Annotated in this window: 54 protein-coding genes and 1 pseudogene (2 of these 55 cut by a window edge); 44 read left to right on the top strand and 11 right to left on the bottom strand. The window is 71.8% G+C overall.

Annotated features, from left to right (window positions below; translation table 11 throughout):
• The 3 genes from BMZ30_RS09455 to BMZ30_RS09445 form a co-directional block, all read right to left on the bottom strand.
• Positions 1-1,228, bottom strand: partial view of a helicase-associated domain-containing protein gene (locus BMZ30_RS09455; protein WP_093377861.1) — the 5' portion only. 1,070 nt of this gene lie to the left of the window's left edge; the window shows 1,228 of its 2,298 coding nt (coding positions 1-1,228); the start codon lies at positions 1,226-1,228; its stop codon lies beyond the left edge, outside the window.
• A 57-nt stretch (positions 1,229-1,285) separates the two neighbouring features.
• Positions 1,286-1,849 (bottom strand): arsenate reductase/protein-tyrosine-phosphatase family protein, encoded by a 564-nt coding sequence (locus tag BMZ30_RS09450; RefSeq protein WP_093377858.1) that lies wholly within the window; start codon positions 1,847-1,849, stop codon positions 1,286-1,288.
• Between the two features lie 153 nt (positions 1,850-2,002).
• Entirely contained in the window at positions 2,003-3,520 is a 1,518-nt protein-coding gene (locus tag BMZ30_RS09445; protein WP_093377856.1) for a tyrosine-protein kinase domain-containing protein, read from the bottom strand.
• Positions 3,521-3,784: 264 nt separating this feature from the next.
• On the opposite strand from BMZ30_RS09445, the gene BMZ30_RS09440 reads away from it, so the two are divergent.
• The 4 genes from BMZ30_RS09440 to BMZ30_RS09425 all read left to right on the top strand — a co-directional run bounded on the left by BMZ30_RS09440 (position 3,785) and on the right by BMZ30_RS09425 (position 8,357).
• The gene (locus BMZ30_RS09440; RefSeq protein ID WP_177191339.1) at positions 3,785-5,248 is read left to right on the top strand and encodes a sugar transferase; all 1,464 of its coding nucleotides are present in this window, start codon (positions 3,785-3,787) and stop codon (positions 5,246-5,248) included.
• A 140-nt stretch (positions 5,249-5,388) separates the two neighbouring features.
• The gene (locus BMZ30_RS09435) at positions 5,389-5,769 is read left to right on the top strand and encodes a cold-shock protein (protein ID WP_093377851.1); all 381 of its coding nucleotides are present in this window, start codon (positions 5,389-5,391) and stop codon (positions 5,767-5,769) included.
• A gap of 5 nt (positions 5,770-5,774) precedes the next feature.
• Positions 5,775-6,593, top strand: a complete 819-nt coding sequence (locus tag BMZ30_RS09430; RefSeq protein WP_093377848.1) for a DUF3027 domain-containing protein — start codon at positions 5,775-5,777, stop codon at positions 6,591-6,593.
• Positions 6,594-8,357 carry a DUF4012 domain-containing protein gene (locus BMZ30_RS09425; protein WP_143073172.1) on the top strand — a complete coding sequence of 588 codons (1,764 nt, stop codon included), beginning with the start codon at positions 6,594-6,596 and terminating at the stop codon, positions 8,355-8,357.
• Positions 8,358-8,430: 73 nt separating this feature from the next.
• On the opposite strand, the gene BMZ30_RS09420 is transcribed toward BMZ30_RS09425, so the two are convergent.
• The 6 genes from BMZ30_RS09420 to flgN all read right to left on the bottom strand — a co-directional run bounded on the left by BMZ30_RS09420 (position 8,431) and on the right by flgN (position 13,754).
• A complete protein-coding gene (locus BMZ30_RS09420) occupies positions 8,431-9,105 on the bottom strand; it encodes an Ig-like domain-containing protein (protein WP_093377843.1) in 675 nt (224 codons plus the stop codon).
• A 131-nt stretch (positions 9,106-9,236) separates the two neighbouring features.
• The gene (locus BMZ30_RS09415; RefSeq protein WP_093377841.1) at positions 9,237-10,439 is read right to left on the bottom strand and encodes an EAL and HDOD domain-containing protein; all 1,203 of its coding nucleotides are present in this window, start codon (positions 10,437-10,439) and stop codon (positions 9,237-9,239) included.
• 29 nt (positions 10,440-10,468) lie between these two features.
• Complete coding sequence (gene fliW / locus BMZ30_RS09410) at positions 10,469-10,894, bottom strand: flagellar assembly protein FliW (RefSeq protein ID WP_177191338.1); 426 nt, start codon at positions 10,892-10,894, stop codon at positions 10,469-10,471.
• A 35-nt stretch (positions 10,895-10,929) separates the two neighbouring features.
• Positions 10,930-11,814, bottom strand: a complete 885-nt coding sequence (gene flgL / locus BMZ30_RS09405) for a flagellar hook-associated protein FlgL (RefSeq protein WP_308430771.1) — start codon at positions 11,812-11,814, stop codon at positions 10,930-10,932.
• A complete protein-coding gene (gene flgK, locus BMZ30_RS09400) occupies positions 11,814-13,268 on the bottom strand; it encodes a flagellar hook-associated protein FlgK (protein WP_093377833.1) in 1,455 nt (484 codons plus the stop codon). The genes flgL and flgK overlap by 1 nt, the downstream gene beginning before the upstream one ends.
• 6 nt (positions 13,269-13,274) lie before the next feature.
• Positions 13,275-13,754 (bottom strand): flagellar export chaperone FlgN, encoded by a 480-nt coding sequence (gene flgN / locus BMZ30_RS09395; RefSeq protein ID WP_093377831.1) that lies wholly within the window; start codon positions 13,752-13,754, stop codon positions 13,275-13,277.
• A gap of 397 nt (positions 13,755-14,151) precedes the next feature.
• Between flgN and BMZ30_RS09390 the strand changes: the two genes are divergently transcribed.
• The 40 genes and pseudogenes from BMZ30_RS09390 (at position 14,152) to BMZ30_RS09195 (ending at position 54,092) form a co-directional block, all read left to right on the top strand.
• Positions 14,152-15,105, top strand: coding sequence for a sigma-70 family RNA polymerase sigma factor (locus tag BMZ30_RS09390; RefSeq protein WP_229828746.1), 954 nt, complete (start codon positions 14,152-14,154; stop codon positions 15,103-15,105).
• A gap of 163 nt (positions 15,106-15,268) precedes the next feature.
• Positions 15,269-16,357: a flagellin N-terminal helical domain-containing protein gene (locus BMZ30_RS09385; protein WP_093378576.1), complete on the top strand. Its 1,089-nt coding sequence runs from the start codon at positions 15,269-15,271 to the stop codon at positions 16,355-16,357.
• Positions 16,358-16,492: 135 nt separating this feature from the next.
• Positions 16,493-17,845 carry a flagellar filament capping protein FliD gene (gene fliD, locus BMZ30_RS09380; protein WP_093377826.1) on the top strand — a complete coding sequence of 451 codons (1,353 nt, stop codon included), beginning with the start codon at positions 16,493-16,495 and terminating at the stop codon, positions 17,843-17,845.
• Between the two features lie 19 nt (positions 17,846-17,864).
• Positions 17,865-18,317 (top strand): flagellar export chaperone FliS, encoded by a 453-nt coding sequence (gene fliS, locus BMZ30_RS09375; RefSeq protein WP_093377823.1) that lies wholly within the window; start codon positions 17,865-17,867, stop codon positions 18,315-18,317.
• Between the two features lie 23 nt (positions 18,318-18,340).
• On the top strand, positions 18,341-18,694 hold the full coding sequence (locus BMZ30_RS09370; protein ID WP_093377821.1) for a hypothetical protein: 354 nt from the start codon (positions 18,341-18,343) through the stop codon (positions 18,692-18,694).
• Positions 18,695-18,922: 228 nt separating this feature from the next.
• Positions 18,923-19,264: a flagellar basal body rod protein FlgB gene (locus BMZ30_RS09365; RefSeq protein ID WP_093378573.1), complete on the top strand. Its 342-nt coding sequence runs from the start codon at positions 18,923-18,925 to the stop codon at positions 19,262-19,264.
• Positions 19,264-19,659: a flagellar basal body rod protein FlgC gene (locus tag BMZ30_RS09360; RefSeq protein ID WP_093377818.1), complete on the top strand. Its 396-nt coding sequence runs from the start codon at positions 19,264-19,266 to the stop codon at positions 19,657-19,659. Before BMZ30_RS09365 ends, BMZ30_RS09360 begins: the two co-directional genes overlap by 1 nt.
• Positions 19,659-19,988, top strand: coding sequence for a flagellar hook-basal body complex protein FliE (gene fliE / locus BMZ30_RS09355; protein ID WP_093377816.1), 330 nt, complete (start codon positions 19,659-19,661; stop codon positions 19,986-19,988). Before BMZ30_RS09360 ends, fliE begins: the two co-directional genes overlap by 1 nt.
• Positions 19,988-21,598: a flagellar basal-body MS-ring/collar protein FliF gene (gene fliF / locus BMZ30_RS09350; RefSeq protein WP_093377813.1), complete on the top strand. Its 1,611-nt coding sequence runs from the start codon at positions 19,988-19,990 to the stop codon at positions 21,596-21,598. Before fliE ends, fliF begins: the two co-directional genes overlap by 1 nt.
• A complete protein-coding gene (gene fliG / locus BMZ30_RS09345) occupies positions 21,595-22,614 on the top strand; it encodes a flagellar motor switch protein FliG (RefSeq protein WP_093377811.1) in 1,020 nt (339 codons plus the stop codon). The genes fliF and fliG overlap by 4 nt, the downstream gene beginning before the upstream one ends.
• Positions 22,604-23,335, top strand: a complete 732-nt coding sequence (locus BMZ30_RS09340) for a FliH/SctL family protein (RefSeq protein ID WP_093377808.1) — start codon at positions 22,604-22,606, stop codon at positions 23,333-23,335. Before fliG ends, BMZ30_RS09340 begins: the two co-directional genes overlap by 11 nt.
• Positions 23,332-24,621 carry a FliI/YscN family ATPase gene (locus BMZ30_RS09335; RefSeq protein WP_093377806.1) on the top strand — a complete coding sequence of 430 codons (1,290 nt, stop codon included), beginning with the start codon at positions 23,332-23,334 and terminating at the stop codon, positions 24,619-24,621. The genes BMZ30_RS09340 and BMZ30_RS09335 overlap by 4 nt, the downstream gene beginning before the upstream one ends.
• Positions 24,621-25,067 carry a flagellar FliJ family protein gene (locus BMZ30_RS09330; RefSeq protein ID WP_093377803.1) on the top strand — a complete coding sequence of 149 codons (447 nt, stop codon included), beginning with the start codon at positions 24,621-24,623 and terminating at the stop codon, positions 25,065-25,067. Before BMZ30_RS09335 ends, BMZ30_RS09330 begins: the two co-directional genes overlap by 1 nt.
• Entirely contained in the window at positions 25,064-25,837 is a 774-nt protein-coding gene (locus tag BMZ30_RS09325) for a C40 family peptidase (RefSeq protein WP_093377801.1), read from the top strand. The genes BMZ30_RS09330 and BMZ30_RS09325 overlap by 4 nt, the downstream gene beginning before the upstream one ends.
• Positions 25,834-27,249, top strand: coding sequence for a flagellar hook-length control protein FliK (locus BMZ30_RS09320; RefSeq protein ID WP_093377798.1), 1,416 nt, complete (start codon positions 25,834-25,836; stop codon positions 27,247-27,249). The genes BMZ30_RS09325 and BMZ30_RS09320 overlap by 4 nt, the downstream gene beginning before the upstream one ends.
• Before the next feature lie 12 nt (positions 27,250-27,261).
• Positions 27,262-27,777: a flagellar hook assembly protein FlgD gene (locus tag BMZ30_RS09315; RefSeq protein WP_093377796.1), complete on the top strand. Its 516-nt coding sequence runs from the start codon at positions 27,262-27,264 to the stop codon at positions 27,775-27,777.
• A gap of 27 nt (positions 27,778-27,804) precedes the next feature.
• Positions 27,805-28,980: a flagellar hook protein FlgE gene (locus BMZ30_RS09310; RefSeq protein ID WP_093377793.1), complete on the top strand. Its 1,176-nt coding sequence runs from the start codon at positions 27,805-27,807 to the stop codon at positions 28,978-28,980.
• A gap of 151 nt (positions 28,981-29,131) precedes the next feature.
• Positions 29,132-30,052, top strand: coding sequence for a hypothetical protein (locus BMZ30_RS09305; protein WP_093377791.1), 921 nt, complete (start codon positions 29,132-29,134; stop codon positions 30,050-30,052).
• 157 nt (positions 30,053-30,209) lie between these two features.
• Complete coding sequence (locus tag BMZ30_RS09300; protein ID WP_308430772.1) at positions 30,210-30,467, top strand: flagellar FlbD family protein; 258 nt, start codon at positions 30,210-30,212, stop codon at positions 30,465-30,467.
• Positions 30,468-31,253: a motility protein A gene (locus BMZ30_RS09295; protein ID WP_093377786.1), complete on the top strand. Its 786-nt coding sequence runs from the start codon at positions 30,468-30,470 to the stop codon at positions 31,251-31,253. It abuts the gene before it with no gap.
• A 16-nt stretch (positions 31,254-31,269) separates the two neighbouring features.
• Entirely contained in the window at positions 31,270-32,163 is an 894-nt protein-coding gene (locus BMZ30_RS09290) for an OmpA/MotB family protein (protein WP_093377783.1), read from the top strand.
• Between the two features lie 2 nt (positions 32,164-32,165).
• Positions 32,166-32,693, top strand: a complete 528-nt coding sequence (locus tag BMZ30_RS09285; RefSeq protein ID WP_093377781.1) for a flagellar basal body-associated FliL family protein — start codon at positions 32,166-32,168, stop codon at positions 32,691-32,693.
• 172 nt (positions 32,694-32,865) lie between these two features.
• Entirely contained in the window at positions 32,866-33,795 is a 930-nt protein-coding gene (locus BMZ30_RS09280; RefSeq protein WP_229828749.1) for a flagellar motor switch protein FliM, read from the top strand.
• Entirely contained in the window at positions 33,792-34,532 is a 741-nt protein-coding gene (gene fliN, locus BMZ30_RS09275; protein ID WP_093377777.1) for a flagellar motor switch protein FliN, read from the top strand. The genes BMZ30_RS09280 and fliN overlap by 4 nt, the downstream gene beginning before the upstream one ends.
• On the top strand, positions 34,532-35,065 hold the full coding sequence (locus BMZ30_RS09270; RefSeq protein WP_093377775.1) for a FliO/MopB family protein: 534 nt from the start codon (positions 34,532-34,534) through the stop codon (positions 35,063-35,065). Before fliN ends, BMZ30_RS09270 begins: the two co-directional genes overlap by 1 nt.
• Positions 35,066-35,118: 53 nt before the next feature.
• Positions 35,119-35,940: a flagellar type III secretion system pore protein FliP gene (gene fliP, locus BMZ30_RS09265; protein ID WP_093378567.1), complete on the top strand. Its 822-nt coding sequence runs from the start codon at positions 35,119-35,121 to the stop codon at positions 35,938-35,940.
• On the top strand, positions 35,940-36,215 hold the full coding sequence (locus tag BMZ30_RS09260) for a flagellar biosynthetic protein FliQ (RefSeq protein WP_093377772.1): 276 nt from the start codon (positions 35,940-35,942) through the stop codon (positions 36,213-36,215). Before fliP ends, BMZ30_RS09260 begins: the two co-directional genes overlap by 1 nt.
• Positions 36,215-36,979 carry a flagellar biosynthetic protein FliR gene (gene fliR / locus BMZ30_RS09255; RefSeq protein WP_093377770.1) on the top strand — a complete coding sequence of 255 codons (765 nt, stop codon included), beginning with the start codon at positions 36,215-36,217 and terminating at the stop codon, positions 36,977-36,979. Before BMZ30_RS09260 ends, fliR begins: the two co-directional genes overlap by 1 nt.
• Entirely contained in the window at positions 36,979-38,154 is a 1,176-nt protein-coding gene (locus tag BMZ30_RS09250) for an EscU/YscU/HrcU family type III secretion system export apparatus switch protein (RefSeq protein ID WP_093377767.1), read from the top strand. The genes fliR and BMZ30_RS09250 overlap by 1 nt, the downstream gene beginning before the upstream one ends.
• 184 nt (positions 38,155-38,338) lie before the next feature.
• On the top strand, positions 38,339-40,396 hold the full coding sequence (gene flhA / locus BMZ30_RS09245; RefSeq protein ID WP_373296869.1) for a flagellar biosynthesis protein FlhA: 2,058 nt from the start codon (positions 38,339-38,341) through the stop codon (positions 40,394-40,396).
• Positions 40,374-41,672 carry a hypothetical protein gene (locus tag BMZ30_RS13760; protein ID WP_177191337.1) on the top strand — a complete coding sequence of 433 codons (1,299 nt, stop codon included), beginning with the start codon at positions 40,374-40,376 and terminating at the stop codon, positions 41,670-41,672. The genes flhA and BMZ30_RS13760 overlap by 23 nt, the downstream gene beginning before the upstream one ends.
• A 14-nt stretch (positions 41,673-41,686) precedes the next feature.
• The gene (csrA, locus tag BMZ30_RS09235) at positions 41,687-41,971 is read left to right on the top strand and encodes a carbon storage regulator CsrA (protein ID WP_093377762.1); all 285 of its coding nucleotides are present in this window, start codon (positions 41,687-41,689) and stop codon (positions 41,969-41,971) included.
• A 240-nt stretch (positions 41,972-42,211) separates the two neighbouring features.
• A complete protein-coding gene (locus BMZ30_RS09230; protein WP_093377760.1) occupies positions 42,212-44,698 on the top strand; it encodes a chemotaxis protein CheA in 2,487 nt (828 codons plus the stop codon).
• Entirely contained in the window at positions 44,698-45,123 is a 426-nt protein-coding gene (locus tag BMZ30_RS09225) for a chemotaxis protein CheW (RefSeq protein ID WP_093377757.1), read from the top strand. Before BMZ30_RS09230 ends, BMZ30_RS09225 begins: the two co-directional genes overlap by 1 nt.
• Positions 45,124-45,149: 26 nt before the next feature.
• Positions 45,150-46,751, top strand: a complete 1,602-nt coding sequence (locus BMZ30_RS09220; RefSeq protein WP_229828752.1) for a methyl-accepting chemotaxis protein — start codon at positions 45,150-45,152, stop codon at positions 46,749-46,751.
• 527 nt (positions 46,752-47,278) lie between these two features.
• Positions 47,279-47,998: pseudogene (locus BMZ30_RS14040) on the top strand (methyl-accepting chemotaxis protein); the annotation flags it as partial.
• A 1-nt stretch (position 47,999) separates the two neighbouring features.
• On the top strand, positions 48,000-49,604 hold the full coding sequence (locus tag BMZ30_RS09210; RefSeq protein ID WP_093377752.1) for a methyl-accepting chemotaxis protein: 1,605 nt from the start codon (positions 48,000-48,002) through the stop codon (positions 49,602-49,604).
• A 90-nt stretch (positions 49,605-49,694) separates the two neighbouring features.
• Entirely contained in the window at positions 49,695-50,780 is a 1,086-nt protein-coding gene (locus BMZ30_RS09205; protein WP_093377749.1) for a substrate-binding domain-containing protein, read from the top strand.
• Positions 50,780-52,369, top strand: coding sequence for a methyl-accepting chemotaxis protein (locus tag BMZ30_RS09200; protein WP_093377747.1), 1,590 nt, complete (start codon positions 50,780-50,782; stop codon positions 52,367-52,369). The genes BMZ30_RS09205 and BMZ30_RS09200 overlap by 1 nt, the downstream gene beginning before the upstream one ends.
• A 76-nt stretch (positions 52,370-52,445) precedes the next feature.
• A complete protein-coding gene (locus BMZ30_RS09195) occupies positions 52,446-54,092 on the top strand; it encodes a methyl-accepting chemotaxis protein (RefSeq protein ID WP_093377744.1) in 1,647 nt (548 codons plus the stop codon).
• Positions 54,093-54,229: 137 nt separating this feature from the next.
• Here the strand turns inward: BMZ30_RS09195 and BMZ30_RS09190 are convergent, their stop codons facing one another.
• Entirely contained in the window at positions 54,230-55,357 is a 1,128-nt protein-coding gene (locus BMZ30_RS09190) for an N-acetylglucosamine-6-phosphate deacetylase (RefSeq protein ID WP_093377742.1), read from the bottom strand.
• A gap of 2 nt (positions 55,358-55,359) precedes the next feature.
• Positions 55,360-55,843, bottom strand: the 3' end of a protein-coding gene (locus BMZ30_RS09185; protein WP_093377739.1) for a Gfo/Idh/MocA family protein. The gene runs 665 nt beyond the window's last position; the window shows 484 of its 1,149 coding nt (coding positions 666-1,149); its start codon lies off the right edge, out of view; its stop codon occupies positions 55,360-55,362.

The raw sequence follows: 55,843 nt of genomic DNA, 5'->3' as shown, positions 1-55,843 counted from the left end.
GGGCCTCGGCGAGCAGCTGCTCGATCGCGTGCCGGGGCGGGACGGCACGCGGGGTGCGCCACTCGAGCACATCGAGGACGGCGTCGGCGCTCGCGGACCTGCCCGGGTGGTCCGTGAGCACCCCGAGCACGGCGGCGCGCAGCGGAGCCACCCACGGCCGCTGCAGGTCCGGGCCGAGCGGCGCGATGGCGGAACCGCGGGCATCGCGGGTGCCGATCAGCCACGGGGTGCGGGCCGTGGTCCACCAGGCGCGCACGAGCGCAGCCCAGCGCTCCGGGAGGTCCTGGGTGAGCCACTCCTCGGCGAGGAGCGTCGGCGCGTACCGGGCGACGGCGCCGCCGTCGTCGGTGACCAACCCCGCGGCGGCGGCGATCTCCAGGACGAGCCCGGCGGTGTCCTCGGGGACGTCGAGGCGGGTGGCGAAGCGGCGCAGGTCCCGGACGCCGAGCCCACCGGCGCGCAGGGCGGCGGGTGGCTCCGCGCGCCACGCCACGACGAGCTCGTGGACGTGGTGGACGGCGTCGTCGGCTGCCGTCAGGGACGCCGCATCGACGTGCTCCACGGGGACGGGCTCCGAGGTGATCGCGGGCGGGGCGTGCACGGCCGCGCGGTGGGTGCGGCCGCCGCGCAGGGCGAGCCCGACCTCGCGCGGGAGGAGCAGCAGGTGGCCGTCCGCGCGCTGGAGCAGGCCGCGGTCGACCAGGGCGTCGACCGCGGGTGCGGCACCCGGGCTGGCCGGCTCGCGGCCCACGGGCGGGCCCCAGGCGAGGGCGTCGAGGATCTCGCGGCTGCCCGCCGGGGCGTCGGTGAGGGCGTCGAGGTCGGCGGCCTGGCCGGTGACGGGGCCGAGGCCCGCGGGGTAGGGCCCGAGCAGCTCCGGGAGGCCGGGGGCGGGGTGCAGGTGACGCGCGCCCCAGACCAGGCCGCGAGTGGTCAGCCGGTCGACGACGTCGCCGAGCGCGGCCTTGGGGGCTCCGGGCAGCGCGCGGGCGAGGCGCGTGCGAGTGATCGGCTCGACCGGGTCGAGGGCGACGACGGCCTCGAGGACCTGGAGCGTGAAGGCGTCGAGCCGCGTGAGCGCCCGTTCCAGGCTGGACCGGTTGGTCGCGCGCGCGGTCAGCGACGCGAGGGACGTCGGCGCCGGGAAGGTGAGGTCGGGACGCGCCAGCAGCAGGGCGGTGAGCGCGGAGTCGGACAGTCCGCGCACGTGCTCGCTGAAGGTAGGCATCCGCACGATTTTACGCGCCGATCGCCGAGCGCGGCGCGCGGGCGCCGGAACGGCTCGTCAGCCGCGCACGTAGCGGGCGATGCGGTCCACCGCGGGCTGGATCTGGCGGTAGGACTCCTCGAACAAGGCGTCGTCGCCGCGGTAGGGGTCGACGACGTCGAACTCCTCCTCCGCGATCACCCGCATCCCACGCTGCCGTGCCGCGAGCGGGATCAGTGCGGCGAACCGGTCGGCTGCGCTCCCCGCGGGCAGCGCGCCGTGCGGCAGCGCGTCGATCAGACGAGCGAGCTCACGCACGGTGAACACCCGCCGGACTGCCCCTGGGTACATCTCGACGATCTCGCCGCGGTGGGCGACGGTCAGCGCGAGGATCAGCTGGGCCGAGCGGATGGTCTCCTCGGTGAGCTGCCGCGCCGCGAACCCCTCGGTGGGGACCCCGCGCGCCTGCAGGATGCGCTGCATGCCCGGCTCGATGCCGTTGCTGACCAGGGCGCCCGTCCCCGCGCTGGCGAAGTGCACGCTCGGGTCGTGCCGGAAGTGCGCAGCGAAGAGCCGCTCGACCGCGGGGGACCGGCAGATGTTCCCCGTGCAGACGGCGAGGACGGTGAAGGGCGCGTTCACAGAGGGCTCCTTGCGGGACGGGCGCTCCCAGGTGCGAGCACGCGGTCACACTAGCCGGGCCGCAGGCGACCGACCAGGGTGTTCACCCCTGGTACCGCGCTCTGGACGAGAGTTCACCCGCGGCGGGCGGCGCTGGCCCCCCGGCTCACCCGCCTACTGGAGCGGTGGCCAGGAGGGGCGTGCGGCCCCGCGCTGCTGCGAGCGGGATGGGACGTGCCGGGGAGCGGTCGCGGGCGCGGGCGGGACGAACGACGGCTCTGCCGGCGTTGAGCGGCGAGCCTTGGCCGGCTTGGTGCGCGTCTTGTTCGACTTGGCGGACGGCGCGAGGTCTGACCGGTAGTCGTAGTAGCTGTAGGAGTCGGACTTGGTGCGCTTGGCGCGGTTGAGCACGACGCCCAGTGCGCGGGCGCCGGCGGTCTCGAGGGAGCTCAAGGACTCCGCGAGCTGTGCGCGCTGGATCCTCTCGGCGCCGACGACGACGATCGCCCCGCCCGTGCGACGAGCCAGAATGGTGGCGTCCGTGACGGGCAGGAGTGGTGGCGTGTCGATGATGACGACGTCGTACGCGGCCGACGCGCGCTCGAGGAGCTCGCCCATGGCGCCTGAGCCGAGCAGCTCGCTCGGATTCGGGGGCGTCTGCCCTGCGGCCAGGACGTCGAGCGAACCAGCCCCGAACGGCTGGACGACGTCCTCCATCGTGGCGCGGCCGATCAGCACGGTGGTCAGGCCGACGTGACCCTCGATGCCCATGTACTTCGCGACGGAGGGGCGGCGCATGTCTGCGTCGATCAGCAGGACGCGCTGGCCGGCGTCGGCCACCGTCGCCGCCAGGTTGATCGACGTCGTCGTCTTGCCCTCACCGGGGACGGAGGAGGTGATCACCGTGACGTTCGAGCGGTCCTCGACGTCGAGGAACTGCAGGTTGGTGCGCAGCCGGCGGAACGCCTCGGCGCGCAGGCTGTGCGGGTCGGTCTGGACGATCAGCGGGTGCTCGGGAGCGTCGTTGTCGTAGGCGATGGTGCCGATCACCGAGGCGTCCGTCACCTGGGCGATGTCGGCGTCCGTGCGGACCTTGGTGTCGAGGACGTGGCGCAGGACCGCGTAGCCAAGGCCCGCAGCAAGGCCCACCAGGAGGCCCAGGGCCAGGTTGAGCTTGAGGCTGGGGCTCGCAGGGTCCTCGGGAGGCGTCGCGCCGCGGGTCGTCGAGACCTGCACGGGAGACACTTCACCGACGGGCTTCTCAAGTGCGGTGACCTCCGTCGCCAGACTGTCGGCGACGGCGTTCGCGATGTCGCTCGCCGCACGCGCGTCCGGGTCGCTCACGGAGATGTTGATGAGCGCGGTGCCGAGCGGTGAGCTCGCGCTGACGGACTCCGCGAGCTCGTCGGAGGTGACGGGCAGCGAGAACTCGTCGATGACCGGCTGGAGCACGCGGGGACTGGTGACGAGGTCGGTGTAGGACTTCACCTGGTTCTGGGTGAAGTTTGAGCCCTGGACCAGGTCGGACGTCGTCCCTCCGGTGCGCACGGATACGTAGACCTGAGCCCGTGCCTCGTACGTGGGGGTCATCAGCATCGTCGCCCCGACGGCTGCCCCCACGCACGCCAGGGTGATCAGGAGGATCGACACCCATCGCTTCCGCAGGATTGCAACGTAATCCTGGAGTTCCATCGGGTCGATCTCCTCGAGAGTGGTGCGGCAGTGAGCGGGCGGCTGGCCGTGCCTCGCCGTGACGAGTCTACGTAGTCCTCGTCCAGGGGCAGTGGGCAGACTCGTCCATTCTCACATGCCCGCCTTGCCGTTCGGGCTCGGATGGTCACCCACCTCGCGCGAGAAGGGCGGTTACCCTCGAACGAGCAAATGGGAAGTTTGGCTCCGGTTCCGACCGGAATCCAGGGGAAGCACGATGACGCGGGGACTGCTGACATGACGGACTTGGACCGGTCGCTCGACGCGACCTTGACCGGAGGCCAACGTCCCTGGAGCGGCATGCGCGGCTACCTCGTGCGTGTCGGCGTCAGCGATGTCGTCGCCATCGCCACGTCGGTCTACCTCGCCTATTTCATCCGGGTCGACTCTGAAGGCGTGACCAGCGTCAGCGGTGAGTTCTCGCCGAGCTACGCGGCCGTCGCGATCGCGCTGGCGGCGGGATGGGTGCTCACGCTCTGGAGCCGGCGCGCGCTGGACCGGCGCGTCGTGGGAATCGGACCGCAGGAGTACCACAAGGTCTGGTCGGCCACCTGGCGCGTGTTCGCGAGCGTCGCCGTGGGCGCGTACCTCTTCAAGCTGGAGATCGGCCGCGGGTTCCTCGCGATCGCGTTCCCGGTGGGGCTCGTCCTGCTCCTGGTCGAGCGTTTTCTGTGGCGACAGTGGTTGCACGGCCAGCGGGCCGACGGCCACTTCCAGGCGCGGGTCCTCGTTGTCGGCCACCGCGGCAAGGTGGTCGCGATGGTGGACGAGCTGCGGAGCAACCCGAACCCGGGCTTCGGTGTGATCGGCGCGTGCATACCCGCCGCCGAGGTGAGCGGAGATGAGATCGATGGGGTGCCGATCCTGGGAACCTTCGACGACATCGCGGCGACGGCCGAGCAGTGGCAGGTCGACGTGGTCTCGGTGATCGGCTCCGACCACATGACCGGCGAGAAGATTCGTCAGCTCGGATGGGATCTCGAAGGCTCCGGTCGCGACCTCGCCATCACCATGCCCCTCCGTGACATCGCTGGCCCGCGCCTCGTCACGTCTCCGGTCAACGGACTGCCGCTCACCTACGTCGACGAGCCGCGGTTCAGCGGACCGAAGTACGCAGCCAAGTCCACGGTCGACTGGCTCGTGGCGCTCGCGATCACCATCGCGATCAGCCCGCTGCTGCTCGCCATAGCGATTCTCGTGAAGCTCAGCGGCCCTGGTCCGGTGTTCTATGTTCAGCATCGGATCGGTCGAGGCGGCAAACCGTTCGCGATGATCAAGTTCCGATCGATGGTCGCTGACGCCCACGAGCGGCTCGAGGAGGCCCTCGCCGCTGAGGGGGTCGAGGAGATGACTCTCTTCTACAAGCCCAAGAACGACATGCGCGTGACCCGTGTGGGCCGTGTGCTGCGCAAGTACTCGCTCGACGAGCTGCCGCAGCTGTTCAACGTCCTGCGGGGCGAGATGAGTCTCGTCGGGCCGCGGCCGCAGATCGACCAAGAGGTCGCCCTCTACGATCGCCGGGCGTTCCGTAGGCTCCTGGTGAAGCCCGGGCTGACCGGCCTGTGGCAGGTATCGGGCCGCTCGACGCTCACGCCTGAACAGAGTGTCCGGATGGACGTGCAATACGCCGAAAACTGGACGCCGTTCGGCGACTTTGTCATCCTTCTTCGCACGGTCAGGGTCGTGCTCTTCGGCGAAGGAGCGTACTGACGGGGCATGCCCAGCAGCGCTTCGAGGACGAGCGGCGCACTCTGTAGGATCGGGCGACAGCGCACGCGGTCCATCGGACACAGCACGCGGCAGTAGCGCGGACCGCGCCACTGCGACACACGACCAGCAAGAGGTTCCCAGTGCCCACCGGCAAAGTGAAGTGGTTCGACACCGAGCGAGGCTTCGGGTTCATCGCCAGCGACGAGGGCGACGAGGTCTTCCTGCATGCCTCGGCACTCCCCGAGGGCGTGGCGCCCAAGCCGGGCGCGAAGGTGGACTTCGGCGTAGCGGACGGCCGCCGCGGCCCGCAGGCGTTGTCGGTGAAGCTGCTGGACCCAGCGCCATCCGTGGCGAAGGTGGCGCGCAAGCCCGCCGACGACATGGCGATCATCGTCGAGGACCTCATCAAGGTGCTGGACAAGGTCGGCAACGACCTGCGTCGCGGCCGGTACCCTGAGAAGGCAGCGGGGGCGAAGTACGCGTCCCTCCTGCGAGCCGTCGCCGACAACCTCGAGGCCTGAACTCCATGGCAGCAGCCACCTCCGCTCGACCCTCCCGCGCCAAGGGCGCCGACCCTGTGCTCGCCGGAGCCGTGGACCTCGCGCGCTCCGCTGCCGTCGAAGCGGCCGAACGCGCGGCCGACGTCGGCGAGCACCTCGGCTCCGTCGTCGAGAGCGAGCGCCTCGTGGCGCACCACTTCGCCGCGAACCTGGGCGGCTACCGGGGCTGGCACTGGACGGTCACGGTCGCCCGGGTCCCCCGCGGGCGCACCGCGACCGTGTGCGAGGTGGCGCTCCTCCCCGGCGACGGAGCGATCCTCGCGCCTGAGTGGTTGCCCTGGTCCGAGCGGCTTCGCCCCGGCGATCTCGGCCCGACGGATGTCCTCCCGTTCAAGGCAGACGATCCTCGTCTCGAGCCGGGCTACGCGCCGTCGGGTGACGAGGAGACGGACCGTGTCGCGATCGATGAGCTCGCGCTCGCACGCGCACGGGTCCTCTCGCAGGACGGCATCGCCGACGCCGCGCAACGTTGGTACGACGGCGCGGCCGGCCCCAAGGCGCCGAGCGCACTGGCGTCCGCAGCCGACTGCCAGACCTGCGGGTTCCTCGTACCTCTCCAGGGCAGCCTCGGACAGCTCTTCGGCGTGTGCACCAACCCGTGGTCCCCGGACGACGGGCGCGTGGTCGCCTACGACCACGGCTGCGGAGCGCACTCCGAGACGGACGTCGAGGCGCACCCGAGTGACTGGCCCGCGCCGTCGCACCACGTCGACGAGCTTCTCGTCGACGTCGTGGAGCGATCAGAGCCCGAGCCGCCGAGCGACGCCTCCGAGCAGCAGCGGTAGGTGACCGAGGCCTCGCGTCGCCGCCCTCGTCGTCGGCGACGACTCTTTGCTCTCGCTGTCGTCGTGCTCGTCGTCGGCGCCCTCGGCGCCTGGGTCGCGATCGACGTCGTCCGCGTCCGGGATCATCTCCTGGCGGCAGCGGACGACATCACGGAGATCAGAGAGCTCACCACCGCCGGTGACATCGACGCCGCCCGTACGCTCCTGCCCGGCGCGCAGGACCACGCCGCGGCTGCCGCCAGCGCCGCCGGCAACCCGCTCCTGGGCGCAGCGACCCGTCTGCCTGCGTACGGCGACGACGTCGCCGCAGTGCGCACGCTCTCGACGGTCGTGGCCCAGCTGACCGAGGGAGCGCTCCCGGGCTTTCTGGACGCCGTCACAGTCCTCGGGGACGACGGGCTGATCCGCGACGGGCGCATCGACGTGCGCGCGATCGCGGCAGCGAGCCCAGCCGTGCAGGACGGCGAGGCCGCCCTGCGCGACGCAGTAGCGGTTCTCGCCAGGATCGAGCAGGACGAGCTGATCGAGGAGCTCCGTGGCCCCGTCGCCGAGCTGTCCGACGCGCTCGCCGAAGTGAACGCCCAGACGGTCACGGCAGCGAAGGCGCTGCGCGTGATGCCCACCATGCTCGGCCTGCACGAGCCGCGTACCTACCTCTTGGTCACGCAGAACAACGCGGAAGCGCGCTCGCTCGGAGGCATCCCTGGCGCCTTCGTCGAGCTCACGGTCACGGACGGACTGATCGAGATCACCGGCCAGGGTGATGCCGGCTCGATCGGGAGCTTCGACGACCCGGTGCTGCCCATCACCGAGGATGAGGGAGATCTCCTCGGCCCGCTGCTGGGCATGTTCCCCCAGAACGCGACCTTCACCCCCCACTTCCCGCGCGCGGCCGAGATCGTCGGGGAGATGTGGCAGCGCAGCGACGGGACCCGGGTCGATGGCGTGCTCGCCACGGATCCCGTCGCCCTGGGATACCTGCTTGACGCGACTGGACCGGTGGACGTCGCTGGAACCGAGGTGTCCGGCGAGAACGCTGCCGAGCTGCTCCTGAACCAGGTGTACTTCGCGATCGCAGAGCCCGAGCAGCAAGACGCGTTCTTCGCGGCCGCAGCGGGGGAGGTCTTCGGCAAGCTGACCGGTGGGGACGTACCCGCGCAAGGGGTGCTCCGCGCGCTCGAACGTGCCGCACGAGAGGACCGGCTGCTGCTCTGGTCCAGGGACGAGGACGAGCAGGCCGAGCTCCAGGGCACGGTGCTCTCGGGTGAGCTCGTGGGCGCTCGGGCCGAGGCTCCCGTCGTCGGCGTCTACCTGAACGACGCCACGGCGTCCAAGATGACCTACTACCTGGACCAGACGATCGCCGTGGCGAGCCGCAGCTGCGACGCCGGGCAGCAGCTCACGACGACTCTCCGGCTCGCGTCACACGCACCCGACGGCGGTGTCGGGCTCCCCGCGTACGTGCTGGGCGATCTGTATGACGACGGAGCCGTGCGCACCAACGTGCTCCTCTACGCGCCTGCGGGCGGGATCGTCACCGGAGTGCGGCGAGACGGCGTCGCCGTCCCCGCCGAGGAGTGGCCCGCGCGCCTGCACGGGGGTCTGCAGGCGATCTACCTGGAGACGGTGCTCGCCCCCGGCCAGGAGACCACGCTCGAGGTCGACATGACCGCCGGTGCCGGCCTGACCGGAGACCCGATCGTGCGCAGCACCCCCGGCGCGCGCCCGAGCTCAACGGTGACAGCGCCGTCCGCCTGCTCGTAGTCGCCGGAGACGGAAAGAGCGCCCGCCCCGATCCCGGGGCGGGCGCTCTTCTCGTGCGGTGTGTGGCGTCAGATCACTTGACGGTGACCTTCGTCTTGACGGTCGAGCCCTGGACGTTGGACGAGCCCTTGTAGACGATCTTGACCGAGTACTTGCCCTTGGCCTTCGTCGCGGGCAGCGTCACGACGCCCTTGCCCTTCTTGAGGGTGACGGTGCGCGTGACGGAGTACTTGCCCTTCTTGGAGATCTTGACCGTGACCTTGCCGGTCGCGCTCGAGTTGTTCAGGTTGACGGCGACGCGGGCCTTGGCTCCGCGCTTGACGACGACCTTCGACTTGATCTTCGACTTGGCCTTGCCGACCGTGTAGCGGACGGTCGTGCTGGACGCCTTGATCGAGGCGTTCCCCGCGTAGGAGACGTTCACGGCGTACGTGCCGGCGCCCAGGCGCGGCAGGTTGAAGCGCGCGATGCCGTTCTTGACGGACTTGGTCTGCGCGAAGCCGCGCACCGAGAACGTGACCTTGCCGGTGACGTTCTTCGCGGCGAGGCCGTCGGCCTTGACGGAGACGATGAGCTTGGCGCCCTTGCCGTAGGTGGTCGCGACCGCCTTGGCAGAGACGGTCGAGACGGCGCCGGCGTAGCTGACGGTCGCGATCGCGGTCGGGGCGGGGGCGGCGGCGGCAGGGGCAGCCAGGCCGACGCCGGCCAGGGCGAGGGCCGTCAGGGCGCTGAGGAACTTCGTGCGCATGGTTCTTCTCTCTCACAAGGGGGGCCGCGCTCGGGCGAGCACGAGGCCGACAAGACTTGTCGGACGGGTATCGGCAGGGGAACCTGCCGGGTTGAGAGTAGCGGTGGGGTGACTTTCCGCAGATGCGGGTCTCAGCGCGAGGCGCTCACCGCGGTCAGCACGGTCGACAGCGCCCACGGGATCGCCACGAGCGAGGCGAGGGCGACACGCTCGGGGTCGATCCCGGTCGAGAACAGCGCGGGCTGGTCGTTCTGCTCGTGCGCGACGACGGCCGTGAGCACGCGGCCGAGGCGCCCGGTGCCGAGCATGAGCGCGGACGCGAGCTCCGGCGAGACGCGGGTCTGCTCCACGAGCACCCGGTAGGGGATCCCCGACTCCCAGGAGAGCGCGGACAGCAGCCCGAGGGTGTAGGCGGACTCGCTCTCGGCGAGCTCGCGGCAGGCACCGGCGCGGGCCAGCATCAGCCAGAGGTTGTCCATGGACCGCGCCGTGGAGCTGACGAGGGAGGCCATGACGAGCCCGGACACGCGCGTCGCACCGAGCAGCACGATCGCCTGCTGCAGCGAGTCCACGCGGTGCGAGAGCCCCTCGGCGGAGGAGTTCACGAGTCGCAGGATGCGCACGACCATCGCGGGGTCCGTGGCGAGGACCTCGGCGACGCGGTGCGTGTCGACGTCGTCCTCGTTGAGCAGGCGCACAGCCTCGAGGCACAGGAGCTCGGACGGGTTCAGCGAGGTGCGCTCGGGCGCGCCGAAGATCGAGCTCATCGCGAGGTCGGCGCCGACGGGGAACTGGGCGGAGCAGGTGATCTGGACGTTCTCGGCGATGACGCGCGTGCCGGCCTCGCGGGCGGTGTCGGCCAGGTGGCCCGGCAGGATCTCCGCGTGGCCGTAGTCGATCATGACGTAGTCGACCAGGTGCAGCAGGGCGTTCTGGACGGCGCTGCCCTGGTACTCGAAGAGCGCGGTCCCGATGCCTTTGGCGCGGAGGCTGACGAGCTGGAGAGGCAGGTCGGGGTCGATCAGCTGGTCGGGGAAGAGCGTGACGACCACGGTGCCGCGCGTGGTGGGGACCGGTTCGGTGCCCGCCAGCAGGCCGGTGGTCGCGGGGATGAGCACCGGACGGTCGTGCGTCAGGCTGGGGAGGTTGAGCCCCCGGTAACCCGTGTCGAGGACGAGGTCGCGCTCCGTGCGCGTCGCGGCCAGCCGGTAGGTCGCGGTCAGGCAGTAGCCGAACACCAGGCCGTCAGAGCTGACGAGGGGCAGGCGGCTGAACTGCGGGACCGGGGCCGGGGTGGGCAGGTCGACGATGCCATCCATGGCTGAGGCGCTCATGCTCTAGGTCCTTGGTCGTGCGTCGGGGGTCATGGGTGCGCGAGGGGCGCGCGCAGGGGCCAGGCGTCGTCGAGGACCGTCTGCACGGCCTCTCGGGTGCGGGTGTTGAGGATGATCGGGGCGACGAGGTTGGCGGTAGCCGCGCTGACGTCGTCCCCCGGGTTCACGACGACGAGGAACGCGGTGGCGTCCGGGTCGGTGTCGAGCCCGAGGGTCGCCATGACCTCCGCGGAGGGCGCGGGTACGTAGTCGGCGAAGTAGGGGCCCGGCTGGAGCAGGAACAGGCGCGTCGTGGTCTGCGTGGAACGCAGCGCGAAGAGGTGTCCCGCGGTGTCGAGGGGCTCGAGGTGGAAGTGTCGGACGTCGGCCGGCAGCCCGGGGAGGGCGTCGACGAAGGTCACGGCGTTCTCGGGCACGGCGCCCTGGGTCGTGGGGTCGATCAGCACAGCGGTCATCGAGGCCTCCGTCGGCGGTCGTTCGGCTAGGGCGGTCATCGCAGGTAGTCCAGGAGCGTGGGCTGCAGGGCCTTGGCGGCGGCGCCGAGCGCCGCCTGGTAGGCGACCTCCTGGGCCTGGACGTTGACGAGGGTCTCGGCGAGGTCCACGTCCTCGACGCTCGCGAGGTCACTACCCAGGGACAGGCGGCGCGAGGCGTTGGCCTCCTGGGTGGCGGTCATCTGGTTGGTCCTTGCTCCGACGGTCGAGGCCTCGGTGAGCACCTTGTCGATCCGGGCGTCGATCTGCGTGAGGAACGGGCTCGTGTTCACGCCAGCCCGCAGGTCCGCGGCGATGGCGTCGAGCATGGCGAAGACCGAGTCGTTGCCCTCGCCGAAGACGGCGGCACCGTCCCCGTCGACGCGGACGGTGACCGCGGCGCTGACGCGCCGCTCGACGCTGGATCCCGGGGTGCCCTGGAAGCTGTAGTCGGCCGCGTCGAACGCGACGCCCGCGTTGGACGTCCCGGCGAAGACCGACCGGCCGAGGTACGTGGTGTTCGCCTGGCTGAGCAGCGAGCCCCGCAGGCCTTCGAGCTCGGTGGCGATCGCCTCGCGCTGGGCGGGCCCCATTGCGCCGTCGTTCGCGCCGCGGACGACGAGGTCCCGTGCGCGGCGGAGGTAGCTGGACGTCGTGGTGAGCGCCGTGTCCAGCGTGGTGAGCCAGCTCACGCCGTCCTCGAGGTTCCGCTGGTACTGGGCGACGGCGCGCTGCTCGGAGCGCAGCCGCAGCGCCTGGGCGGTGCCGGCGGGGTCGTCGGACGGCTTCTCGATGCGCTTCTGGCTCGACGCCTGGCTCTGCAGCGTGTTGAGGGCCTTGAGGTTCGTCTGGATGTTCGCGAGCGCGGTGCGCTGCGTCATCTGGTGCGTGACCCTGGTCATCACAGACCCACCCTTCCGGTGCGGTTGATGAGCGTGTCGAGCATCTCGTCGACGGCGGTCAGGACGCGCGCGGCACCCTGGTAGGCCCGCTGGTAGGCGAGCATGTTGACCGTCTCCTCGTCGATGTCGACGCTCGCGCCGGAGAGCTGGAGCGAGGACGCGGTGGCCCGAGCCTGCTCGGAGACGGTGGCGCTGAGCGTCGCGGACTTCGTCCGGACACCGAGGTCGACGACGAAGCCGGCCCACGTGGCGTCGGGCCCGGTGGCCGAGGTGCCGAGCTTGGACATCTGGTCGGCGACGGTGCCGTCGAGGCCGCCCATCCCGTCCGCGGCCGCGGCGATCTGCGCGGGGTCGGTGAGCTGGACCTGGATGCCGAGCGCTGCGGGCTGGTTGCCCGGCAGGGCGAAGAACTCGCCGCCGGCCGCGCCGGCGGTGGTGCGGCCCGTCGTGTGGATGCCGTTCACCGAGGACGCGAGGTCGTGGGCGAGCCTGTTGTAGGAGGCTGCGGCCTCGGCGAGGAGCCCACCGTTGCCGGTCGAGGCATACGGGTTCGTGCCCGACGACGTCAGCTCGGCGGGTGCGAGCACGCTCACCATCCCCGCCAGCACGCCGCCGTCGAGGGTCACGGTGCCGGCGGTGGTGCGGTCCCACACGATCCGGGGCGGGTCCGTCTGCGCGCCGGACATGGTGGTCGAGCCCGCCAGGTGGATCCCGTAGGACTTCGAGCCCGAGACGATGGGGTTGCCGCCGACGTTCACGGTCACGGTGCCGTCGCTCTGCTGCCGGACGCTGCCGCCGACGAGCTCGGCGAGCTCGGTGGCGAGCGCGTCGCGCTTGTCGATCAGCTCGTTGGCGTTGCCGTTCGAGACGAGCACGGAGCGGATCGTCTCGTTGAGCTCGGCGACGGACTGCGCGGTGGTGTTGGTCTGGGCGACGTAGGCCTCGGTCTGCGTGCGCGCGTCGGACCACTGCGTGTCGACGGCGGTGTAGCCGGCGGCGATGGCCGTCGTGGCGGCGCGCCCGGCCTCGAGCAGGACGCGGCCCGGTGCCGGCTCGCCGGGGTTGTTGGCGACGTCCTGCCAGGCGGCCCAGAAGTCGGCGAGCTGGGCGGCCACGCCGGAGTCGCTGGGCTCGTCGATGGTCGACTCGAGGCGGGCGAACGCCTCGGCGCGCGTGGCGAGGAAGGCCGCCGACGACGTGGTCGTGCGGACGCGGGTGTCGGCGAAGATGTCGCCGAGGCGCAGCACGTTGTCGACCTTGACCCCCTGGCCGACAGTGAGGCCGGAGGAGAAGCGGCTGGCGTTCGCGACGGTGGAGACCGAGGAGATGTCCGCACGCTGGCGGGTGTAGCCCACGGTGTTCGCGTTGGCGACGTTCTGACCGGCGACGTCGAGGGCGGCGCGCTGCGCGACCATCGAGCTGAGGGCCGTGGACAGGGTGGAGAAGGTGGTCATGGATCCCTACAGCGTCTGGTCGAGGAGGCTGGCGCCGGCGGGGCGGGCAGCAGCGCCGCGGGCGTCGTACGTCTGAACGGTCTCGGACACGGCCATCAGGGTCTCCTGGGCGGCGCGGTGACCGGCGGCGAGCAGCTCGCGGTTGCCCGCGGCGAGGGCGCCGATCTCCATCGTGAGGGTCACGAAGGCCTGGCGGTGCTCGGCGAGCAGGGAGTCCCACGGCGCGGGGGCCGCGGCGGCGACCTCGGCGAGCGAGGCGCCCGGTGCGATGCCGAGGTCCGCGGCGACGGCGTCGGAGGCGACGGCACGGCCGAGCTCGGAGTCGCGCACCTGGTCCAGGACGTTCTCGACCTCACGGGTGGCGTGGGCGAGCCAGCGGTTGCGTCCGTTGACGAGCAGGAGCTGCTCCTCCTCAAGCTTGAACAACAACAGCTCGAGCAGCTGTCGCTCGCGCCACAGCAGGCTCGAGAGGGTCTCGAAGCTCATGGGTCCTCACTCGGTCGGGGATTCGGTACCGCCAGCCCGGGGGCCGACACCCTCCTGATCGGGCGAATCTGGCCTGGTGTGAGGGTTTTCGCGACCTCACGCGGGCCGCTCGCCGCACCTACGTGGCGGCCACCGGATGTGACCGCGCACAACGGGTGAAGCGATACGTACGTACCTGGGTGGAGGCACCCATGACCAACTAAGGGTTGTTCATACGTTGTTCAAACGGACAAGTACCACCTATGCCCTTGGACCAGACTTACTCAGGCCCTAGTGTCGTGTTCTGAAGGCGCAGGAACCTGCGGATCTGAGCGGAGTGGTCGAGGCCACACGTATTAGTTCTCGCACTTGACGTTAAGTGCGACGCCCTAAGTACCGAGACAGAGGTATGACCGACATGACGCGTAACGAGCTGATCGAGGCGCACCTGCCCCTCATCGGGTACCACGTAAGCGAGATGCTTAGCCGTGTCCCCAGCCATGTCTCCCGCGACGACCTCGCGTCGGCCGGCGCGCTCGCTCTGGTCAAGGCGGCCGACGCCTACGACCCCGCGACGGGCGTCCCCTTCAACCGGTACGCGGCGATCCGCATCCGCGGCGCGCTCGTCGACGAGCTGCGCTCGATGGACTGGGCCTCCCGCGGTACCCGCACCCGCCTGCGCAAGATGACCAGTGCCGCCGACGAGCTCACCGCCAAGCTCGGCCACGCCCCGTCCCGCGAGCAGCTCGCCAGCGCGCTCGGCGTCAGCGTCGAGGACGTCGAGGCCGCCCAGGAGGACGCCTCGCGTCGGGTGCTGAGCATCGAGGGCTACGACGGCGCCGTGGCCGACATCCTTCCCGACCGTGACCCGTCGCCCGAGGAGGCCGTGCTCATCGACGAGCGCCTGCGCTACCTCAAGGGTGCGGTCGCCGCGCTCCCCGAGCGCCTGCGCGTCGTGGTCGAGCAGGTCTTCTTCCACGACCGCCCCGTCACCGACGTCGCCGCCGAGCTCGGCGTCACCCAGTCCCGCGTCAGCCAGCTGCGCGCCGAGGCCATGCTGCTGCTGCGCGACGGCATGAACGCCCACCTCGACCCCGCTCAGGTCGTCACGGCCGAGAAGCCGGGCGGCGTCGCCGACCGTCGTCGCCAGGCCTACTACGAGTCCGTCGGCGTCGAGGCGCACGCCCTCGCCACGGTGAGCGTCCTGCCGAGCGCGGACGCCGCGACCCGCGAGGTCGCCCGCACCGCGACCACCGCCGCAGTCGCCGCGACCGTGACCGCGACCGCCATGGCCACGGCGGCCTACGCCGTGTCCCTGAGCCGCGTCACCCCCAACGAGGCGCCCGTCGAGGGCGCCGCTGCGCTGGCCTGATCCCCCGCAGGCCCAGCCGAGGGCCCCGTCGCACCTGGTGCGACGGGGCCCTCGAACTTTCCTCGACCAAAAACCTCAAGTGCCCTTGGTAGGCACCGATGAGCAAGGTGTCAGCCCACGGATGGGCGGCGCAGTCCGACCCCACTCACGGAAGAAGATCATCATGGGTCTCTCGATCAACACCAACGTCGCGGCGCTCAACGCGTACCGCAACCTGTCGTCCACGCAGGGCGACCTGAGCAAGTCGCTCGAGAAGCTCTCCTCGGGCTTCCGCATCAACCGTGCCGCGGACGACGCTGCCGGCCTCGCGATCTCCGAGGGCATGCGCTCGCAGATCGGTGGCATCAAGATGGGCGTGCGCAACGCCCAGGACGGCATCTCCGTCGTCCAGACCGCTGAAGGCGCGCTCAACGAGACGCACTCGATCCTGCAGCGTATGCGTGACCTCTCCGTGCAGGCGGCCAACACCGGCTCGCTGAACGACGAGGCCAAGAGCAACATCCAGACCGAGGTCGAGCAGCTCAACAAGGAGCTGACGCGGATCGCGGACACCACGCAGTTCAACGGCAAGAAGCTGCTCGACGGCAACTACTCGGGCACCTTCCAGGTCGGCGCGAACGTCGGCGAGACGATCGAGGTCGAGGTCGGCAAGAACATGTCGGCTGAAGGGCTCGGCCTGGACGAGATCAACGTCGCACCCGTCGCCGCTAGCAAGACGTTCTCCGCGGCAGTCACCACGACGGCGGGTACGGTTACCGTCGACGGCGGCGCAGCTATCACGATCGCACAGGACGCCTCGCTCGAGGACATCGCCGGTGCGATCAACGGTGCTGGCCAGGCTGGACTCACGGCATCGGTCGTCGACAGCAAGCTCCAGATCCAGAAGGAGGGTGTGACGGGCGCGCTCGGAGTAACGTTCGGCACCGTGACCGCGACTGAGGACACCGCAGCGGCTGTTGACGGTGCAGCTGGCAGTGCGAACGACGCCATCACGGCGATCGACGCCGCGATCAAGAGCGTGTCCAGCACGCGTTCCGACCTCGGTGCCGTGCAGAACCGGTTCGAGCACACCATCAACAACCTCAACGTCGCGGTGGAGAACCTGTCCGCGTCGGAGAGCCGGATCCGCGACACCGACATGGCGTCCGAGATGGTCAGCTTCACCCGCGCGCAGATCCTGTCGCAGGCCGGCACGGCGATGCTCGCGCAGGCCAAGTCGATCCCCCAGGGCGTCCTCCAGCTCCTGCAGTGATCTGACTGACGGCTGAGCCCGCTCAGCCGCACCCGCAACCGCCGTGAGGCGCTGCGTCAGCCCCATCCTCTGACGGCGGGAACGAGCACCCCTCGTTCCCGCCGTCAGTGGCATCCAGCACACGAAGGACACTCCATGGCAGGGTTTGGCGTCGACGGCATCGTCAGCGGGCTCGACACGAAAGCGCTGATCGACGCCCTCATGAGCGCGGAATCCGGGCAGCAGCGACTGCTCGCCACCAAGCAGGCCAAGGTCGACAAGACGACTTCGGCGCTGCAGTCGCTCAACGCCAAGGTGTCGTCGCTCGGCACGGCGGCCAAGGCTGCCGCCACCGCGTCCTCCTACCAGACCTACTCGGCGACCTCGTCCGCCCCCGGCGCCACCGCCAGCGCGAGCGCGTCAGCACAGCCCGGGTCCGTGAGCTTCCGGGTCGACGCCGTGGCCGAGAGCCAGGTCGCCATGTTCACCGTGCCCTCCGATCTTGCCGAGGGCGAGTCGCTGACGATCAGCACGGGCGGGAAGTCGTTCACGATCAACCCGAAGAGCTCGAGCGTCGCCGACATCCTCACCGCGATCAATGGGTCGGACGCCGGGGTCAAGGCCGTCGGCATCAAGATCGATGACGACGGCGGTTACGCCATCCAGATGACCGGCACCACGACCGGAGCATCCTCCACCTTCGAGCTCTTCCGCGGCGCTGACACGACCGGTACTCGGCTCGTCGGCCCGGACCAGGTCACGCGCGCTGCGGCCGACGCCAAGATCTCCTTGACGCTCGGCGCCACGACGTCCCAGCTGACATCCTCGACGAACACCTTCGCCGGCCTGATGACCGGCAGCGACGTCGTCGTCTCGGCCGTCACGAAGACCGACGACCCCGACGTGACGATCACCGTGAAGCAGGACACGGCCGCCGTGAAGTCGATGGCGAACGCGCTCGTGAGCAACCTCAACCTCGTCCTGAGCGAGATCACGTCCTTCACGAAGAGCACGACGACCAAGGCCGCCGACGGCTCCAGCATCCTGACCGGTGGCACCCTGTCCGGCGACCCGGCCGTGCGCACGCTGCAGCAGAGCGTCCTCGCGGCGGGCAGTGCGTCCGTCGACGGGCAGTCGCCGTCGAGCATCGGGATCGTCATCTCGCGCGACGGCAACTTCACCTTCGACGCCGAGGCGTTCGCGGCCGCCGTCGCGAAGGACCCCGCCGCGGTCGAGCGCGTGCTCACGGGCGTCGCCGCCAACATCAAGACCGCGACGGACACGGCGTCGGACAAGTCGATCGGCACGCTCACGCAGAAGATCCAGAGCTCACAGTCCGTCTCCAAGGATCTCGTCCAGCGCATCTCGGACTGGGACGACCGCCTCATCATGCGACGAGCCACCTTGCAGAAGTCGTTCACGGCGATGGAGGTCGCTCTGTCGTCGCTGTCAGCCCAGCAGAGCTGGCTCGACCAGCAGCTCAAGTCCCTCACCTCGTCGAACGCCTGACGGACGGAACAGGAATCCCATGAACGCCCAAGCCTTCCGCGCACAGTTCCTCGCCGACTCGGTGCTCAGCGCCAGCCCGGCCAAGCTGCTGACGATGCTCTACGACCGTCTCGCCCTGGACCTGACGCGTGCCGAGGCCGCGCAGCGCGCTGGCGACCGGTCGACGGCGAACGAGAACCTCACCCATGCTCAGGACATCGTCTCCGAGCTCATGGTCACGCTGAAGACCGACGCCTGGGCGGGCGCCGCGCAGCTGCACTCCCTGTACTCGTACCTCCTCGGCGAGCTCATGAGCGCGAACATCTCGAGCGACCCTGAGCGCACCGTCGCCTGCCGGGAGATTGTCGAGCCGCTGCGGTCCGCGTGGCACGAGGCTGCGGCGCAGCTGGCCGCGCCCGTGCCCGCGACGGTCCCCGCCTTCGCAGGCGCGGGTGCCTCCTCGGGCGGGCTCGGCGAGCTGGGGGTCGGCTGACGGTCCGCCGTCGCCCTACCCTCATGTCCTCGACACCCTCCGACACCGCGCTGACCCCCTGGGAACAGGCCTGGCACGACGCGCTCGACACCCTCGAGCTCGACCTCGAGCAGACCAACGCGCTGCTCGACGCGACGCATGCGCTCGAGGTCGCGCAGGTCGCCCTCGCCAAGGCAAGCCAGTGGCGCGTGCCGGCCGGCCTGGGCCCCATGCCGGCCACCGTCGCGGAGCGCGCGAGCGTGGTCCTCGAGGCGCAGAAGGAGACGGCCGCGCGGCTCGCGCGCGCCATCCACCAGTCGCGCTCGCACGTGAAGATGCTCGACGCCGTCGACCCGCGTCCGCACGCGCGTCCGGTGTACCTCGATACCCAGGGCTGAGCTCTGCGCGCCGCCCCGTGAACGCGGGCCTGCGGCGCCGATGACCGTTGTGTCCGGCCAGGTGTGAGCGCTGAACAATGCGTGCAACGGTTCGCCGCGATTCTTCACCCGCGCAGGTGAGAAAAGGCTCATGGGCCCAGGTCAGGGTCCGATGGGCCGGACGAGCATGGATCGCTCAAAGATCGGCCAAGGATCGGCCACCGCAACCCAAGCCTGATGGGGTTCCTCGTGCTCGAATCCGTGACGTTCAACGCGCTCAACAGCGCGCTCGACGGCCTGGCCCTGCGTCAGCGGGTGATCGCGAACAACGTCGCGAACATCCAGACGCCCGGCTTCCTCGCCTCGCGCGTGTCCTTCGAGGACACCCTCGCGAGCGCCGTCCGCCAGGGCCGCGGCGCCGTCGGCGCGACCACGTCGACGTCCCTCGAGCCCACGCGGCTCGACGGCAACAACGTCAACCTCGACACCGAGACGCTCCTGAACGTCGACACGAACCTGCGCTACCAGCTGGCGACCCAGGCGATCGACGGCAAGTTCTCCTCGCTCCGCACCGCGATGAGGAGCAACTGATGACGACCTTCGGCGCCATCGGCATCGCCTCCTCGGGCATGACCGTCTACCGCAAGTGGCTCGACGCGCTCAGCGACAACATCGCCAACGCGTCCACCGTGACCTCCACCGACGAGGACGCCTTCCAGGCGCGCTACGTCGTGGCCTCGGAGATGCAGGACGGCCAGGGCGCCCAGGTGCGCGGCGTCGTCGTCGGCAGCGCCGAGGGCCGCATGGTCTACGAGCCCGCCCACCCGCTCGCCGATGCCGAGGGTTACGTGCGTTACCCCGACATCGACATGGCGAGCCAGATGTCCCAGCTGATCATGGCGCAGCGTGGCTACCAGGCCAACGCCGCCATCGTCGACCGTGCCCGTGCCACCTACGAGGCAGCCCTCCAGATCGGACGCAACTGATGGCCTTCGCGATCTCCCCCCTGACCGCCCTCACGGCGAGCCCCCTCGCGGGCGTCGCCGGCACGGGCTACCTGCCCACCGAGACCACCCGGGTGTCCGGGCCCGACGACGGCGGGTTCGGGGTCTCCCTGACCGGCGCCATCGAGGGCCTCCAGGAGGCCCAGGAGACGTCCGACGCGCTGGCCGTCAAGGCCGTCACGGGCGACCTCGACGACGTGCACGACTACACGGTCGCGTCCTCCGAGGCGAAGGTCATGCTCGAGCTGACCGCCGCGGTCCGTAACAAGGCCGTCGACGCGTTCACCGAGATCATGCGGATGCAGGCCTGATGCCGCGCCAGATCACGAGCGCCTTCGGCAAGCTGGGCGCCGCCATCCGTGAGTTCACCGTCGCGCAGCGCACCCTCGCGCTGATCGGCCTCGCCGTCCTCGTCCTGGTCGCCGTGACCCTCAGCACCTGGATGGCCAAGCCGTCCTACTCCCCGCTCTACACCGGCCTCGCTGCGACCGACGCGAGCGCGATCGTCGAGCAGCTCGACGCCGAGGGCGTCCCCTACGAGCTGGCCGACGGCGGCTCGTCCGTCATGGTCCCGCAGGGCGACGTCTACCGGATGCGCCTCGCCACCGCCGCGGCGGGCCTGCCCGGCGCGAGCGAGGGCGGCTACTCCCTGCTCGACGAGATGGGCATGAGCTCCTCGGAGTTCCAGCAGGACGTCACCTACAAGCGGGCGATGGAGGGCGAGCTCGCCAAGACCATCGGCGCCGTCCAGGGCGTGCGCGCGGCCTCCGTGCAGCTCGCGCTGCCCGAGCAGACCGTGTTCGTCGACGAGAAGCAGGACCCGACGGCGTCGGTGTTCGTCGAGCTGGGCAACGGCTCCTCCCTCTCCGACGACCAGGTCCAGTCGATCGTGCACCTCGTGTCCGCGTCGATCGAGGGCATGGCCACCACCGACGTCGCCGTGATCGACTCGACCGGAACCGTGCTGTCCGCCGTCGGCGGGACCGCCGGGACGTCCGGTGGCAGCAACAAGCAGACGATGGCCTACGAGGACCGGGTCGCCTCCTCGATCCAGGGCATGCTCGAGCCGATCGTCGGCATCGGCAACGCGGTCGTCTCCGTGACCGCCGAGCTCGACTTCGACCAGACGCAGCGCACCTCCGAGGAGTTCGCGTACCCCGAGGAGATCCCCGCGCTCAACGAGTCGACGACGACCGAGGCCTACGAGGGCACCGGCGGCGGGGGAGCGGGCGTGCTCGGCCCCGACAACATCGCGGTCCCCGAGAACGGCGACGGCGCGGGCAGCTACGAGAACGAGTCCGCCACCCGCAACAACGCGCTGAACAAGGTGACCGAGGTCGTCCAGACCGCGCCGGGCACCGTGCGCCGCCAGTCCGTCTCCGTCGCCATCAGCCAGGAGGCCGGCGCCGCGCTCAACATGAACGACGTCCAGGCCATGGTGGCTGCCGCCGCCGGCATCGACGCCGCCCGCGGCGACGTCGTCACCGTGAACCGCCTGCAGTTCTCCAACGCGTCCGCCGACGCCGCCCAGGTCGCCCTGGCCGACGCCCGCGCCGCCGCCGAGGCCGAGCGGCAGTCCGAGCTGATCCGCACCGGCGTCATCGCCGGCGCGGCCCTGCTGGGCCTGATCATCATCGCGATCCTCGCCGCCCGTGCCCGCAAGGAGAAGCGCCTCGAGCGCGAGGCCCTCGACATCGGCGACCTCAACGCGATCGAGGCCGGGCCGTCGGTGACGGCGCTCGCCCTCGAGGCCGTCGAGGAGGCTGAGGAGGCACTCGCCCTCGAGGCCCCGGTCGAGAAGGACGCCGACCAGGTCGAGGCCGAGCGCAAGCGCGCCGACGTCGGAGCGCTCGTCGACGACGAGCCTGACCAGGTCGCGCAGATGCTGCGCGCCTGGATGGAGCCGGGGGTCCGCTCATGAGCACCGCGACCGCATCGCTGACGGGCACCCAGAAGGCCGCCCTCGTCCTCATCCAGCTCGGCCGGGAGCGCGCCGCGCGCGTCATGTCCCAGCTCGACGACGCCACGATCGAGGAGCTCACCGGGCAGATCATGCGCATGGAGCGGGTCGACCGCTCGATGGCCGACGCCGTGATCGGCGAGTTCCACGCCGTCACCCTCGGCGGCGCGCAGATCATGAATAACGGCGGCGTGGGCTACGCCCAGCAGCTGCTCGAGGCCTCGATGGGCGCCGACAAGGCGGCCGACATGCTCGACCGCCTCGCCAGCGCCATGGCACCGCAGCCGTTCGAGTTCATGCAGCAGGCCGACGCCCGCCAGGTGATCGCGCTGCTGAACGGCGAGCACCCGCAGACCGTCGCGCTCGTCCTTGCGCACCTGCGTCCCGAGCACGCCTCGGCGATCCTCGGCGGGCTCGCCCCCGCCGTGCAGGGCCAGGTCGCGCACCGCATCGCGCTCATGGAGCGGGCCGCGCCCGACGTCGTCTCCGTGGTCGCCGACAGCCTGCGCCGCAAGTCCGCGAGCGTGCTCACGCCCCAGGAGACCTCCGCGATCGGCGGCGTGCAGCCGCTGGTGGAGATCATCAACCGCGCCGACCCCAGCACCGAGAAGCTCATCCTGCAGGGGCTCGAGGACCGCGACGAGGCGCTGGCCGACGAGGTCCGCAGCCGGATGTTCGTGTTCGCGGACATCGTGCTCCTCGAGGACCGCGCGCTCCAGCTGGTGCTGCGCGGCGTCGAGGGCGCCGACCTCGCCGTGGCGCTCAAGGGCGCCGGGCCGGGCGAGCGCGACGCCGTCATGCGCAACCTGTCCGAGCGGGCACGCGAGAACCTCGTCGAGGAGATCGAGCTGCTCGGCCCGGTGCGCGTCTCGCAGGTCGAGGAGCGCCGCGCCACGATCGTCCAGGTGATCCGCCGCCTCGAGGAGTCCGGCCAGATCACCATCCGCCGCGAGGGCGAGGACGAATATGTCAGCTGAGACCACGGAGGCACGGTTCACCGCCGCGCGCCTCACCGTGCTCGGCGACGACCGGTCGCGCGAGGCGCGCGAGCGCGGCCGCGTGGCCGGCTACGCCGCCGGCTGGGCCGAGGGCTCGCGCGCGGCCGTCGCCGCGGCGGAGACCCAGGCTGCGCAGCTTGCCGCCCGCGACCGCGAGAACCGTGCGCACGCCGCGGCCCGGGTCGAGGCGGCCACCGCCACGCTCCGGCTCGCGGCCCAGGCCGCGGACGAGCGCGCGCTCCAGGGCCTCGAGACCGCACGCGGCACGCTGGCGACCCTCGCGCTCGAGCTCGCCCGCGCCGTCGTCGGGCACGAGCTGTCCCGCGACGGGTTCTCCGCGCGGTCGGCCCTCGTGCGGGCGCTCGCCGTCCCGGACGACGTCGTCGTGCACACCATCCGCATGAACCCGGACGACCTCGCGACGCTCACCGCGCTGCGGGCCGCCGACGAGCTCGACGTCGTGCTCCCGACCGACGTGCGCCTGGTCGCCGACGCCACCCTGGCCGCGGGCGACGCCGTCAGCGAGTTCCCCGGCGGGTACCTGGACGCGCAGATCTCCACCGCGTTCGACCGCGCCGCCGCCGCCCTCACCGAGGCGCTCGCCCACGACGCGGTCACCCTGCGGGTCGACCCCCAGGTCGCGGAGGCGCTGCGCCTCGCCGAGCTCGACGCGAGCCTGCCTGAGGGTCGCGACCGATGAGCTGGACCGCCGTCCTCGACGCGGCCCGCCCCGAGCGCGTCGGCCGCGTGCGCTCCGCCGTCGGCCTCGCGATGGAGGTCGAGGGCCTCGACGCCGCGATCGGCGACGTCGTGCGCATCGGCGACACCATGCTCGCGGAGGCCGTCGCGGCGTCCGACGACGTCGTCCGCTGCATGCCCCTGGCCGCCACCGACGGCCTGCGCGCCGGGATGCCCGTGCGCTCGACCGGCGGCGCCCTGCGCGTCCCCGTCGGCGCCGGCCTGCTCGGCCGCGTGCTCAACGGCCTCGGCGAGCCCATCGACGGCAAGGGTCCGCTCGACGCCACCTACGTCCCGCTCAGCGGCAAGGCGCCGCACCCCCTCGAGCGCCAGCGCGTCGCCGCGCCGCTCGAGCTCGGCGTGCGCGTCCTCGACTCCCTGACCACCGTGGGCCGCGGCCAGCGCATCGGCCTGTTCGCGGGCTCCGGCGTCGGCAAGTCCACGCTCCTGTCCATGATCGCCCGCGGCACCGACGCCCAGGTCTCCGTGATCGCCCTCGTCGGCGAGCGCGGGCGCGAGGTCCGCGAGTTTCTCGAGGACGACCTCGGCCCCGCCGGCCTCGCCCGCTCCGTCGTCGTCGTCGCCACCTCCGACGAGCCCGCTCTCGTGCGCAAGCGCGCCGCGTTCGTCGCCACCCGCATCGCCGAGGGCTTCCGGGACGCAGGCGCCGATGTCGTGCTCATGATGGACTCGCTCACCCGCGTCGCCATGGCGCAGCGTGAGATCGGCCTGTCCGTGGGCGAGCCGCCCGCCACCCGCGGCTACCCGCCGTCCACCGTGTCGCTGCTCGCCGAGCTCCTCGAGCGCGCCGGCTCCGGCGTGCGCGGGTCCGTCACCGGCATCTACACCGTCCTCGTCGACGGTGACGACCACAACGAGCCCATCGCCGACGCCGCCCGCTCGATCCTCGACGGCCACGTCGTGCTCGACCGCAAGCTCGCCGTCGCCGGGCACTACCCGTCGATCGACGCGCTCGCCTCCATCTCCCGTGTCGCCACGCGCGTGACCACCCCGGAGCAGCGCGCCGACGCGACGACGCTGCGCAAGGTCATGGCCGCGCGCCGCAGCGTGCAGGACCTCGTCGACGTCGGCGCCTACGTCGCCGGATCCAACCCGCTGGTCGACGCCGCCCTCACGCACGCGGCCGAGATCGACGCCTTCCTGCAGCAGGGCGTCGACGAGACCGCCCCGAGCGCCGCCACCTGGGCGCACCTGCGCACCCTCGTCTCCGGGCTGGGGGTGTCCTGATGGAGCGTTCGTTCCGCCTGGCCAGCCTGCTGCGCCTGCGCAAGATCACCGAGGACGACGCCGCCGCTCGCCTCGGCGCCGCGAGCGCCGCCCGGATGCGCGCCGACGCCCAGCGGACCCGCGCCGTGGAGGAGCTCAGCGGGCACCAGCTCGGCTCCGACGTCGGCGTCGCCACGTGGCGCGCGTCCGCCGCCGCCCGCGCCGCGCTGCGCCAGAACCTGCTCGCCGCCACGGCGCTGTCCGTCACCGCCGCCGCCCGGGTCGCCGAGCGTGAGACCGAGTGGCAGGCCGCCCGCGCCCGCTCCGTGCCCCTCGAGAAGCTCGAGGAGCGCCACGACGAGCGCGTCGTCACCGAGGACCTCCGGCTCGAGCAGATCGAGCTCGACGAGGTCGCCTCGCGCCGCGCCGCCCAGACCAGCACCGACCACGAGGAGGGGCAGCGATGAACGGCATCGACGGCGTCCTGGCCCGCATCCAGAGCATCGAGTCCCAGATCGGCCAGGTCTCGCCGACGACGATCGCCGCGCTCCCCGTCCTGGGCGGCGCCGCGCCGAGCGCCCTGGCCGGCGGCACGGGCGGTGCCTCGGGCGCTGCCGCCGGGGCGCCCGCCTCGGACCTGTTCGCCCAGACCCTCGCCGCGCTCGACCCGAGTGCCGTGACGTCCGCGACTGTTCCGACGGCCTCGACCGCCCCGACCGACCGCGTGCCCGGTGCGGTCGAGGACACGACCGGTCTGCTCTCATCGTCGGCGACCGCGGACGACCTCATCGCCCGGGCCCGCACCTACCTCGGCGTCCCCTACGTGTGGGGCGGCGAGAGCCGCTCGGGCATGGACTGCTCCGGCCTGGTGCAGCGCTCGCTCGCCGACCTCGGCGTGGACATCAAGCGCACGGCCCGCCAGCAGGGGACCGAGGGCCGCGCCGTCGGCTCGATGGACGCCGCGCTGCCCGGCGACCTGCTGATCTTCGACGGCGGCACCCACGTCGGCATCTACCTCGGCGACGGGCGCATGATCGACGCGCCCTACGCCGGGCGCAACGTGACGGAGCGCGACGTCTACGAGACGCCCACCGCGATCCGCCGCATCCTGCCGCAGACCGACCAGACGGTCGCCGCTGCCGCTCCTGCCCTGGCCGCCCCGGCCGCGGCAGACCCCGGCCTGAGCGCCGACGTCCAGCGCATGGCGCTCGACATGCTGATCGGAGCGAGCGCATGACCATCACGACCTTCGACCTCGGGCGGACGGTGACGCCCGCCGCCCCGACCGCGGTGCGCAGCGGTCGCGGCGACGCCGACGCCTTCGCCCAGGCCTACGAGCGCGCCGCAGCCCGGACCGAGCGTCCGACCGCCGCCCGCCCAGAGCGCCCGGATGCGGAGCGCGCCGAGCGTCCTGCGTCGCACGCCGAGCGTGCGGGGACCGGCGCCGGGCGTACGACGGCCTCCGCCGGGAACCGTCCTGAGGGCACCGGTCGCCCGGCCGCCGACGACGCCGCGGGGCCTCGTGACCTTGCCGCGCTCGCGGGCCTGCCCGGGCTGCGGCCCGCTGGTGACGCTGCTGCTGCTGCGGGCGACGTCGCCGCTGCCGGAGACGCGGCCGGTGCGGGCGTCCCTACCGCAGGCGCCCCGGCTGCGGGCGACGCTGTCGCTCCGCTGGCGCCCGCTGACGTGCCGTCGGGCACCTCGCCGGCGGCTGTCGCAGCCGTCGCCGCCGGGGGAGCAGGGGCCGCCGTAGCGTCCGCAGGCGCCGCCGGTGCCGCAGCGCCGTCGCTCGCGGCGGCGCCGTCCGACACCGCAGGCACGCCGACGAACGCGACGCCCGCCGGGGCAGGTCATGCCGGGGCAGCTCCTGCCGCCTCGGTCCCGACCGGCACCGCGCCGGGGACCGCCGGCCAGCCTGCTGGCCAGCCCGCCGGCCAGCCCGCCGGGATGACGACGGACGCCGCCGCGGGAGCGCCGTCGTCGGACGCCCTGCCCGCCACGGCGCCCGCCGCTGCCGCGACCGCGCTGGCGAGCCCGACGGGCGCCGCGACCACCGGCGAGGCCGCCGCCGTAGCCCAGCCCGCCGCGGTCCCGGCCGACGTCGCCCCGGTGACCGTCGCGCCGTCGTCGGCGACCGGTCTCGCCGGGATCGGCCAGGTGAGCGCCCCGCAGGCGCCCGCCCCGGCCCAGCCTGCCGCCGTCGTGTCCACGGCCCCGACCGCCGACCTCCCGCAGCTCGCCGAGCAGGTCCGCACGCCGCTCGTGAAGCTCATGAGCGCGGCGGCGGGGGAGCACCTGCTCACCCTGCGCGTCGAGCCCAAGGAGCTCGGGCCCGTGCAGGTCCGTGCGCACATCAGCGCCGAGGGCATCCGGATCGAGCTGCTCGGCGCGACCGACGCCGGCCGGGAGAGCCTCAAGGCCGTCCTCGCCGACCTGCGTCGCGACCTCGCCGCGACCGGCATGAACGCACGCCTCGACGTCTCCGACGAGCGCTTCGGCGGCTCCACCGGCGACCGTGAGGGCCAGACCGGCCACGACACGCCGCGCGCGTTCGCCCGCGAGACCGGCGCCCCCGTGGCCGCCGCACCCCAGACCACCCGCCCCGCCGTCGCCAGCGCCGCTGACGACCGCGTCGACATCCTCGCCTGACAGGAGATCCCCATGCCCATCGAGACCCCCGCCGTGTCCGCCACGGCCGGCGCGACGAGCCTCTACACCGGTGCCACGCCCAGCAAGGCCAAGGGTGAGCTCGACAACCAGGCGTTCATGAACCTCCTGGTCACGCAGCTGAAGTACCAGGACCCGTCCTCACCCATGGACACCACCCAGATGATGGCGCAGACGACGCAGCTGACCACGGTCGAGAAGCTCACCACGCTCTCGGACACCATGGTCGACGCGTTCGCCCTCCAGATGCGCTCGTCCGCCGCCCAGTTCGTCGGCCTCGACGTGAGCTACACCAACGCCGAGGGCGCGTCCGTCGTCGGCCGTGCGACGTCGGCGACCTTCGCCGGCGGCGTGCCCAAGCTGACCGTCAACGGCGTGGAGGTCTCCCTCGAGGCCGTCACCGGCGTCGTCGCCGCGACCGCTCAGAAGCCGAGCGGTTCGACCGATAAGTCCGACGAGACTCCTGACCAGGCGCCCGCGCCCGCAGTGCCCGCAGACCCGACCGCCTAGTCCGGCACCACCGAAGGGACCCCCCTCATGCTCCGCTCGCTCTTCTCCGGCATCTCCGGACTCCGCTCGCACCAGACCATGCTCGACGTCACCGGCAACAACATCGCCAACGTCAACACGACCGGCTTCAAGGCGTCCCAGACGCAGTTCCAGGACACCCTCAGCCAGGTGCTGACGAACCCGGGCGGCGCGCAGGCCGGCATCGGTGGCACCAACCCGGCGCAGGTCGGGCTCGGCGTCAAGGTCGCCGCGATCTCCACGAACTTCCAGCAGGGCGCCGCGCAGACGACGAACCGCTCGACCGACATGATGATCTCGGGCGACGGCTTCTTCTCCGTGCAGAAGAACGGCCAGACGTTCTACACCCGCAACGGGTCGTTCGACTTCGACGCGACCGGCCAGCTCGTCACCGCCGAGGGTGGGCTCGTGCGCGGCTGGCTCGCGAACGCCGCCGGACAGATCGACACGGCCGACGGCCTCGCGCCGATCCAGCTGCCCACGACCACGCTCGTCGGCGCCCAGGCGACCACGAACGTCGCGTTCGGCGGGAACCTGCCGTCCGACGTCGCCGTCGGCACGAACCTGGTGCGCGACGTCGAGGTGTTCGACGAGCTCGGGGCCTCCTCCACGCTGACCCTGGCGTTCACGCGGACCGCCGCGGGCTGGAACGTGTCCGGCACGGACGGCGGCGCGCCCGCTACCGGCACCCTGGCCTTCAACACGGACGGCACGCTCGCCACCGGCGGGACGCTCGCCATCGGCGGTCGCAACGTCGACCTGTCCGGCGTGACCGGCTACGCGGCGCTGTCGACCGTCGAGGTCGAGACCGTCAACGGCAACCAGGCCGGCTCGCTGCAGTCCTTCTCGATCAACGCCGACGGCACGATCATCGGTGCGTTCTCCAACGGCACCAAGCAGGACATCGGCCGGATCGCGCTCGCGACGTTCGCCAACCCCGTCGGTCTGCAGAAGGCCGGCGGCTCGCTGTACACGACGAGCGTCAACTCGGGGAACCCGCAGGTCGGCACCGCCGGCACGGGCGGCCGCGGCTCGCTCATCGGCGGCGCGGTCGAGATGTCCAACGTGGACCTGTCGTCCGAGTTCACCAACCTGATCATCGCCCAGCGCGGTTTCCAGGCGAACAGCCGAGTCATCACCACGAGCGACGAGCTCCTCCAGGAACTGGTCAACCTCAAGCGCTAACCCCCAAAGCCGCTGAGTGCATGAAATTGGCGGTGTTTCGCTCCCGAAACACCGCCAATTTCATGCACTCAGCGGGGTGGGGAGGGGAGTTGTGCACAGGTTGGTCTTGGGGGGTGCGGGGGTGGCGCCGTAGCGGGCAGGGTCGCGTGCCATGGGTGCTTCCTTCGCGGCGAAGGAGTTCGAGCCGTTTCGGGTCCAGGCAGGTCTGGACGCTGGCCTGACGCGACATGCCATGCGCGCCAAGCGCTTCAGTGCCCCGACGGCGGGTGTCCGCGCGCCACGGGGTTTCGGCCACACGGTGGCCGAACGCTGCGCATCGATCGCGCTGACGCTTCCCCACCGCGCGGCGTTCAGTCACGTCACTGCGCTGCGCCTGCTGGGTATCGAGGTGCCCTGGCGGCTCGAGAGCGACCAGGCGATCCACGTCGTCGTGCCTACGCGAGCCGACCGCCCGCAGCGGGACGATGTCGTTGCGCACGTGTGCCTCCAGAGATGCCTCGACATCGTCAGCGTCAGAGGCCTGCCGGTCACTTCACCTGCGCAGACGTGGCTGCACCTCGCTGGGCGGCTCGTGCCGGACGACGTCGTCGTGCTGGGTGACGCGATGCTGCGGCGGAAGGAGCCGCACACCACCCTCGCTGAGCTGCGGCGACGGGTCGAGTCGACGCACAAGATGCGCGGCGTCGTCGCCTGCCGTGAGGCTCTGGAGCGGTTGCGCCCAGGGACCGACTCGACGATGGAGACGCGCGCTCGCCTGATTCTGGACGACGCCGGGATCACGGATCTCGCCGTGAACCAGCCCGTCTACGCCGAGGACGGGACGTTCATCTGCCTGCCCGACCTGAGCATCCCGGCCCTGAAGGTGGCCATCGAGTACGACGGCGACATCCATCGCACGGACCCGGCAACGTGGCGGCGCGACGTCGAGAAGCGCCAGGCCATGGCCGAAGCGGGCTGGGTGGTGGTCGTTGCGACGGCCGACGACGTCAACCGCCACCCCGACCGCTTGATCAGGCGAGTCCGCGCCGCCATCCGCCGCCAGTCCGAGCGCCGCAGCACCGTGAGTGCGTGATTTTGGCGGTGTTTCCGCGCGTCCACACCGCCAAAATCATGCACTCAGCGAGTTGGGGTGGGGGCTTATGTCTCGGCGTGGCAGGCCGATAGGGAGGTGAGGGTTCATGGATGGACCCGTGGGACACCTCCAGGGATGGATCGATCAAGTGATAGTCGTGACGCGTCTGAACGGACCGAAGTTCGCGGTCAACCCAGATCTCGTGCAGCGCATCGACAGCGCTCCGGACACGATCCTGACCCTCGTGGACGGCACGAAGTACATCCTTGCGGAGTCCATGAGCGAGGTCATCGAGCTGATCACCGACTTCCGGTCCCAGCTGATCGCCCGCGCCCAGGCCATCCAGACCTCTGACGTCGACGACGTCGCCGCCCCGCAGCTCAGCGTGGTGCGCGCTCAGGAAGAGGAGCGATAGATGGATCCCGCAACCATCGCCGGTCTCGGCATCGCGGTCACCGCGATCGTCGCCGCGATCTTCATCGAGGGCTCGTCCCCGATGTCGATCCTCCTGCCGGCCCCCATGATCCTCGTCCTCGTCGGCACCCTCGGTGCGGCGATCGCCGGCGGCACCATGCGTGACGCCAAGAGCGCCGCCAAGGCCCTGCCCCGCGCGTTCACCGGCAAGCCCAAGGGCAGCGAGGAGGCCATCGCCACGATCGTCTCGCTCGCCGAGCGCGCCCGCCGCGAAGGCCTGCTCGCTCTCGAGGACTCCGCCAAGGACATCGACGACGACTTCCTGCGCGACGGCCTGCGCGGCGCGATCGACGGCACCGACCCCGAGGACCTGCGCGTGATCCTCGAGGACAAGATCGCCGCCAAGCGCGCCGCCGACCGCGTCGGCGCGAACTTCTACACCCAGATGGGTGGCTACGCCCCGACCATCGGCATCGTCGGCACCGTCGTGTCGCTCGTGCACGTGCTCGAGAACCTCTCGGAGCCCGAGAAGCTCGGCCACATGATCGCCGCGGCGTTCGTCGCGACCTTCTGGGGCATCGCGAGCGCCAACATCGCGTTCCTCCCGATCGGCAACCGCCTCAAGCGCCTCTCGGAGCTCGAGTGCGCGCAGATGGAGATCGTCGTCGAGGGCCTGCTGTCGGTGCAGGCGGGCGCCAACCCCCGCCTCGTCGGCGAGCGCCTGCGCAGCCTGGTCCCACCGGACCAGATGGAGAAGCCGGGCAAGAGCGACAAGGCCGCAGCATGAGCGCCGGGGGCGCCCGATGAGCGCCGGCGGGGGCCGTCGCCGCAAGGGCGGGCACGAGGAGGAGCACGAGAACCACGAGCGCTGGCTCGTGAGCTACTCCGACATGATGACCGTCCTCATGGCCCTGTTCGTCGTGCTCTACGCGATCAGCCAGGTGGACGTCGACAAGTACGAGGCCCTGCGCGGGTCCCTCGCCGCGGGCTTCAACGCGGAGAACCCCGCGGTCCTGCCCGACGGCGGTGGCGTCCTTCCCGAGGACAGCCAGGCGCCCAGCACGCAGATCATGCAGGACATCACGCCGGACGCCGCGGTGGGTGTCATGCCCGAGTCGGTCATCGGTGAGGGCGGACCCGACGCCGGGGCGGGCGACGCCGACGGCGCTGCGCTCGCCGCGGCCGAGGCGGAGTGGACCTCCCTGAACGAGGTGCGCGACATGGTCGCCGCAGCCCTCGCGAAGAAGGGCGCACGCGACTCGGTCGACTTCCGGATCACGGAGGAGGGTCTCGTGATCGGCATGATCACCTCCGACGTGTTCTTCGCCAGCGCGAGCAACGACCTGACGAAGACCTCGCGGGTGGTGGTCGACGCGATCGCCCCGCCGCTGCGCAAGATCCCGAACGGCCTCTCGATCGAGGGGCACGCCGACGTCGTCCCTACCGGGTCGCGCGAGAAGACCAACTGGGAGCTGTCCTCGGCCCGGGCCACGACCGTGCTGCGCCGCCTCGTGGAGCAGGGCGACATCAAGGCCACCCGGGTCTCGGCCGTCGGGTTCGGCGACGCGCAGCCCCTCATCAGCAAGACCGACCCCAAGTCCCTCGCGGCGAACCGCCGTGTCGACGTGGTGGTGCTCAGCAGCGCGCCCGAGCGCGTGCGCGAGCTCCTCCCCGTCGTCGAGCAGAGCAGGAGCTGACCATGGCCGTCATCGAGCAGCGAGTCGTCAACGAGCGACCCAAGATCGGCCCCCGCGGGGGCGGCGGTGCCGCGCGCCCCGAGCCCGAGGCCGAGGCCGTCGCCACCCCGAAGAAGTCGAAGAAGAAGCTCGTGGTGATCCTCGGCGTCGTCGTCGTGCTGGTCGCCGCGGCCGCCTACTACTTCCTCGTGCTCAGCAAGGCCGACGCCGCGGCGGAGCCCGTCGAGCCCGAGCCCGGTGCCGTGCACAAGGTCGAGGCGATGAGCATCAACCTGGCAGACGGACGCTACCTGCGCATCGCCGTCGGGCTGCAGCTCACCGTCGACGGCGGGGGCGACGGCCACGGCGGCGAGTTCGACGACTCCAAGGCCCGCAACGCGATCATCGACCTGTACTCGGGCCGCCCTGTCGCCGAGGTCGCGCCCGGCGAGGCCCGGGAGGCGCTGCGCCAGGAGCTGGCCGCGACCCTCGAGGAGAGCTACCACGGCGGGGTGATGGACGTCTATCTGATCGACTTCGTCACCCAGTAGCCGGGCTCGGCCCGGGCCGGCACGGAAGCCGGTCGTTCGCGGCGCCATGGAGGGCGCCACCTCGCCCGTCGACGCCCCCGCGACGACGGTGAACAACTGATGACGCGAATCGGACGATTCGCCGACTCATCGGTTCCTCATACCCGCAGGTGCGGGGCCGATCTTGTCCTCCGTGACGCCCCCCGACACCACGCGCTCCGCGAAGCCCGCCCGCTCCGAGGCCGAGGTCTACGACTTCCGGCGCCCCATGACGCTCGCGCGCGACCACGGCCGCGCGATCGAGATGGCGTCGGAGACCTTCGCCCGCCAGTGGGGCACGCACCTGACGTCGCGGATGCGCATCCTGTGCGGCGTCACGGTCGAGCAGGTCGTGATGCTCCCGTACGACGAGTACATCTCGACGCTGCCCGACCAGACCGCGATGTTCGTCGGCACGGCCGAGGACTCCCGCGCGACCGTCGTGCTGCAGCTGCCGCTCGAGACCACCATGATGTGGATCGACCTCCTGCTCGGCGGCCCTGGCCTCGACGGCGCCGTCGCCGCCCGCGAGCACACGGAGATCGAGACGTCGCTGCTGACGGACGTCGTCCAGGCCAACCTGCACGACCTGCGCTACGCGTTCGCCGCGGTGACGCCGCTCGACGTCAAGCTCAAGGGCCTGCAGTACAGCCCGCAGTTCGCCCAGCTGATCCCGGCCTCCGAGCCGGTCGTCGTGATCTCGTTCAGCGTCACGACCCGCGACCGCGTCGACACGGCGACCCTCATGGTCCCCGGCGACACGATGCTCGAGCAGCTGCGCGCCGGCGAGCAGGCCGACGAGCGCTCGCCGTCCGACCGCGCCGACGCCGAGGTCGCCCACCAGCGGGTGCTCGCCACGATGCAGACCGTCCCGGTCGACGTCAGCGTGCGGCTCAACCCCTTGACCATCAGCCCCAAGGACGTCGTGAACGTCCAGGTGGGCGAGGTCATCCTGCTCAACCACTCTGTGTCGCGCCCCCTCGAGGTGGTCGTCGACGACAGGGTCCTGGCCCACGCAGTCGCGGGGACCAGCGGACGACAGCTTGCGTGCCAGGTTGTGGACTTCGAGGAGAACGAACGATGAAGAAGACCCCGGCCGCCGCGGCCACCACGTCCGGACAGCCACTGCAGGCGGCGCTCGCAGCCGTGCAGCTGATCCCGTCGGAGGTGCCCCTGTCGGTGCGCGCCGCGACCGACGCGGACTCCTTCACGCCGGGCGACCCCGCCGTCGTCGCGACCTTCGTGGGTGGCGTCAGCGCCGACCTCGTCGTGATCGTCGACCAGTCGATCGACCAGGCGCTGCAGGGTGCTGCGGGTGCCGCCGGCGCCACGGTCTCGGTGTCCGACGCCCTGCGTCCCGCGCTGGAGGCCGCCGCTGCGACCCTCGGCCAGGGCGTCCTGTCCGACGTCCGCGTCGGCGAGGGCACCGAGGTCGCGATCCTCGCGGCGGACGAGACCGAGGTCTTCGCGCTCGAGGCCGCCGGTCAGGTGCACGGCTGGTTCGGCGTCCGGGTCCGCCCCGGGAGCCCGACGACGTCCGCCTCGACCGCCCGTTCCGCCAAGGCCTCGGGAGGGGCGACCATGCGCATGCTCTACGACGTCGAGATGACGCTCACCGCGGAGATCGGCCGCGCCAAGCTCCCGGTCCGCCAGGTCCTCGACCTGACGCCCGGCACGATCATCGAGCTGGACCGCGTCGCGGGCAGCCCCGCGGACCTCATGGTCAACGGCCGCCTCATCGCCCGCGGCGAGGTCGTCGTGATCGACGAGGACTACGGCCTGCGCGTCACCGAGATCGTGGAGCAGGGCGAGAACGCCTGATGGACATGGACACCGTGCTGATGGTCGCGCGCGCAGCGTTGTCGCTGGGCGCCGTCCTCGGCCTCATCTGGTGGGCGAACAAGCGTTTCGCCGACTCGGGGGGCGGCCGCAAGAAGGCCGCACGCCGCACGCCCGGCGGGATCGACGTCGTCGGCCGCCAGGGGCTGGGCCCCAAGGTGGGCCTCGCGCTGGTCGAGATCGACGGCAAGCGTCTGCTGCTCGGCGTGAGCGAGCACGGTGTCAACCTCCTGCACACGGGCGACGCCCCGGAGCCCGTCGAGGAGGCGCCGACGTCGCAGGTGCGCGAGACGATCGACCTGTCGGCCCTCGGGGGCGCGCTCGCGGCGGACGGTTCCCTCGTGGTGCCCGACGACGTCGCCTCCCTGGTCCCGGCGGTCGCCTCGGCGACCGAGCAGCGCGAGGAGCGCCCGGGCCCGCTGGCCGCGGGCGGCGTGCTCGACGGCTCGGTCTTGTCGCCCGCGACGTGGCGCCGGACGATCGGCGCCATCCAGGCGCGCACGGCCCGACGGTGATCGCCGCGGTGCCCCGCGGGCGAGCGTTCCTGCTCCTGCTCGCGGTCCTGACGATGCTCGCGGCCGGGTTGGTCACCGCCGCGCCGGCGCACGCCGCACCGGCCGTGGACGCCGTCGCCGTCGCCGACGTCGTGAGCGCGCTGCCCGCCGCGCCCGGTGACCCGACGCCCCCGACGGACCCGACCGCCCCCGACGACCCCGCCGGCGACCCCGGCCTGGTCTCGGTGCACATCGACGGCGACCAGGCGAAGCCCAGCGGCTCCATCACGGTGCTGCTGGCCATCACGGTCCTGTCCGTGGCGCCCGCGCTGCTGCTGATGATGACGAGCTTCACCAAGATCTTCGTCGTGCTGGGCCTGACCCGGAACGCCCTGGGCCTGACGACGGTCCCGCCCAACCAGGTGCTCGCCGGCCTCGCGCTGTTCCTCAGCCTGTTCATCATGGGCCCGGTGCTCACCGAGGTGAACGAGATCGCCCTGCAGCCCTACCTGGCCGGCACGATCGACTTCGGCGGCGCGTTCGAGCTCGCCCAGGCGCCCTTGCGCGAGTTCATGATGGGCGTCACCCGCGAGGACGACATCGCTCTGATGACGCGGATCTCGGAGAACCCCAACCCCGCGGACGCCGAGTCCGTGCCGCTGCTCACGCTCATCCCCGCCTTCATGCTCTCGGAGCTGCGCGCGGCGTTCATCATCGGGTTCGTCATCTTCGTGCCGTTCCTCGTGATCGACCTCGTCGTGTCCTCCGCCCTGATGAGCATGGGCATGATGATGCTCCCGCCCGTGATGATCTCGCTGCCCTTCAAGCTCCTGCTGTTCGTCCTCGTGGACGGCTGGGCGCTGATCATCACCTCTCTCGTGGGGACGTACACCTGATGGACACCACCGCCATCCTCGACATCGGGCTCCAGGCGATGCTCGTCGCCGCCAAGCTCGCCGCGCCGATCCTGCTGACCGCGCTGATCGTCGGGTTCTCCGTGTCGCTGATCCAGTCGATCACCCAGATCCAGGAGGTGACGCTGTCGTTCGTGCCCAAGGCCATCGCCGTCGCCCTCGCCCTCCTGATCAGCGGGCACTGGATGATCTCCGAGATCGTCGCGTTCACCACCGGGCTGTACGAGCGGATCCCCGCGCTCCTCGGCGGCGGCTGATGACCCTGTCGATCGCCCTCGGCACGCTCGAGACCGTCATGCTCGCGGGCGTGCGGATCGTCGCGTTCCTGGTGATCGCGCCGCCGTTCAACCACAAGGCGATCCCGGCGCAGGTCAAGGTCATGCTCGCGCTGGGCCTCGCGATCGCGGTCGCCCCGACGCTCGAGGCCACGCCGTCGTCGTCGACGCCCGCCTACGTCGGCCTGCTCGTCATGCAGGTGGTGATCGGTGCTGCGCTGGGCTTCCTCGTGTCGCTCGTGTTCTCGGCGGTCTCGGCCGCCGGCTCGCTGATCGACCTGTCGGGGGGCTTCCAGATGGCGCAGGGCTTCGACCCGGGCTCGATGGTCAACGGCGCGCAGTTCGCGCGGCTGTTCCACATGACCGCGCTCGTGCTGCTGTTCGCGTCGGGCGCCTACCAGATCGTCCTCGGCGGCCTCGCCCGCACGTTCGACGCCCTGCCGATCGGTGAGGCGCTGAACTTCGCGGCCCTGGGGGAGACCCTCACGGCCGCGCTGACCGGCATGTTCGTGGCGGCCCTGCAGATCGCCGGCCCGCTCGTCGTCGTGCTCTTCCTCGCCGACGCCGCGCTCGGCCTGATCACGCGCGTCGCCCCGGCGCTCAACGCGTTCGTGCTCGGGTTCCCGCTGAAGATCTACCTCACGCTCACGCTCGGGGTGTTCGTGTTCCTCGCGCTGCCGCACGTCGTGGAGTCCCTCACGGGGACCGCGGTGGGCGCGATGCTCGGCCTGGCCGGGGGCGGCTGATGGCCGAGGGCGGGCAGGAGAAGACCGAGCAGGCCACACCGCAGCGGATGAAGAAGGTCCGCGCGGAGGGTGGCCTGTCGAAGTCGCAGGACCTCAGCGCGTGGCTCGGCGTCGGCGCGGCCGTGGTGATGATGCCGATGACGCTCGACCGGGGCATCGCCGCGGCCCGCGAGCAGCTCGACGTGATCCGCGACGTCATCGCCTCGCCCGAGCCTGCGCTCGCGCTGCAGGCGCTGAGCGGCGGGCTCGGCTCGGTGCTGGTGACCCTCGGGCCGATGCTGGCCGCCGTCGTCGTCGCCGCGATCGTCGCCAACGCCGCCCAGGGCGGCGTGCACATCGCGACAAAGAAGCTCAAGCCGACGTTCAAGCAGTTCAACCTCGTCAAGGGCCTCAAGCGGACCTTCGGGGGTCAGGCCCTGTGGCAGGGCGTCAAGGCGCTGCTCAAGACGGCGGTCGTCGGCGGCGTGCTGTACATCGCGGTGCAGGACCTCATCCCGGCGCTGATGACGGCGGGCGGGATGTCGATCTCGTCGATCATCACCGTCGCCGGCGGGGGCTTGCGGGCGCTGCTGATCTGGGCCGTCGTCGCGGGCATCGTGCTCGCAATCATCGACGTGCTCGTCGTGATCAAGCGGAACCGCAAGCAGACCAAGATGTCCAAGAAGGAGGTCATGGACGAGCACAAGCAGTCGGAGGGCGACCCGCAGATGAAGGGCGCCCGCCGCTCGCGCCAGCTCGCCGCGAGCCGCAACCGCATGCTCGGCGCGGTCGCGGACGCCGACGTCGTCGTCGTGAACCCCACCCACGTGGCCGTCGCCCTGCGGTACGAGCCCGGCAAGGGCGCGCCGCGGGTGGTTGCGACCGGCAAGGGGCACGTGGCCACGCGCATCCGCGAGGAGGCGGCCGCGCACCACGTCACGATGATCGCCGACGTCCCCCTGGCCCGCGCGATCCACGGCGCCTGCAAGCCCGGCGACGAGATCCCCGCGGAGCTGTTCATGGCGGTCGCGCAGGTGCTCGCGTTCGTGATGTCGCTCAAGCGGCGCGGCTCCGGCCAGGGCAAGTTCACGATGCCGCGCCCCGTCGAGGTGCCCCCGGTGCCCGACGCCGCGACGCGCGCCCGCCAGGCCCGCGAGGCCCGAGCCCGAGCCCGAGCCCAGGCGATGGCCGCATGACTGCCCCCCACCCCGCCCCCACCCCCCACCAGGACCCCTCCGCTGAGTGCGTGATTTTGGCGGTCAAATCGGTCAGAAACACCGCCAGAAAGACGCACTCACGGGGGTGGGCGGTCGATGGGAGGGGTGCGGCGCGCAAGACGGTCGGTGCAGGTCAGAGGATTCAGGACAGCTGGAGGACGTGTTGAAGAAGGTCGGACTCGGCGGGCTCGCCGTCCCTCTCGGGGTCGTCGGCATCGTCATGCTGCTCGTCGTGCCGCTGCCCGCAGCGCTGCTCGACGTCCTGATCGTCGTCAACGTCACGTTCTCCCTGGTCATCCTGCTGACCAGCATGTACGCCAAGCGCCCGCTCGACTTCTCGGTGTTCCCCTCGCTGCTGCTGATCGCCACGCTGTTCCGGCTCGGCCTCAACGTCGCCTCGACGCGGCTGGTGCTGCGCGACGGCTACGCGGGCGAGGTCATCAACGCGTTCGGCCACTTCGTGGTCGGCGGCTCGCTGATCATCGGTCTCGTCATCTTCCTGATCCTCGTGGTCATCCAGTTCGTCGTCATCACCAACGGTGCGGGGCGTGTGGCCGAGGTCGGCGCCCGGTTCACGCTCGACGCGATGCCCGGCAAGCAGATGGCGATCGACGCCGACCTCAACGCCGGCCTGATCACCGAGGAGCAGGCGCGCAACCGCCGCGCGGAGATCTCCGCGGAGGCCGACTTCTACGGCGCGATGGACGGTGGCTCCAAGTTCGTCAAGGGCGACGCGATCGCCGGCATCGTCATCACCCTGATCAACCTCGTGGGCGGCTTCGCGATCGGCATGGCCCAGCGCGGCATGAACGCCGGCGAGGCCATCGAGACCTACGCGATGCTGACGATCGGCGACGGCCTGGTCACCCAGATCCCCGCGCTGCTGCTCAGCACCGCGACCGGCCTGATCGTCACCCGCGCGACCGCCGAGGACGACCTCGGCACCGCCGCGAGCAAGCAGCTCACGCAGTCGCGCACCGCGCTGGTCATCGCCGGCGTCGCCTCGATCGGCCTCGGCCTGCTGCCCGGCATCCCCAAGCTACCGTTCTTCCTGGTGGGCATCGGCCTGCTCATCGCCGCGCAGCAGGTCAAGACGCGCGACGCCAAGGCTGCGGCCGACGCCGAGCTCGTCGCCGTCGAGGACACCGCCGCCGCCCGCCCGGACGCGACCGAGCAGCTGATCGAGGAGATGCGCGTGCACGCCCTCGAGATCCAGCTCTCCCCGGACCTCGTGGACCTGGTCCGCCCCGGGGCCGACGACGACCTCCTCGGCCGGATCCGCCAGCTGCGCCGCAAGATCGCGCTCGAGCTCGGCATGGTGGTACCGCCGGTGCGCACCCGCGACTCGGTCGAGCTGCCGCTGGCCACGTACGTGCTGCGGGTCGCCGGCGTCGAGGTCGGCCGCGGCACCCTGCCTGCGGGCCGCGTCCTGGCGCTCGGGGACGACCTCGCGTCGCTGCCCGGAGAGGAGAGCCGCGAGCCCGTGTTCGGCCTGTCGTCCAAGTGGGTGCCCGCCGAGCTGCGCTTCGCTGCCGAGATGGCCGGGGCGACCGTCGTCGACCGGGTCTCGGTCCTGATCACGCACCTGAGCAACGTCGTCACCCAGCACGCTGACCGCCTGCTGTCCCGCGAGGACGTCCGCGTCCTGACCGAGGGCGTCAAGGCCGTCAACCCGTCCGCGGTCGAGGAGCTCGTGCCCGGGCTGCTCAGCCTCGGCGAGGTGCAGCGCGTGCTGCAGGGACTGCTCACGGAGGGCGTGCCGATCCGCGACCTGTCGCGCATCTACGAGGCCCTGACGCTGCGGGCGAAGAGCTCGACGGCGCCCGACGGCCTGATCGAGGCCGCCCGCCAGGCCCTCGCGCCCACGCTCACGGCCCAGCACGCCCGCGACGGGGTGCTGCGTGTCCTCACGCTCGACCCGACGCTCGAGCACGCGCTGCTCGAGGGCCTGCACCCGACCGAGGGTGGGAGCCAGATCCTGCTCGACCCGTCGCGGCTCGAGGCGATGATGCGTTCCTTCGGGGCGCTGCGCACCGACGCGGAGAACCGGGGCTGGACGCCCGTGCTGGTCTGCGCCCCGGCGCTGCGCTCCGCGCTGCACCACCTGGTGGCCATGCAGCACGGCGAGAGCCCCGTGCTCTCGTACTCTGAGGTGACGGGTTCAGGCCTGCGGGTCGAGACGGTGGGAGTGGTGCGCGATGCCGAGGCAATTGCTGCTTGAGGGTAGCGACCTCGACGCGCTCGTGCGTCAGGCCCGGGCCGAGCTCGGCCCGGGCGTGAAGGTGGTCAAGGCCGAGCGCGTGCGCGAGGGCGGCTTCGGGGGGTTCTTCGCCAAGGAGCGCTTCGAGCTCACGGTCGAGGTGCCCGACGACGTCCCGGCGCGCGGCGGAGCGGTGCGCGGCCAGGCGGGGGGCATCGACGCGCTGCTTGCTGCGGCCGACGCCGCTGACGTCAGCGGGCACGGCGTGGGCGGGGTTCCCGGTGCTCGCGGGCCCGCGGACGCGTTCGCGTCGGTGCTCGACTCGGTGCGTCAGCTCGCGCAGGGCATCGACGTCGGGGTCGGCGGGCCTGCCTCGCCGGTGCCGCCGGTCGCCCCGCGGCGCTCGGCGGCCGAGGCGGCCGACGACGTGATCGACGTCGTCGAGCTGGGCGAGGTGCCCGTGTCGGTCGCGCCCGCGCCCGCGGCGGTGCAGCCGCCCGCGGCGGCGCCGGCCAAGCCCCGGGCCAAGCAGAAGACCCAGCAGCCCAAGCTCCAGCAGCCCGCGGCGGAGCCGGCCGGCGGCGACGACGTCCGGTTCACCGCGATGCACGCGACCGTCGTGACGTCCCGCCGCGGCGCGACCGCCGACGAGCTCGCGACGATCGGCATGCCCGACGCGCTCGTGGCCGCGCTGCGCTCGCGGGTGCCGTCGGGCACCCGCTTCACGCTCTCGGAGGTGCTCTCCCAGGTGCCGCGCGCCCCGGAGGTGCTGCGCCGGCCCGGGAGCGTCGTCGTCGTCTCGGGGAAGGGCACGGCAGCGACGGAGGCCGCCCACGTGGTGGCGCGGCGCATGGGCCTGACCGACGACCGCATCGCGCTGGCCGGGGAGTTCGCCGCGGGGGCCAAGCACCAGTGGGTCACGACGCCCGCGACCGCGCGCCGGCTCGCCGAGGAGGCGCGCAGGAGCGGTGAGCCGCTGCTCGTCGCGCTGACGGTGGGCGCGGGCAGGTTCGACGAGGCCGAGGCAGCCGACCTGGTCGGCGCGCTGCAGCCGGACCAGGTGTGGGCGGCCGTCGATGCCGACCGGGCGCCCGAGGACACGCGGCGCTGGATCGCGGCTCTCGAGCGCACGCGTCCGGTCGACGCGCTCGCGGCGCGGGGGGTGGCCGAGACGTCCCGGCCCGGAAGCATCCTGACGCTCGGCGTACCCGTCGGTCTGCTCGACGGTCTGGTCGCCTCGGCGCCCGTCTGGGCCGCGATGCTGAGCGAGCGGCTCGATGATCCCGTGTGGGACTGAGGTAGTCTCGGCCCATGCTGGTGCTGAGTCGGAAGGTCGGGGAGAAGCTCCTCATTGGCGACGACATCGTCGTGACCATCATCGACTCGCGCGGTGACGGAGTCCGGATCGGGATCGACGCGCCCCGGTCCATGAAGGTCCACCGCGCCGAGGTCATCGAGGCCGTGCGCGAGGCGAACCGCGAGGCCACCGACGCGGACGACGCCGCTGAGCAGCGCCTGCGGGACCTGCTCAGCCGCCGCGACGCGGACACCCCGGAGCCCCCTGCGCCCGGGACCCCGCCGGCCACTGACGCCTGACCGGGTCGCCACTAACTTCACCCGCACCGCCTCCTGCGCGCTCCACGCGCGGTCGAGTGCCCTGTTTCTGCGGTCGAGTGCCCCGAATCAACCGGCATGTCGGACATGCGGCGGCAGTCCTGGCGCACTCGATCATCGGAATCCGGGTGTGCGCGGCTGGGTGCGGCTCATATCGTGCGCGAACGCGCCGATATCTCTGGTGACGAGGCCTGACGGCCTCGCCTGGAGAGAGGGAATGCCATGGATGGCGTTGACGAGATCGTTCGTGAGTTTCTCATCGAGAGCTACGAGAACCTGGACCAGCTGGACCAGGACCTCATCGCGCTCGAGGGCAACCCGACGTCGCGGGACCTGCTGAGCAGCATCTTCCGCACGATCCACACGATCAAGGGCACGAGCGGGTTCCTCGCGTTCGCGAAGCTCGAGGCCGTGACCCACGTGGGCGAGAGCCTCCTCGTCGAGCTGCGTGACGGGCGCCGCCACATGGACCAGCGGACCACCGACGTCCTGCTCGCCATGGTCGACACCGTCCGCCTCATCCTCACGTCCATCGAGCAGCAGGGGTCCGAGGACGCCGTAGCGACCGACGACGTCGTCGCCCGCATCCAGCGCACGCTGGACAACGTTCCCGAGCCCGACGACGCCCCCGCCGCCGCGCCCGTGGCCGAGCCCGCCGCCGTCGAGACCGAGCCGGCCCCCGCCGCGCCGGCGAACAAGAAGGTCCGCGCGAAGACGACGGACACGTCCCCGACCGAGGAGGCCGCCGTCGTGGCTGCGCCCAAGAAGATCGTTCCCCGTCGCCGCGCCGCTGCGGCGACCCCGGGGGAGACCGCCCCGAGCGTCACCGCTCCGGTCGAGCCCACCGCCGTCGAGCCCACTGCGGTCGAGACCACCGCCGTCGAGCCCGACGTCGCCCCGGCGGCGCCCGTCGCCCCGGCGCCCCCCGCGGCAACACAGCCGGCGCCGACGGCCACGCCCGCGAGCGCCCCGGCAGCCCCGGCCGCGGCCGAGCAGTCCCAGGCCGTGCGGTCGTCGAGCGACTCCTCGATCCGCGTCGACGTCGACCTGCTCGACGAGCTGATGCGCCAGGTGGGCGAGCTCGTGCTCGTCCGCAACCAGATCGCCCAGCTCGCCGGTCCTGACGCGAACCCGGACCTCACGCGGTCCTCGCAGCGCCTGTCCCTGATCGCGACCGAGCTGCAGGAGGGCGTCATGAAGACGCGCATGCAGCCGATCGACCACATCTGGAACAAGATGCCGCGCATCGTGCGCGACCTCGCGTCGGGGTTCAAGAAGCAGGTCGAGCTGGAGATGATCGGTGGCGACACCGAGCTCGACCGCAGCCTGCTGGAGTCCGTCAAGGACCCGCTCACGCACCTGGTGCGCAACGCGGTCGACCACGGCATCGAGATGCCGGACGTCCGCGAGGCCGCGGGCAAGACGCCGGCGGGCACGCTGACGCTGCGTGCCTACCACGCCGGTGGCCAGGTCATCGTCGAGGTGCGCGACAACGGCAAGGGCATGGACCCCGACGTGATCGCGGCCAAGGCGCTCGAGCGCGGCCTGCGCACGTCGGAGCAGCTCGACGCGATGTCGACCGCCGAGATCCTCAACATGGTCTTCCTGCCCGGCTTCTCGACGGCGGCTGTGGTCACCAACGTGTCCGGCCGTGGCGTGGGCATGGACGTCGTCCGCAGCAACATCGAGTCGATCGGTGGCCAGGTCGAGGTCGAGTCGGAGAAGGGCTCGGGCACCGTCTGGCGCCTGCGCATCCCGCTCACCCTCGCGATCATGCCGGCGCTGACCGTGGCGTCGGGCCAGGAGATCTACGCGATCCCCCAGGTGAACCTCCTCGAGCTCGTCGCGCTCGACACCACGCGCACCGCCGAGGCGATCGAGCTGATCAACTCCGCCGAGGTGTACCGCCTGCGCGGCGACCTGCTGCCGCTCGTCCGGCTCACCGACGTCCTCGGCACCACGAGCGACCGCGACGGCTCGATGGTCATCGCCGTGCTGCGGGCGGACAACCAGCGGTTCGGCCTCGTCGTCGACCGCGTGCTGAACAACGAGGAGATCGTCGTCAAGCCGCTCGCCTCGCAGCTCAAGGGCACGGGCACGTACGCGGGCGCCACCCTCATGGGAGACGGCCGCGTGGCGCTGATCCTGGACGTCCAGGCGATCGCGCGCCGGTCGCTCGTCGGCGAGATCGGCGACGTCGCGGCCGACGCCGCCCGCGCGCAGGCGGTCCAGGAGGTCGACGGCGAGGACCTGCTCGTCGTGGGCATCGGCGACGGGCGCCGGGCGGCGATCCCGCTCGAGGCCGTCACGCGCCTCGAGCAGATCTCCACCGACCGGATCGAGATCCTCGGCAACCGCGAGGTGCTCCAGTACCGCGGGGCGATCCTGCCGGTCATGCGGCTGCCCGAGGCCCTGGGGGCGATGGGCAACCACGCGGCCACCGAGCTGCCGATGGTCGTCTTCAGCCGCGGCAACCACAACGTCGCGATGGTCGTCGGGGAGATCCTCGAGATCGCCAACGACCGCGGCGCCGAGCGCCGCCCGAGCGACGCCTACGGCAGCACGGGCCTCGTGGTCCTCGGCGGTCGCGTCACCGAGGTCGTCGACCTCCACACGCTCCTGCAGTCGGCAGACCCCGACTACTTCGAGGAGGACTTCGACTCCGAGTCCTTCCTCGCCTCCTTCGACGCAGGGATGGTGCACGCCTGATGGCTGGCCAGTACGTGACCTTCAAGATCGCCGACGCCACCTACGGCGTCCCCGTGATGCACGTCCAGGAGACCCTGGGACACCAGGCGCGCACGTTCGTGCCGCAGGCGCCCCGCGGGGTCGCCGGGCTCGTGAACCTGCGCGGCCAGGTCGTCCTGACGCTCGACCTGCGCCCCCGGCTGGGTCTGCCGGCCCTGCCGCCCGAGGCGGAGCCGATGATGGTCGTCGTCGAGGTCGACGGGGAGGCCGTCAGCCTTCTGGTCGACTCCGTGGGCGAGGTCCTCGAGGTCGCCGACGCGCAGTTCGAGGGCGTGCCCGACACCCTCGACCCGGCGGTGCGCGACCTGATCGTCGGCGTCTACAAGCTCGAGCAGGGTCTCCTGCTCGCGCTCGACATCCGGGCCGCGGCCGCGGTCACGGTCTGAGCCGTACTCGTCGAAGGAGACGACAGATGGCTGTGCGACTCCCGGTCCTGCGCGGCCGGACCGTCACCCTCGGCAAGCGCCTGGCCCTGATGATCGGCGTGGGCGCGCTGACCGCCGTGCTCGTCGGCGGTGTTGCCGTCGGCCTGATGAACCAGCTGAGCGCCAAGGCGCGGGTGGTGCACGACGTCTCGGAGGACCTGCAGCTCCCGCTCGGCGAGCTCGTCGAGGCGCAGCTCGAGGGCCGGCTCGCGGTGGCCCAGATCGCTGCGGCGACCGACCAGAACTCGAAGGACATGTGGGCGGGGCGGCTGGCGGAGAGCGACGCCGAGGTCGACGCGCTGCTCGCACACGTCGGGACCTTCGTCGGCCAGCTGATCCCGTACGAGCAGCTGGTGATGAACACCGGCTCGTACCGTTCCGTGCGCGACGAGAAGATGATCCCGATCGCGATGGAGTCCGGCAACGGCTCCAACTACTCGCTCTTCCTCAAGAGCACGCTGCAGCCGGCGATCGACCAGTACCTCGCGGACATCGACGCGCTGCAGGCCGATGCGCAGGCGTACGCGGCCTCGGCGCTCGACGAGGCCGACGCCGCCGCGCGCCAGGGCATGATCGTCACCCTGGTCGTGCTGCTCGCGGGCATCACCGCCGCGGTCCTCCTGGGCGCCCAGGTCTCACGCCGGATCAAGCGTTCGGTCGCGGGCCTGCAGGGCTCGCTCAACGCCATGGCGGGCGGCGACCTCACGCAGGACGCCCCGCTGTACTCGCGCGACGAGCTCGCCCAGGCGGGCGAGGCCCTCAACACGGCGCGTGTCGCGCTCGCGGAGATGCTCGCGGGCGTCTCGGCGAGCTCGACGACGGTCGCCGGCACCGCGGACCAGCTGGCGTCGTCGGGGGAGCGGGTCGCGTCCGGCACCGAGGAGACCAGCGCCCAGGCGGGCGTGGTCGCCGCCGCCGCGGAGCAGGTCTCGCGCAACGTGCAGACGGCCGCCGCCGGCGCGGAGCAGATGGGTGCCTCGATCCGCGAGATCGCGCAGAACGCGGCGCAGGCCGCGCGGGTCGCCTCGCAGGCCACCGGTGTCGCGGCGTCCACGAGCGAGACGGTCGCCCGGTTGGGCACGTCGAGCCAGGAGATCGGTGATGTGGTCAAGGCGATCACGTCGATCGCGGAGCAGACGAACCTGCTGGCCCTGAACGCCACGATCGAGGCCGCCCGCGCCGGCGAGGCGGGCAAGGGCTTCGCCGTCGTCGCCTCGGAGGTCAAGGACCTCGCGCAGGAGACCGCGCGGGCCACGGAGGACATCGCGCGCCGCGTGGAGGCCATCCAGGCCGACACCGCCGGGGCCGTGACCGCGATCAGCGAGATCAGCGCCATCATCGCCTCGATCAACGACTACCAGCTGACGATCGCCTCCGCGGTCGAGGAGCAGACCGCGACCACGAACGAGATGTCGCGCGCGGTGGCCGAGGCCGCCACGGGCTCCAACGAGATCGCGACCAACATCACGGGCGTCGCGAGCGTCGCCGCCCAGTCCAGCCGCACGGTCGCCGAGATGGGCGACTCCGTCGCCGAGCTCGCACGCCTGTCCGCCGACCTGCGCACGCGGGTCGACGCCTTCACCTTCTAGCAGCTGAACCACTTAGCAGAACGAGGCATCCCATGGCTCACATGACCACCCCAACCACCGCCACCGCGCCCACCGTGCGCAAGGCCAGCATCGCCGGCCGCAACTGGCAGAACGTAGCGACGCCGTCGCTCGCGATGCTCGCCGTCTACATCCTGGGTGTGGTCGCACTCTCCGGCGTCGCCAAGGCCGACGTGCCCGACGACGTCGCCGCGGACGCGCGCTCGATGATCTGGATCATGACGGCCCTCATCGTCGTCGCGTTCTTCATCGGCCTGGTGATCGCCAAGCGCAACGGCAACGCGATGCGCCGCGCGATCACCGCCCTCAACGTCTCGCTCGAGGCGATGTCGCGTGCCGACCTCTCGGTCGAGGCGCCCGTGTACTCCGGCGACGAGCTCGGCCGTGCGGCCGCCGACCTGAACAAGGCGCGCGGAGCGCTCGCCGAGATGTTCGGTGCGCTCACCGCGACGACCGGCGCGATCAGCGTCTCGGCCGGCGAGCTCGCCGGGTCGAACGGCGAGGTCAGCGCGAGCGCGGACGAGACCAGCGCGCAGGCTGGCGTGGTGGCCGCCGCGGCGGAGCAGGTGTCGCGCAACGTGCAGACGGCGGCCGCCGGCGCGGAGCAGATGGGCGCCTCGATCCGGGAGATCGCCCAGAACGCGGCCGAGGCCGCCCGGGTGGCCGCGCAGGCCACGGGCGTCGCGCAGAGCACGAGCGACACGGTGGCGCGCCTGGGGACCTCCAGCCAGGAGATCGGCACGGTCGTCAAGGCGATCACGAGCATCGCGGAGCAGACGAACCTGCTGGCCCTGAACGCCACGATCGAGGCCGCCCGGGCCGGCGAGGCGGGCAAGGGCTTCGCCGTCGTCGCCTCGGAGGTCAAGGACCTCGCGCAGGAGACCGCGCGGGCCACGGAGGACATCGCGCGCCGCGTGGAGGCCATCCAGGCCGACACCGCGGGCGCCGTCTCCGCGATCAGCGAGATCAGCGAGATCATCGCCTCGATCAACGACTACCAGCTGACGATCGCCTCGGCGGTCGAGGAGCAGACGGCCACGACCAACGAGATGTCGCGCTCCGTGGCCGAGGCCGCGACCGGCACCGGCGAGATCGCCACGAACATCACCGGCGTCGCCGAGGCCGCGAGCAAGTCCACCGAGACGGTGACGCAGATGGGCGGCGCGGTGCACGAGCTGTCCCGCCTCGCCGAGGACCTGCGGGTCCGCGTCGCGCAGTTCACGATCTGACATGCTCGCTCACCGCAGCATCGGCGTCCGCCTCGGCCTGGCGTTCGCGCTCGTGAACGTCCTGGTGCTCGCCTCCGGCGGGATCGGGATCCTCGCCGTGCAGCAGCAGGCGCACTTGTCCGACCAGGTGCGCCTGACGTCCGGGGTGCTGCGTGACGCGGAGGCCGCGCGCTTCCAGATTGCCGACATGACGCGCTGGCAGTCGCTGGTGGTGGCCGACGGCGCGGTGAACGGCAAGGACGCGGCCCTCGACGGGCAGAACCGCAAGACGTTCGTCGCGCGCAAGAAGGAGGTGCTCGCCTGGCTCGAGGGGGTGGACATGTCCCGGATGACGGCCGACGAGGCTGCGATGTTCGCGACGATGAAGGCCGAGTGGGACAACTTCTACAAGTGGGACTCCGGCGTCGTCGCCTGGCTCGTGCTGGGCTCCGCCAGCTCGTATGCCGAGGCGCTCGAGTCGCTGAACAGCGGTCCGGCCAGCCAGGCGTACCGCACGATCTCGAGCCTGGCCGACCAGCTCCAGGACTCGGCCGAGCAGCGGTCGCTCGACCTGCTGGCCGAGCAGGAGCAGGCCCAGGGCACGGCGCGCGTGATGCTGCTCGTCGCCGCGGTCCTGGCGACGATCGCGGCCGCGCTGCTGGCCGTCGCCGTGACGCGGTCGGTGGTCCGCCCGCTCACCAGGATTCGCGACGTCGCTGACGCGATCGTCGCGCACGACCTCACGAGGGAGACCGGCATGACGACGCGCGACGAGCTGGGGCGGACGGGAGCCGCGGTGGACCAGGCCGCGCAGACGCTGCGCGAGCTGGTCGGCGCCGTGCGGCGCTCGGCCGCGGTGGTGAGCGAGTCTGCCGACCAGCTGGGCGAGATCAACGCGTCCGTGGCGCAGGCGGCCCGCGGCACCAGCGAGCAGGCGGTCGTCGTCGCCGACGCCGCCGAGCAGCTCTCCCACAACGTCGCCTCCGCCGCGGCGGGAGCCGAGGAGATGGGCAGCTCGATCCGAGAGATCTCCCGCAGCGCCGCGGAGGCGTCCGGGGTGGCCGAGTCCGCCGTGCAGTTCTCCGAGACGACTGCGCAGACGGTCCGGGCGCTCGGCGCGGCGAGCGAGGAGATCGGCGACGTCGTGAAGGTGATCACCGCGATCTCCGCGCAGACCAACCTGCTCGCCCTCAACGCGACGATCGAGGCGGCGCGCGCGGGGGAGGCGGGCCGCGGGTTCGCCGTCGTGGCGACCGAGGTCAAGGAGCTCGCCGCGGAGTCGGGCCGGGCGGCCGAGGAGATCACCGTCCGGATCGCCGAGGTGCAGTCCCGGACCGGGGCTGCCGTCGCAGCGATCGCGGAGATCGCGACCATCATCGGCTCGATCAGCGACTTCCAGGCGACGATCGCCGCGGCGGTCGAGGAGCAGACGGCGACCACGGGCGAGATGTCCCGCTCGGTGACGCTCGCCGCGTCCGGCTCGGGGGAGATCGCGCACGGCATCTCGAGCGTGGCCGCCGCCGCGGGCAGCTCGGACGAGACGGTCGCCGCGATGGGCGGCACGGTGGCCGACCTCGCTCGGCTGGCGACGCAGCTGCGTGACGAGGTCGATGCCTACCGGGTGTAGCGGACCGGGACCGCAGTCCTACTGAACCGCAGGATCCTGCCGATAGGACGAGGGACAGGATGTCACCTCACCACGTCAGGACGACCAACGATGAGACGCACGTACCTCGGCGCTGCCCTGGCGGCAGCGCTCGTGCTCCCGCTCGCGGCATGCACCGCGGACGCACCCACCAGCCGGGTGGGCGTGTTCATGCCGACCGACGCGGAAGAGGCGTGGGTGGTGCGGGGCAACGCGCTCAAGACGCAGCTGGAGCTGCTCGACCACGAGGTCGAGCTGTACTTCGCGCAGGACGACGTCGCCACGCAGGTCTCGCAGCTCGACGCCGAGCTCGCCGCGGGCGCGGACCTCCTCATCGTCGGCTCGATCGACGGCTCCGCGCTCGGGGCGCCGCTGGCGACCGCCGCGGCCGACGGCGTGCCGGTCATCGCCTACGACCGGCTCATCACGGGCACCGCGGACATCGACTACTACGCGACCTTCGACAACCAGAAGGTCGGGCTGCAGCAGGGCACGAGCCTGCTGCAGGGGCTCGGGGTGCTCGACGAGCTCGGGCAGCCCACAGGCGTCGCCGGGCCGTTCTCGATCGAGGTCTTCGCCGGCTCGCCGGACGACAACAACGCGTCCCTGTTCTTCGAGGGCGCGATGAGCGTCCTGGAGCCGTACCTGAGCGACGGGACCCTCGTCGTCGGCTCGGGTGAGACGGCGTTCGAGACGGTCGCCACCCCCGGCTGGGACGGCGAGACCGCCGGCGCCCGCATGGAAGAGCTGCTGAGCAAGCACTACGGTGCGGGCACGCGGGTCGACGCCGTGCTCTCTCCCAACGACACGCTCGCCGAGAACATCCTCGCCAAGGCCGAGGCCGCCGGGTACGGCACCGACGCCCAGCCGTGGCCCGTCGTCACCGGCCAGGACGCCCAGCTCGGCGCCGCGCGCCTGATCCGCGACGGCGCGCAGACCTCCACGATCTTCAAGGACTCGGCGCTCCTCGCCGAGGTCGTCGTGACCATGGGCGACGCGCTCCTCAAGGGCCACGAGCCCGAGACGAACGACGTCGTGACCTACGACAACGGCGCCAAGGTCGTCGCGACCTACGTGCTGCCGCCCGTGCTCGTCACCCAGGACAACTACGAGGCCCTGCTGCTCGACTCGGGCTTCCTCGACAAGGCGGAACTCTGATGAACACCTCCTGGTTCTGGAACCGCCCCGTCGGCGTGAAGATCCTGGCCGCGGCCTTCGTGCTCCTCGGCGTCTTCGCCCTCGTCGGCGGGTCGGGTGCCGTCGCGCTGGTGCGCGCCGAGTCGAACATGAAGGAGCTCAACGTCCTCACGGGCGAACTCAAGACGAGTCTCGGCGACCTCCGCGCCGCCGTCGAGACCAGCAACCTGCTGGTGCGCCGCGCCGCGGGAGCGACCGACGAGGGTGCGCGCGCGCAGTACCTGACGTCGTCGGACTGGAACGACCGCGACGTCGCCCGGCTGATCGAGTCGGTGAGCAGCTACGGGCAGTCGGACACCCAGCAGTGGCGTGACTTCGTCGCCCGCTGGAACGCCTGGACGACCTACCGTGACGCCGTCCTGCGCCCGCTCGCCGAGGCGGGCGACGCCGTCGGCGTCGAGGCTGCCATGGGTGCGGACGTCGCGGCCGACCCGGACCGCACCGGGCGGGCCCTCGTGCTCGCCCAGGCGCAGATCGACGTGCAGGTCGGCCAGCTGCTCGCCGCCGCCCAGCAGGAGATCCGCACCATGATCGTCGTGCTGGCGGTCGGCTTCGTGGTCGGCACCGCGGTCTCGCTCGCCCTGACCGGGCTCGTGGTGCGCCGCATCACCCGCGACGTCGCGGCCGTCCGGACCTCGCTCGAGGTCCTCGCGACCGGCGACCTCACGCACGACGTCACCGCGTCCAGCGAGGACGAGCTCGGCCAGATGGCGCACGCGTACAACACGGCCCAGGAGCAGCTGCGTGACGTGCTCACCCACGTCGTCGAGAACGCTCGCGTGGTTGCCGCGTCGGCGGAGCAGCTCTCCGGCGCCAACACCCACGTGTCCTCCGTAGCCGAGGAGACCTCCGCCCAGGCGGGCGTCGTCGCCGCGGCTGCGGAGGAGGTCTCGCGCAACGTGCAGTCCGCCGCCGCCGGTGCGGAGGAGATGGGCGCGTCGATCCGCGAGATCGCGCAGAACGCGGCCGAGGCCGCCCGCGTCGCGGCGCAGGCCGTGCAGATCTCGGGGGCGACGGCGGTCACGATCGGCGCGCTCGGGGCGTCCAGCCAGGAGATCGGCAACGTCGTCAAGGCGATCACGTCGATCGCCGAGCAGACGAACCTGCTGGCGCTGAACGCGACCATCGAGGCGGCGCGCGCCGGCGAGGCCGGCAAGGGCTTCGCGGTCGTCGCGTCCGAGGTCAAGGACCTCGCGGGTGAGTCCGCCCGGGCCGCGGAGGACATCGCTCGCCGGATCGCCGACGTGCAGTCCCAGACGGCGTCCGCCGTGCACGCGATCGAGCAGATCACCGAGGTCATCTCCTCGATCAACGACTTCCAGATGACGATCGCCTCGGCGGTCGAGGAGCAGACGGCGACCACCAACGAGATGTCCCGCTCCGTGGCCCAGGCCGCGGACGGCTCGGGCGACATCGCCACCAACATCACCGGCGTCGCCGAGTCCGCCCAGTCCTCGAGCGCCACCGTCACGCAGATGAGCGACGCCGTCGCCGAGCTCGTGGCCGTGGCCGACGGCCTGCGCCAGAAGGTCTCGACCTTCACGATCTGAGCCCGCCGACGCCGTCGGCGCGCGACCGTACCCACCCACCGCACCGCCCACTCGCACCAGGAAGGAGGCGACGACCATGAGCACCTCGGCCGTTGCTACACCCGTCACCACAGCCGACACCACCCAGGCCGCCCCGCGGCGCAAGCTCCGCGACCTCGGGGTCCGCACCAAGATCCTCGGCGTCGTCGCCCTCTTCGCCGTCGCCGCGATCAGCAGCGGCGTCGTCGCGGGTGCCGGCATCAAGAACCTGACCGACGACGTCGGGTCGCTCACCACCGTGCAGACGGCGGTCCTCTCGCCGCTGCAGACCGTGCACCAGGGCCAGCTCAAGGCGCGCATGATCGTCGGGCAGGCGGCGGCCGCCCCGAGCGCGTCGGCCAAGGAGGCGTGGCTCGCCGACCAGGTCGAGAACGACGCCGAGATCGACGGGGCGATCACCGCGCTGGAGGCGGCGGCCGCCGGGCTGACCCCGCAGGAGTGGTACGTGTTCCTCGAGGGCTGGACCGCCTGGAAGGACGTGCGCGACAACCAGCTCGTGCCTGCGATCCTCGCGGACGACCGCGCGACCTACGCGTCGGTCTTCACCGAGCAGGCGGAGCCGCTCAAGGACACCTACGTCGACGCGCTCGACGCGACGAAGGCGCTGCTGGACGCGTATTCGGAGGGGATCGCGGCGGACGCCGAGGCGTCGGGCGAGCAGTCGTTCCTCACCCTCGTCGTGGTGCTCCTGGCGGCCGTGCTCGTCGCGACGTGGCTCGGGTTCGTCGTCGCGGGCGGCATCCGGCGCTCGGTCGACGCCGTGCGCGCGTCGCTCGGCGCGATGGCCGGCGGCGACCTGACCGTCACCGCGACCGTGGCGAGCAACGACGAGATCGGGCAGATGGCGCGCGACCTCACGACGGCGCAGACCGCGCTGCGCACGACCCTGTCCGACCTCGGCGACCGTGCGACCGAGCTGGACACCACGAGCCAGGACATGATGGCCGGCGCCGGCCAGGTGACCGCAGCGACCGGCGAGCAGTCTGAGCAGATCGCGTCGGTCGCGGCCTCGGCGGAGCAGGTGTCGCGCAACGTGCAGACGACCGCCGCCGGTGCGGAGCAGATGGGTGCCTCGATCCGGGAGATCGCCCAGAACGCGGCTGAGGCGGCCCGGGTCGCCTCACAGGCCACCGGCGTGGCGCACAGCACGAGCGAGACGGTTGCCCGGTTGGGTACGTCGAGCCAGGAGATCGGTGACGTGGTCAAAGCGATCACGAGCATCGCGGAGCAGACGAACCTGCTGGCTCTGAACGCGACGATCGAGGCCGCCCGGGCCGGCGAGGCGGGCAAGGGCTTCGCCGTCGTCGCGTCCGAGGTCAAGGACCTCGCGCAGGAGACCGCGCGGGCGACCGAGGACATCGCGCGCCGGGTGGAGGCGATCCAGGCGGACACCGCCGGGGCGGTCTCGGCGATCGACGAGATCAGCCAGATCATCGCCTCGATCAACGACTACCAGCTCACGATCGCCTCCGCGGTCGAGGAGCAGACCGCCACGACCAACGAGATGTCCCGCTCGGTCTCGGAGGCTGCGACGGGTTCGAGCGACATCGCCGGCAGCGTGCAGACGGTCGCCCAGACGTCGGAGGAGACCACCACGGTCATCCACCAGATGTCTGAGCGCACCGCGGACCTCGCGGCCATGGCGACCCGCCTGCGCGCCGACGTCTCCCGCTTCACCTACTGACCCGGCCCCCCGCCACACCCGCCGAGTCCGCCGAGTCCGATAGTTCTGCCCCCACTCCGACGGGACCTCCTGTCGGAGTCGGGTCCGGACTATCGGACTCGGCGGCGTTGTGCGGCCCGGCGCGGCCGGGCGCGGGGTCAGGGGGTGCGGAGCCAGGTGCCGGCGCGCATGACGGCCGTGACGGCCAGGTCGTCCGTGAGGGCCAGCAGGTCCGCGCGCAGGCCCGGCGTGAGCCGTCCGACGCCGCCCGGCCCGCCGAGGTCGAACACGTCGGCGGGCGTCGCGGTCGCCGCGACGAGGGCGTGCTCGAGCGGGCAGCCGGACTCGACCATCACCTGCACGGCCCGGTGCAGCGTCAGCGTCGAGCCGGCGATGGACCCGTTCGAGGCGAGCCGCGGGACCCCGTCGGTGACGATGACCTCGAGCTCACCGAGCAGGTACTGCCCGTCCGGGGCCAGCGCCGCGGCGATCGCGTCGGTCACGAGCACGAACCCGCCGACGGCGGCCCGGGACGCCAGGTCGAGCACGAGCGGGTGCACGTGCGCGCCGTCGGCCACGAGCTCGACGGTGACGCGCGGGTCGTCCAGCACGGTCGGCACGGGGCCGGGGGCGCGGTGGTGGATGGGGCGCATCGCGTTGAACAGGTGCGTGACCATGCGGGACCCGGCGTCGACGGCGTCGGCCACGACGGTCTCGTCCGCGTCCGTGTGCCCGACGGCGGCCTGCACCCCCTGGGCGGTCAGGCGGCGGACCGCCTCGATCCCGCCCTCGAGCTCGGGCGCGAGCGTGACCATCCGCACCGTCCCGCGGCCGGCCGCGATCAGCGGGTCCGTGCGCTCGGCGAGCGGGGCCTCAAGCAGCGCAGGGTCGTGCGCGCCGCAGAACGCGGGGCTCAACCACGGGCCCTCGAGGTGGGTGCCGGCGATCTCGCCGGCGTCGGTGAGCGACGCGAGGAACGCCACCTGGGTGAGCAGCACCTCGTGGGGCGCGGTGACCAGGCTGGCGATCGTCGTCGTCGTCCCGTGCCGGCGGTGCGCGTCGAGCGCGAGGCGGGCCTCGGCCGGGTCCGTGGTCGCGAAGGAGCCGCCACCCCCGCCGTGGCAGTGCACGTCGACCAGCCCGGGCGACAGCACGCTCACCAGCACGTCCGGCGCGTCGGGAGCGTCCCCGCGCCCGACGTCGGCGATCAGCTCCCCGTCCAGGCGCACCCAGCCGGGGGCGAGCGTGCCGTCGTCGTGCAGCATGCGGTCGGCCTGGACGAGCATGGTCAGTCCTCTCGGGCGGGGGGTGCGGCGTCGGGGACCTCGCTGACCGAGACCTTGCGGTCCTCGGCGAGCGAGCGGGTGAGGGCCTCGGCCGTGGCGATCGAGGCGCGGGCGGCGTGCCCGTCGGTCAGTCCGGCGAGCAGGGGGTCGGGCTCGCGCTCGCCGCGCAGCAGGGCGTGCAGGTAGGCGACCTCGCGCTCCATGATGCCGATCAGCCAGCCCGGCGGGCGCATGGCGGGGTTGCCGTAGTCCACCCCGCCGCCCGAGCGGGAGGCCGCGTACTCGACGCGGCGCTCGGCGTCCTCGGCGTCGGAGCGGTGCAGGGGGAACCGGGTGACGCCGTCGGGCGTGCGGACCTCGACGCCCACCTCCTGGAAGTCGATGCGGACCGTGCCCCGCGTGCCGAACAGCTCGACGTAGTGCTCCGGGCGGCGGTACGCCGAGCCCCACTCGAGGTGGGAGAACCGGCCCGGCCCGTGCTCGAGC

This window comes from Flavimobilis marinus (assembly GCF_900113055.1).
Lineage (GTDB): Bacteria > Actinomycetota > Actinomycetes > Actinomycetales > Cellulomonadaceae > Flavimobilis > Flavimobilis marinus.
The sequence above is the reverse complement of the archived record's forward strand: the minus strand, read 5'-3'. Positions and strand labels throughout refer to the sequence as shown.

What these genes read in the sequence shown, in the direction of transcription:
- BMZ30_RS09445 (WP_093377856.1), bottom strand. Translation starts at nt 3,520, where the DNA reads ATGGAACTCCAGGATTACGTTGCAATCCTGCGGAAGCGATGGGTGTCG.
- BMZ30_RS09430 (WP_093377848.1), top strand. Translation starts at nt 5,775, where the DNA reads ATGGCAGCAGCCACCTCCGCTCGACCCTCCCGCGCCAAGGGCGCCGAC.
- BMZ30_RS09420 (WP_093377843.1), bottom strand. Translation starts at nt 9,105, where the DNA reads ATGCGCACGAAGTTCCTCAGCGCCCTGACGGCCCTCGCCCTGGCCGGC.
- BMZ30_RS09415 (WP_093377841.1), bottom strand. Translation starts at nt 10,439, where the DNA reads ATGAGCGCCTCAGCCATGGATGGCATCGTCGACCTGCCCACCCCGGCC.
- fliW (WP_177191338.1), bottom strand. Translation starts at nt 10,894, where the DNA reads ATGACCGCTGTGCTGATCGACCCCACGACCCAGGGCGCCGTGCCCGAG.
- flgL (WP_308430771.1), bottom strand. Translation starts at nt 11,814, where the DNA reads ATGACCAGGGTCACGCACCAGATGACGCAGCGCACCGCGCTCGCGAAC.
- flgK (WP_093377833.1), bottom strand. Translation starts at nt 13,268, where the DNA reads ATGACCACCTTCTCCACCCTGTCCACGGCCCTCAGCTCGATGGTCGCG.
- flgN (WP_093377831.1), bottom strand. Translation starts at nt 13,754, where the DNA reads ATGAGCTTCGAGACCCTCTCGAGCCTGCTGTGGCGCGAGCGACAGCTG.
- BMZ30_RS09390 (WP_229828746.1), top strand. Translation starts at nt 14,152, where the DNA reads ATGACGCGTAACGAGCTGATCGAGGCGCACCTGCCCCTCATCGGGTAC.
- BMZ30_RS09385 (WP_093378576.1), top strand. Translation starts at nt 15,269, where the DNA reads ATGGGTCTCTCGATCAACACCAACGTCGCGGCGCTCAACGCGTACCGC.
- fliD (WP_093377826.1), top strand. Translation starts at nt 16,493, where the DNA reads ATGGCAGGGTTTGGCGTCGACGGCATCGTCAGCGGGCTCGACACGAAA.
- fliS (WP_093377823.1), top strand. Translation starts at nt 17,865, where the DNA reads ATGAACGCCCAAGCCTTCCGCGCACAGTTCCTCGCCGACTCGGTGCTC.
- BMZ30_RS09370 (WP_093377821.1), top strand. Translation starts at nt 18,341, where the DNA reads ATGTCCTCGACACCCTCCGACACCGCGCTGACCCCCTGGGAACAGGCC.
- BMZ30_RS09360 (WP_093377818.1), top strand. Translation starts at nt 19,264, where the DNA reads ATGACGACCTTCGGCGCCATCGGCATCGCCTCCTCGGGCATGACCGTC.
- fliE (WP_093377816.1), top strand. Translation starts at nt 19,659, where the DNA reads ATGGCCTTCGCGATCTCCCCCCTGACCGCCCTCACGGCGAGCCCCCTC.
- fliF (WP_093377813.1), top strand. Translation starts at nt 19,988, where the DNA reads ATGCCGCGCCAGATCACGAGCGCCTTCGGCAAGCTGGGCGCCGCCATC.
- fliG (WP_093377811.1), top strand. Translation starts at nt 21,595, where the DNA reads ATGAGCACCGCGACCGCATCGCTGACGGGCACCCAGAAGGCCGCCCTC.
- BMZ30_RS09340 (WP_093377808.1), top strand. Translation starts at nt 22,604, where the DNA reads ATGTCAGCTGAGACCACGGAGGCACGGTTCACCGCCGCGCGCCTCACC.
- BMZ30_RS09335 (WP_093377806.1), top strand. Translation starts at nt 23,332, where the DNA reads ATGAGCTGGACCGCCGTCCTCGACGCGGCCCGCCCCGAGCGCGTCGGC.
- BMZ30_RS09330 (WP_093377803.1), top strand. Translation starts at nt 24,621, where the DNA reads ATGGAGCGTTCGTTCCGCCTGGCCAGCCTGCTGCGCCTGCGCAAGATC.
- BMZ30_RS09325 (WP_093377801.1), top strand. Translation starts at nt 25,064, where the DNA reads ATGAACGGCATCGACGGCGTCCTGGCCCGCATCCAGAGCATCGAGTCC.
- BMZ30_RS09320 (WP_093377798.1), top strand. Translation starts at nt 25,834, where the DNA reads ATGACCATCACGACCTTCGACCTCGGGCGGACGGTGACGCCCGCCGCC.
- BMZ30_RS09315 (WP_093377796.1), top strand. Translation starts at nt 27,262, where the DNA reads ATGCCCATCGAGACCCCCGCCGTGTCCGCCACGGCCGGCGCGACGAGC.
- BMZ30_RS09310 (WP_093377793.1), top strand. Translation starts at nt 27,805, where the DNA reads ATGCTCCGCTCGCTCTTCTCCGGCATCTCCGGACTCCGCTCGCACCAG.
- BMZ30_RS09305 (WP_093377791.1), top strand. Translation starts at nt 29,132, where the DNA reads ATGGGTGCTTCCTTCGCGGCGAAGGAGTTCGAGCCGTTTCGGGTCCAG.
- BMZ30_RS09295 (WP_093377786.1), top strand. Translation starts at nt 30,468, where the DNA reads ATGGATCCCGCAACCATCGCCGGTCTCGGCATCGCGGTCACCGCGATC.
- BMZ30_RS09290 (WP_093377783.1), top strand. Translation starts at nt 31,270, where the DNA reads ATGAGCGCCGGCGGGGGCCGTCGCCGCAAGGGCGGGCACGAGGAGGAG.
- BMZ30_RS09285 (WP_093377781.1), top strand. Translation starts at nt 32,166, where the DNA reads ATGGCCGTCATCGAGCAGCGAGTCGTCAACGAGCGACCCAAGATCGGC.
- fliN (WP_093377777.1), top strand. Translation starts at nt 33,792, where the DNA reads ATGAAGAAGACCCCGGCCGCCGCGGCCACCACGTCCGGACAGCCACTG.
- BMZ30_RS09270 (WP_093377775.1), top strand. Translation starts at nt 34,532, where the DNA reads ATGGACATGGACACCGTGCTGATGGTCGCGCGCGCAGCGTTGTCGCTG.
- fliP (WP_093378567.1), top strand. Translation starts at nt 35,119, where the DNA reads ATGCTCGCGGCCGGGTTGGTCACCGCCGCGCCGGCGCACGCCGCACCG.
- BMZ30_RS09260 (WP_093377772.1), top strand. Translation starts at nt 35,940, where the DNA reads ATGGACACCACCGCCATCCTCGACATCGGGCTCCAGGCGATGCTCGTC.
- fliR (WP_093377770.1), top strand. Translation starts at nt 36,215, where the DNA reads ATGACCCTGTCGATCGCCCTCGGCACGCTCGAGACCGTCATGCTCGCG.
- BMZ30_RS09250 (WP_093377767.1), top strand. Translation starts at nt 36,979, where the DNA reads ATGGCCGAGGGCGGGCAGGAGAAGACCGAGCAGGCCACACCGCAGCGG.
- BMZ30_RS13760 (WP_177191337.1), top strand. Translation starts at nt 40,374, where the DNA reads ATGCCGAGGCAATTGCTGCTTGAGGGTAGCGACCTCGACGCGCTCGTG.
- csrA (WP_093377762.1), top strand. Translation starts at nt 41,687, where the DNA reads ATGCTGGTGCTGAGTCGGAAGGTCGGGGAGAAGCTCCTCATTGGCGAC.
- BMZ30_RS09230 (WP_093377760.1), top strand. Translation starts at nt 42,212, where the DNA reads ATGGATGGCGTTGACGAGATCGTTCGTGAGTTTCTCATCGAGAGCTAC.
- BMZ30_RS09225 (WP_093377757.1), top strand. Translation starts at nt 44,698, where the DNA reads ATGGCTGGCCAGTACGTGACCTTCAAGATCGCCGACGCCACCTACGGC.
- BMZ30_RS09220 (WP_229828752.1), top strand. Translation starts at nt 45,150, where the DNA reads ATGGCTGTGCGACTCCCGGTCCTGCGCGGCCGGACCGTCACCCTCGGC.
- BMZ30_RS09210 (WP_093377752.1), top strand. Translation starts at nt 48,000, where the DNA reads ATGCTCGCTCACCGCAGCATCGGCGTCCGCCTCGGCCTGGCGTTCGCG.
- BMZ30_RS09205 (WP_093377749.1), top strand. Translation starts at nt 49,695, where the DNA reads ATGAGACGCACGTACCTCGGCGCTGCCCTGGCGGCAGCGCTCGTGCTC.
- BMZ30_RS09200 (WP_093377747.1), top strand. Translation starts at nt 50,780, where the DNA reads ATGAACACCTCCTGGTTCTGGAACCGCCCCGTCGGCGTGAAGATCCTG.
- BMZ30_RS09195 (WP_093377744.1), top strand. Translation starts at nt 52,446, where the DNA reads ATGAGCACCTCGGCCGTTGCTACACCCGTCACCACAGCCGACACCACC.
- BMZ30_RS09190 (WP_093377742.1), bottom strand. Translation starts at nt 55,357, where the DNA reads ATGCTCGTCCAGGCCGACCGCATGCTGCACGACGACGGCACGCTCGCC.